At 65.0% G+C, this 54,188-nt stretch carries 57 protein-coding genes and 1 riboswitch (2 of these 58 cut by a window edge); of the genes, 36 read left to right on the forward strand and 21 right to left on the reverse strand.

From position 1 onward, the window contains the following. From BraRD5C2_RS02390 to BraRD5C2_RS02400, 3 genes are all read left to right on the forward strand, one after another. Positions 1-372 carry the 3' portion of a TetR/AcrR family transcriptional regulator gene (locus BraRD5C2_RS02390; protein ID WP_223966580.1) on the forward strand. It extends 354 nt beyond the left edge of the window, so the window shows 372 of its 726 coding nt (coding positions 355-726); the start codon falls outside the window, past its left edge; it ends in the stop codon at positions 370-372. An 84-nt stretch (positions 373-456) separates the two neighbouring features. Further along, entirely contained in the window at positions 457-1,338 is an 882-nt protein-coding gene (locus BraRD5C2_RS02395) for a DMT family transporter (RefSeq protein ID WP_223966582.1), read from the forward strand. A gap of 60 nt (positions 1,339-1,398) precedes the next feature. Further along, entirely contained in the window at positions 1,399-1,539 is a 141-nt protein-coding gene (locus tag BraRD5C2_RS02400) for a hypothetical protein (RefSeq protein ID WP_223966584.1), read from the forward strand. Positions 1,540-1,565: 26 nt separating this feature from the next. Here the strand turns inward: BraRD5C2_RS02400 and BraRD5C2_RS02405 are convergent, their stop codons facing one another. After that, a complete protein-coding gene (locus tag BraRD5C2_RS02405; protein WP_223966586.1) occupies positions 1,566-1,808 on the reverse strand; it encodes a hypothetical protein in 243 nt (80 codons plus the stop codon). A gap of 320 nt (positions 1,809-2,128) precedes the next feature. On the opposite strand from BraRD5C2_RS02405, the gene BraRD5C2_RS02410 reads away from it, so the two are divergent. Beyond that, on the forward strand, positions 2,129-2,323 hold the full coding sequence (locus tag BraRD5C2_RS02410; protein WP_223966588.1) for a hypothetical protein: 195 nt from the start codon (positions 2,129-2,131) through the stop codon (positions 2,321-2,323). A gap of 57 nt (positions 2,324-2,380) precedes the next feature. Here BraRD5C2_RS02410 and BraRD5C2_RS02415 read toward each other — a convergent pair whose 3' ends face one another. Continuing rightward, a complete protein-coding gene (locus BraRD5C2_RS02415; protein ID WP_223966590.1) occupies positions 2,381-3,163 on the reverse strand; it encodes an energy transducer TonB family protein in 783 nt (260 codons plus the stop codon). 151 nt (positions 3,164-3,314) lie between these two features. After that, a riboswitch (Fluoride riboswitch) is annotated at positions 3,315-3,375 on the forward strand. Positions 3,376-3,699: 324 nt separating this feature from the next. Here BraRD5C2_RS02415 and crcB point away from each other — a divergent pair. From crcB to BraRD5C2_RS02450, 7 genes are all read left to right on the forward strand, one after another. Continuing rightward, on the forward strand, positions 3,700-4,086 hold the full coding sequence (gene crcB, locus BraRD5C2_RS02420; protein ID WP_223966592.1) for a fluoride efflux transporter CrcB: 387 nt from the start codon (positions 3,700-3,702) through the stop codon (positions 4,084-4,086). 336 nt (positions 4,087-4,422) lie between these two features. Then, on the forward strand, positions 4,423-4,647 hold the full coding sequence (locus BraRD5C2_RS02425; protein WP_223966594.1) for a hypothetical protein: 225 nt from the start codon (positions 4,423-4,425) through the stop codon (positions 4,645-4,647). Positions 4,648-4,781: 134 nt separating this feature from the next. Continuing rightward, positions 4,782-5,462 (forward strand): transglutaminase-like domain-containing protein, encoded by a 681-nt coding sequence (locus tag BraRD5C2_RS02430; protein ID WP_223966596.1) that lies wholly within the window; start codon positions 4,782-4,784, stop codon positions 5,460-5,462. 78 nt (positions 5,463-5,540) lie between these two features. Next, positions 5,541-6,467 carry a DMT family transporter gene (locus BraRD5C2_RS02435; protein WP_223966598.1) on the forward strand — a complete coding sequence of 309 codons (927 nt, stop codon included), beginning with the start codon at positions 5,541-5,543 and terminating at the stop codon, positions 6,465-6,467. A gap of 81 nt (positions 6,468-6,548) precedes the next feature. Beyond that, positions 6,549-6,728: a hypothetical protein gene (locus BraRD5C2_RS02440; RefSeq protein ID WP_223966600.1), complete on the forward strand. Its 180-nt coding sequence runs from the start codon at positions 6,549-6,551 to the stop codon at positions 6,726-6,728. Positions 6,729-6,843: 115 nt separating this feature from the next. Next, entirely contained in the window at positions 6,844-7,017 is a 174-nt protein-coding gene (locus BraRD5C2_RS02445) for a hypothetical protein (protein ID WP_176528905.1), read from the forward strand. 339 nt (positions 7,018-7,356) lie between these two features. Continuing rightward, the gene (locus BraRD5C2_RS02450) at positions 7,357-7,749 is read left to right on the forward strand and encodes a hypothetical protein (protein WP_223966602.1); all 393 of its coding nucleotides are present in this window, start codon (positions 7,357-7,359) and stop codon (positions 7,747-7,749) included. A gap of 195 nt (positions 7,750-7,944) precedes the next feature. On the opposite strand, the gene BraRD5C2_RS02455 is transcribed toward BraRD5C2_RS02450, so the two are convergent. The 3 genes from BraRD5C2_RS02455 to BraRD5C2_RS02465 all read right to left on the reverse strand — a co-directional run bounded on the left by BraRD5C2_RS02455 (position 7,945) and on the right by BraRD5C2_RS02465 (position 10,133). Continuing rightward, entirely contained in the window at positions 7,945-8,394 is a 450-nt protein-coding gene (locus BraRD5C2_RS02455) for a hypothetical protein (protein ID WP_223966604.1), read from the reverse strand. 118 nt (positions 8,395-8,512) lie between these two features. Beyond that, complete coding sequence (locus BraRD5C2_RS02460; protein ID WP_223967198.1) at positions 8,513-8,884, reverse strand: ElaB/YgaM/YqjD family protein; 372 nt, start codon at positions 8,882-8,884, stop codon at positions 8,513-8,515. Positions 8,885-9,020: 136 nt separating this feature from the next. After that, positions 9,021-10,133, reverse strand: coding sequence for an AI-2E family transporter (locus BraRD5C2_RS02465; protein ID WP_223966605.1), 1,113 nt, complete (start codon positions 10,131-10,133; stop codon positions 9,021-9,023). Between the two features lie 230 nt (positions 10,134-10,363). Here BraRD5C2_RS02465 and BraRD5C2_RS02470 point away from each other — a divergent pair, with 230 nt between their 5' ends. The 3 genes from BraRD5C2_RS02470 to BraRD5C2_RS02480 all read left to right on the forward strand — a co-directional run bounded on the left by BraRD5C2_RS02470 (position 10,364) and on the right by BraRD5C2_RS02480 (position 12,106). Then, complete coding sequence (locus BraRD5C2_RS02470) at positions 10,364-11,182, forward strand: L,D-transpeptidase (RefSeq protein WP_223966606.1); 819 nt, start codon at positions 10,364-10,366, stop codon at positions 11,180-11,182. A gap of 25 nt (positions 11,183-11,207) precedes the next feature. Continuing rightward, complete coding sequence (locus BraRD5C2_RS02475) at positions 11,208-11,837, forward strand: DUF2865 domain-containing protein (RefSeq protein WP_223966607.1); 630 nt, start codon at positions 11,208-11,210, stop codon at positions 11,835-11,837. A gap of 113 nt (positions 11,838-11,950) precedes the next feature. Then, positions 11,951-12,106: a Thivi_2564 family membrane protein gene (locus BraRD5C2_RS02480; RefSeq protein WP_016842974.1), complete on the forward strand. Its 156-nt coding sequence runs from the start codon at positions 11,951-11,953 to the stop codon at positions 12,104-12,106. Between the two features lie 643 nt (positions 12,107-12,749). On the opposite strand, the gene BraRD5C2_RS02485 is transcribed toward BraRD5C2_RS02480, so the two are convergent. Beyond that, entirely contained in the window at positions 12,750-14,912 is a 2,163-nt protein-coding gene (locus BraRD5C2_RS02485; RefSeq protein WP_223966608.1) for a malate synthase G, read from the reverse strand. Positions 14,913-15,059: 147 nt separating this feature from the next. Further along, complete coding sequence (locus BraRD5C2_RS02490) at positions 15,060-16,307, reverse strand: MFS transporter (RefSeq protein WP_223966609.1); 1,248 nt, start codon at positions 16,305-16,307, stop codon at positions 15,060-15,062. Positions 16,308-16,387: 80 nt separating this feature from the next. On the opposite strand from BraRD5C2_RS02490, the gene BraRD5C2_RS02495 reads away from it, so the two are divergent. Next, positions 16,388-17,389: an AraC family transcriptional regulator gene (locus tag BraRD5C2_RS02495; RefSeq protein ID WP_223966610.1), complete on the forward strand. Its 1,002-nt coding sequence runs from the start codon at positions 16,388-16,390 to the stop codon at positions 17,387-17,389. Between the two features lie 145 nt (positions 17,390-17,534). On the opposite strand, the gene cysC is transcribed toward BraRD5C2_RS02495, so the two are convergent. Next, a complete protein-coding gene (gene cysC / locus BraRD5C2_RS02500; RefSeq protein WP_223966611.1) occupies positions 17,535-19,454 on the reverse strand; it encodes an adenylyl-sulfate kinase in 1,920 nt (639 codons plus the stop codon). Positions 19,455-19,478: 24 nt separating this feature from the next. Further along, positions 19,479-20,273 carry a sulfate adenylyltransferase subunit CysD gene (gene cysD, locus BraRD5C2_RS02505; RefSeq protein WP_223966613.1) on the reverse strand — a complete coding sequence of 265 codons (795 nt, stop codon included), beginning with the start codon at positions 20,271-20,273 and terminating at the stop codon, positions 19,479-19,481. A gap of 247 nt (positions 20,274-20,520) precedes the next feature. Here cysD and cysG point away from each other — a divergent pair, with 247 nt between their 5' ends. The 12 genes from cysG (at position 20,521) to BraRD5C2_RS02565 (ending at position 32,033) form a co-directional block, all read left to right on the forward strand. Beyond that, on the forward strand, positions 20,521-21,972 hold the full coding sequence (cysG, locus tag BraRD5C2_RS02510) for a siroheme synthase CysG (protein ID WP_223966615.1): 1,452 nt from the start codon (positions 20,521-20,523) through the stop codon (positions 21,970-21,972). Beyond that, positions 21,969-22,286: a DUF2849 domain-containing protein gene (locus BraRD5C2_RS02515; protein WP_074131355.1), complete on the forward strand. Its 318-nt coding sequence runs from the start codon at positions 21,969-21,971 to the stop codon at positions 22,284-22,286. The genes cysG and BraRD5C2_RS02515 overlap by 4 nt, the downstream gene beginning before the upstream one ends. Before the next feature lie 27 nt (positions 22,287-22,313). Next, positions 22,314-23,969, forward strand: a complete 1,656-nt coding sequence (locus tag BraRD5C2_RS02520) for a nitrite/sulfite reductase (RefSeq protein ID WP_223966617.1) — start codon at positions 22,314-22,316, stop codon at positions 23,967-23,969. Then, positions 23,956-24,471: a DUF934 domain-containing protein gene (locus tag BraRD5C2_RS02525; RefSeq protein WP_223966619.1), complete on the forward strand. Its 516-nt coding sequence runs from the start codon at positions 23,956-23,958 to the stop codon at positions 24,469-24,471. The genes BraRD5C2_RS02520 and BraRD5C2_RS02525 overlap by 14 nt, the downstream gene beginning before the upstream one ends. Further along, the gene (locus BraRD5C2_RS02530) at positions 24,468-25,196 is read left to right on the forward strand and encodes a phosphoadenylyl-sulfate reductase (protein WP_223966621.1); all 729 of its coding nucleotides are present in this window, start codon (positions 24,468-24,470) and stop codon (positions 25,194-25,196) included. The genes BraRD5C2_RS02525 and BraRD5C2_RS02530 overlap by 4 nt, the downstream gene beginning before the upstream one ends. 195 nt (positions 25,197-25,391) lie before the next feature. After that, positions 25,392-26,381 carry a sulfate ABC transporter substrate-binding protein gene (locus tag BraRD5C2_RS02535; RefSeq protein WP_223966623.1) on the forward strand — a complete coding sequence of 330 codons (990 nt, stop codon included), beginning with the start codon at positions 25,392-25,394 and terminating at the stop codon, positions 26,379-26,381. A gap of 62 nt (positions 26,382-26,443) precedes the next feature. Further along, positions 26,444-27,250 carry a sulfate ABC transporter permease subunit CysT gene (gene cysT, locus BraRD5C2_RS02540; RefSeq protein ID WP_223967199.1) on the forward strand — a complete coding sequence of 269 codons (807 nt, stop codon included), beginning with the start codon at positions 26,444-26,446 and terminating at the stop codon, positions 27,248-27,250. An 8-nt stretch (positions 27,251-27,258) separates the two neighbouring features. After that, the gene (cysW, locus tag BraRD5C2_RS02545) at positions 27,259-28,221 is read left to right on the forward strand and encodes a sulfate ABC transporter permease subunit CysW (protein ID WP_374707947.1); all 963 of its coding nucleotides are present in this window, start codon (positions 27,259-27,261) and stop codon (positions 28,219-28,221) included. Next, positions 28,211-29,260, forward strand: coding sequence for a sulfate/molybdate ABC transporter ATP-binding protein (locus BraRD5C2_RS02550; RefSeq protein WP_223966626.1), 1,050 nt, complete (start codon positions 28,211-28,213; stop codon positions 29,258-29,260). The genes cysW and BraRD5C2_RS02550 overlap by 11 nt, the downstream gene beginning before the upstream one ends. A 198-nt stretch (positions 29,261-29,458) precedes the next feature. After that, positions 29,459-29,956, forward strand: coding sequence for a CAP domain-containing protein (locus BraRD5C2_RS02555; RefSeq protein ID WP_076860877.1), 498 nt, complete (start codon positions 29,459-29,461; stop codon positions 29,954-29,956). Between the two features lie 106 nt (positions 29,957-30,062). Then, positions 30,063-31,232 (forward strand): DUF3734 domain-containing protein, encoded by a 1,170-nt coding sequence (locus BraRD5C2_RS02560; protein ID WP_223966629.1) that lies wholly within the window; start codon positions 30,063-30,065, stop codon positions 31,230-31,232. A 12-nt stretch (positions 31,233-31,244) separates the two neighbouring features. Beyond that, positions 31,245-32,033 (forward strand): 3-hydroxybutyrate dehydrogenase, encoded by a 789-nt coding sequence (locus tag BraRD5C2_RS02565; protein WP_223966631.1) that lies wholly within the window; start codon positions 31,245-31,247, stop codon positions 32,031-32,033. A 115-nt stretch (positions 32,034-32,148) separates the two neighbouring features. Here BraRD5C2_RS02565 and BraRD5C2_RS02570 read toward each other — a convergent pair whose 3' ends face one another. Beyond that, positions 32,149-33,540 (reverse strand): oligosaccharide flippase family protein, encoded by a 1,392-nt coding sequence (locus tag BraRD5C2_RS02570; RefSeq protein WP_223966633.1) that lies wholly within the window; start codon positions 33,538-33,540, stop codon positions 32,149-32,151. A 156-nt stretch (positions 33,541-33,696) separates the two neighbouring features. Beyond that, on the reverse strand, positions 33,697-34,533 hold the full coding sequence (locus BraRD5C2_RS02575; protein WP_223966635.1) for a protein-disulfide reductase DsbD domain-containing protein: 837 nt from the start codon (positions 34,531-34,533) through the stop codon (positions 33,697-33,699). Between the two features lie 136 nt (positions 34,534-34,669). On the opposite strand from BraRD5C2_RS02575, the gene BraRD5C2_RS02580 reads away from it, so the two are divergent. After that, positions 34,670-35,329, forward strand: a complete 660-nt coding sequence (locus tag BraRD5C2_RS02580) for a YqgE/AlgH family protein (protein WP_176528924.1) — start codon at positions 34,670-34,672, stop codon at positions 35,327-35,329. A gap of 205 nt (positions 35,330-35,534) precedes the next feature. Here the strand turns inward: BraRD5C2_RS02580 and BraRD5C2_RS02585 are convergent, their stop codons facing one another. After that, entirely contained in the window at positions 35,535-36,422 is an 888-nt protein-coding gene (locus BraRD5C2_RS02585; RefSeq protein WP_223966637.1) for a TauD/TfdA dioxygenase family protein, read from the reverse strand. Between the two features lie 101 nt (positions 36,423-36,523). Beyond that, positions 36,524-37,303 (reverse strand): SDR family NAD(P)-dependent oxidoreductase, encoded by a 780-nt coding sequence (locus BraRD5C2_RS02590; protein WP_223966639.1) that lies wholly within the window; start codon positions 37,301-37,303, stop codon positions 36,524-36,526. 189 nt (positions 37,304-37,492) lie between these two features. On the opposite strand from BraRD5C2_RS02590, the gene BraRD5C2_RS02595 reads away from it, so the two are divergent. Both BraRD5C2_RS02595 and BraRD5C2_RS02600 read left to right on the forward strand, forming a co-directional pair. After that, positions 37,493-38,227 (forward strand): SDR family NAD(P)-dependent oxidoreductase, encoded by a 735-nt coding sequence (locus tag BraRD5C2_RS02595; RefSeq protein WP_223966641.1) that lies wholly within the window; start codon positions 37,493-37,495, stop codon positions 38,225-38,227. A gap of 61 nt (positions 38,228-38,288) precedes the next feature. Next, on the forward strand, positions 38,289-38,657 hold the full coding sequence (locus BraRD5C2_RS02600) for a CsbD family protein (protein WP_223966643.1): 369 nt from the start codon (positions 38,289-38,291) through the stop codon (positions 38,655-38,657). Positions 38,658-38,845: 188 nt separating this feature from the next. On the opposite strand, the gene BraRD5C2_RS02605 is transcribed toward BraRD5C2_RS02600, so the two are convergent. The 3 genes from BraRD5C2_RS02605 to BraRD5C2_RS02615 form a co-directional block, all read right to left on the reverse strand. Further along, positions 38,846-40,582 (reverse strand): SGNH/GDSL hydrolase family protein, encoded by a 1,737-nt coding sequence (locus BraRD5C2_RS02605; protein WP_223967200.1) that lies wholly within the window; start codon positions 40,580-40,582, stop codon positions 38,846-38,848. 326 nt (positions 40,583-40,908) lie between these two features. Further along, positions 40,909-42,288 carry a lytic murein transglycosylase gene (locus tag BraRD5C2_RS02610; RefSeq protein WP_223966645.1) on the reverse strand — a complete coding sequence of 460 codons (1,380 nt, stop codon included), beginning with the start codon at positions 42,286-42,288 and terminating at the stop codon, positions 40,909-40,911. Between the two features lie 133 nt (positions 42,289-42,421). Then, a complete protein-coding gene (locus BraRD5C2_RS02615; protein WP_223966647.1) occupies positions 42,422-42,841 on the reverse strand; it encodes a MerR family transcriptional regulator in 420 nt (139 codons plus the stop codon). 88 nt (positions 42,842-42,929) lie between these two features. Here BraRD5C2_RS02615 and BraRD5C2_RS02620 point away from each other — a divergent pair, with 88 nt between their 5' ends. Together BraRD5C2_RS02620 and galU are read left to right on the forward strand one after the other, a co-directional pair. Beyond that, positions 42,930-44,231 (forward strand): NADH:flavin oxidoreductase/NADH oxidase family protein, encoded by a 1,302-nt coding sequence (locus BraRD5C2_RS02620; RefSeq protein WP_223966649.1) that lies wholly within the window; start codon positions 42,930-42,932, stop codon positions 44,229-44,231. A gap of 145 nt (positions 44,232-44,376) precedes the next feature. Further along, positions 44,377-45,252 carry a UTP--glucose-1-phosphate uridylyltransferase GalU gene (gene galU, locus BraRD5C2_RS02625; protein WP_223966652.1) on the forward strand — a complete coding sequence of 292 codons (876 nt, stop codon included), beginning with the start codon at positions 44,377-44,379 and terminating at the stop codon, positions 45,250-45,252. A gap of 387 nt (positions 45,253-45,639) precedes the next feature. Here the strand turns inward: galU and BraRD5C2_RS02630 are convergent, their stop codons facing one another. After that, the gene (locus BraRD5C2_RS02630; protein ID WP_223966654.1) at positions 45,640-46,596 is read right to left on the reverse strand and encodes a LysR substrate-binding domain-containing protein; all 957 of its coding nucleotides are present in this window, start codon (positions 46,594-46,596) and stop codon (positions 45,640-45,642) included. A gap of 118 nt (positions 46,597-46,714) precedes the next feature. On the opposite strand from BraRD5C2_RS02630, the gene katG reads away from it, so the two are divergent. Then, positions 46,715-48,880: a catalase/peroxidase HPI gene (katG, locus tag BraRD5C2_RS02635; RefSeq protein ID WP_223966656.1), complete on the forward strand. Its 2,166-nt coding sequence runs from the start codon at positions 46,715-46,717 to the stop codon at positions 48,878-48,880. Between the two features lie 99 nt (positions 48,881-48,979). On the opposite strand, the gene BraRD5C2_RS02640 is transcribed toward katG, so the two are convergent. From BraRD5C2_RS02640 to BraRD5C2_RS02650, 3 genes are all read right to left on the reverse strand, one after another. Further along, positions 48,980-49,180: a hypothetical protein gene (locus tag BraRD5C2_RS02640; RefSeq protein ID WP_223966658.1), complete on the reverse strand. Its 201-nt coding sequence runs from the start codon at positions 49,178-49,180 to the stop codon at positions 48,980-48,982. Positions 49,181-49,490: 310 nt separating this feature from the next. After that, positions 49,491-50,501, reverse strand: coding sequence for an aldo/keto reductase (locus tag BraRD5C2_RS02645; protein ID WP_223966659.1), 1,011 nt, complete (start codon positions 50,499-50,501; stop codon positions 49,491-49,493). 27 nt (positions 50,502-50,528) lie between these two features. Continuing rightward, on the reverse strand, positions 50,529-50,954 hold the full coding sequence (locus BraRD5C2_RS02650; protein ID WP_050405556.1) for a PaaI family thioesterase: 426 nt from the start codon (positions 50,952-50,954) through the stop codon (positions 50,529-50,531). A 92-nt stretch (positions 50,955-51,046) separates the two neighbouring features. Here BraRD5C2_RS02650 and BraRD5C2_RS02655 point away from each other — a divergent pair, with 92 nt between their 5' ends. Beyond that, on the forward strand, positions 51,047-51,676 hold the full coding sequence (locus tag BraRD5C2_RS02655; RefSeq protein WP_223966660.1) for an NUDIX hydrolase: 630 nt from the start codon (positions 51,047-51,049) through the stop codon (positions 51,674-51,676). A gap of 364 nt (positions 51,677-52,040) precedes the next feature. Further along, positions 52,041-53,237: a hypothetical protein gene (locus tag BraRD5C2_RS02660; RefSeq protein ID WP_223966661.1), complete on the forward strand. Its 1,197-nt coding sequence runs from the start codon at positions 52,041-52,043 to the stop codon at positions 53,235-53,237. A gap of 71 nt (positions 53,238-53,308) precedes the next feature. Here BraRD5C2_RS02660 and BraRD5C2_RS02665 read toward each other — a convergent pair whose 3' ends face one another. Continuing rightward, positions 53,309-53,608 (reverse strand): hypothetical protein, encoded by a 300-nt coding sequence (locus tag BraRD5C2_RS02665; protein ID WP_223966662.1) that lies wholly within the window; start codon positions 53,606-53,608, stop codon positions 53,309-53,311. 205 nt (positions 53,609-53,813) lie between these two features. Here BraRD5C2_RS02665 and BraRD5C2_RS02670 point away from each other — a divergent pair, with 205 nt between their 5' ends. Further along, a protein-coding gene (locus BraRD5C2_RS02670) for a hypothetical protein (protein ID WP_223966664.1) crosses the window boundary here: on the forward strand, positions 53,814-54,188 show its 5' portion. The gene runs 105 nt beyond the window's last position; only the first 375 of its 480 coding nucleotides appear in the window; its start codon is at positions 53,814-53,816; the stop codon falls past the right edge of the window.

Genomic DNA, 54,188 nt, shown 5'->3' on the forward strand with positions numbered 1-54,188 from the left:
GATCACTTCCGTTCCCTGTTCTCGATGTCCGGCACGGTCGAGGACCGCCGCTTTCCCGACGGCGTCTATTTCGGCGAGACCGAGATCGCGCGCCGCAGCTACGAGCTGTTCGTGATCTCGGTGCGGGAATTTCTCGCGGCACAGGGCGCCGAGCCGGCATCCGGCCTGCCGCCGCGGCTCGCGACCGCGCTGCTTGCGGCCGTGCACGGCGTGGTCGCGCTGACGCTCGGCACGCCGACCATGAAACTGCCCGACATGCGCGGCACCGGCCGTCTCCTGATCGCAAGCCTGATCGATGCCTGGACCAGCAAGCTTGCCGCCGCGCGGAAAAGCGAGGGCTGGCCGCGGGTCTCGATCGGCACCTTTGCCTGACGGAATGGTATCCGAAGGTCCACGCTGATGCGGCATGCGCGCTGCGATGTGGAATCGCCTGCCTCCGCCTGCTAAGCGCGGCCGATGGATAAGACACAACGCGACCGAACGATCGGCTCTCTCTGCCTGGTGGTGACGGCTTTCGGCTGGGCCCTGAACTGGCCGCTGATGAAGCTGTTGCTGCAGCAATGGCCGCCGCTGTTCGCCCGCGGGCTTGCCGGCACCTGCGCGGCGGTGATCCTGGGCACGCTGGCGCTGGCCCGCGGCCAGTCACTCGCGGTGCCGCGCGAGGCGGTCCCGCGGCTGTTGTTCGCTTCCTTCACCAATGTCTTCGCCTGGATGGGCTTTGGCACCATCGCGATGAAATTCGTCACGGTCGGCGAGGGCGCGCTGCTCGCCTACACGATGCCGATCTGGGCGATGCTGTTCGCCTGGCCGGTGCTGCACAGCCGCCCGACGCTGCGCGACCTCGCGGCGCTGGTGCTCGGCGTCGCCGGTGTCGCGCTCCTGCTCGGCGGCAACGGTTTTGCGTTCAGCGCCGACAAGCTCACCGGCATTGCGCTGGCGCTCGCCTGCGCCATCCTGTTCGCGCTCGGCAACGTGCTGAACCGCAAGCCGCTGCCGATGCCGCCGCTCGCGGTGGTCGCCTGGCAGGTCGGCATCGGCTGTCTCGTGATGCTGCTGCTCGGCGTTCTGTTCGAGCACCCGAACTATGCCGCCATCACGCCGTTCGGCCTCGGCTGCTTCGCCTACATGACGCTGATGCCGATGGGCATCTGCTATCTCACCTGGTTCGAGACGCTGCGCCGCCTGCCGCCGACGTCGGCGTCGACCGGCATGCTGCTGGTGCCGGTCATCGGCGTGATTTCGGCCGCGATCATCCTCGGCGAGCCCTTGGGCCTGCGTGAGATCGGCGCGATGGCGCTGACGCTCGGCGGCGTGACGCTGGCGCTGCAGCGGGCATGAGTTGCCGGTCGAGGGAACCGACGTTCACGCGACGCGTTCTCCTGAAAAGGGAGCTTGGCCATGCGCAAGGCGATCGCGCGGCTTGATGCGGAGCAGAAGGCGCAGCTGCTTTATCTCGCAGATCTCGGCACGGCGATGTTCACCTCGGCACTCGTGGTCTGCACGCTGAAAGCGATTGTCGACCTCTTCGTCGCCGGCTGAACCGCCGCAGCAGCGCCAACGCGCCGTCACTCCTCCTGCGGCGCGTCCCCTTGGGTGTGCCCATCGGGCCCCCGGTTAAACACCCCATACTCGCTCGACTTCACCCCGGCGCCTCCATCGACGCCGGTGCTGGCGAGACCGAGCTTGAGCAGCTCGCGGACCGCAGCGGCGCGAGTCGGCATCCGGTGCTTGAAGCGGAAATCGTCGAGGGCCGATAATTCTTCGGGAGAGAGCATGACTTGAAGACGTTCAGCGCGAAGCTCATTCATCGCAAATCGCCCAGAATTAGTTAGTTGAGTAATTTGCTAAACGAGCCAAGTCGCGGTGGGTTCCACAGCTTGAGACAAAAATGTCGATTGAGTAAGTTAATCAAACAAAATCAATGGCTTACGAGAAAAAATAAGGAACGATCCGGCTGCCTTCCCGTTGTCTAGCGGGAGTGATGCCATGACCAACCACGTCAAGCTGCCCCGCAAGTTGTCCGAGGAACCGGAAGCCCCGAGACCGCGGCGTCCGAGCCACGCACAGGTCATCGATCAACTGGACCGCTGGGCCAATAGTCCCGGTCTGCAACCGCCAAGGGTGAGTGATGCAGAAGACGATTCAGAAGCGGAAGAGGTCTGAACCCCATACGTTCGAGCAGCGCCTAGACGAGCACCGATTGCGGCTCGAGCGCCAGCTCGTGGAGTTGCCGCGCGGCGTCAAGCGCGAACAGATTGCCGCGCGCATTGAGCAGTTGCGCACCGCCGTCGAGCTGAACGCGATGCTGGCGATGAATGAGTGAGAACGGCCCCGGCGCGGCGGGATGGACCATCGGCTCCCGCCGCGTCGGACAGGCCGCTCAGCAACCGCGACAGACGGAATTCAGCTTTGCCTTTAGGCCAGGGTCGTCCCACGGCATGACAGCATTGAAAGTGATCGGCAGAACCAATTGGAAGTCCTGGCCCTTCGTGTCGACAGGGGGCGGTGGGTAGGGCTCAGCCCGTCTAACGATCGCCAATGCTTCGGCATCGAGCGCCGGGACGCGGCCATTCTCCACAAGCCAGCTCGTCACCAGCTTGCCGCCGCGATCAAGCGAGATGCCGACTTTGACGGTGTAGGCATCGTCCGGTATCCGAATTGATTGGCGCTTGGTGTCCGACATCCGTGCCAATCGGCGTTTGGCGTCCTCAACAGCGCCAGTCAAGCGAGCGTAGACCTGCCTTTTCCAGCTTTCGGGGAAGTCGCCCTCTACGAAGGAAGGGCCCATAGCTCCAAAATGGAATGGGACGGTCAGGACGGCCGAATCGTCCGGCACCTCCGCAGGCAGCGCGGCAAAGGGCTGAGCGCGTTCAACGATAGCCAATGCCTCTGCATCGATGGCCGGGATACCGCTGGCCTCGATGAGCCAGCTCGCCATGAGGTGACCTGCGCGATCGATCCTGAAGGCAACTTTGGCGGTGCCCTCCTGGCCGGGCGTCAATGCTGCCGGGTAGCGCCGAGCCTGGGTAAGACGAACACTGACGTCCCGCTTCCATGCCTCGACCGAACCGAGTTGCCGCGTCTCAGCGCCGTATTCCTCTGCGATTGTGGGAAGTGTGGCAATGACGAGCAAGGCAATGCAAACAGCGACGTGTCGTAACATCCAGGTGCTGATCCAACTTCACAATCTACCAAGGCACTCTATTCGCGCTTCGGTTGATTGCAAGGCGCGTAGCTCGCTATGCGGTGGAGATCCGTCAATGCCTGCCTGCGAAATCGGCTTGCCCGTATTCGCCACGCACCGTAGCATCCCTCTCGTTGATGGGGATGGAGTCCCCCGATAACCGCCGCAAGGCTGATGACTCCTACCGGGCGCGACAGCGTCGGTAGGAGCATGCGCCACCGCCGACCCACTGCGCCCCCGCGAACGAGAAGGGGCAGAGCAGATGGGTCTTCCTGGTTCACTCTCAATCGCATTGTCGCTGGTCGGGTCGATCTGGCTCGTCGGTGTCGTCGCCCTGTTGGTCGGCGCCCCGGGCGAGCTGGTCGCCGCGACCTTCGTTGTTGGGCTTGTGACAGGCATCGCCGAGTGGCGAGGCATGATCCGGAAAAGTGGGCACCGGTTTTCCGACAGAGGATCATGCCCAAACAAGCAACAGAGCACGATGACGAGTCATCGTGCTCGGGAAGGGTGAGACATTGAACGTTCAATTGTTGGCGGCGGTCGCGATCGGCGGTTCGCTGGGATCGGTCGCGCGCTATCTGGTGGCGATCGGCGCGGGGCGCCTGGTCGGCACCGAATTTCCCTGGGGCACGCTGGTGATCAATATCGTGGGCTCGTTCCTGATCGGCGTCTTCGCGGAGTCCTTCGCACTGAGCTGGAACGTCAGCCAGGCGGTGCGGGTGTTTCTTACCGTCGGCATCTGCGGCGGCTTCACCACCTTCTCGACCTTTTCGCTCGATGCGATCGTGCTGATGCAGCGGGGCGAGCTATGGCCGGCCGCTGCCTACATCGCGGCCTCCGTCGCGCTCTCGATCCTCGCGCTGTTCGGCGGCCTGCTGTTGGTGCGGGCGTTCGCGGCTTAGTCCGCCAACAACGCGCTTCCCTTTCCGTCATCCTGAGGAGCGCGGAACGCGCGTCTCGAATGATGCCCGGCCCGGCTGGTGGCCGTCGACCCTTCGAGGCTCGCTTCGCTCGCACCTCCAGCGACAAAGGCGAAGCCTTTGCGCGGGGATGACGGGTCGAATAGACGAACGTGATGGCGGCCGGCGTGCGGGTTCGTCGTCTGGTCCGCGCGGGCGCCGTTCCAAAAAAGTGAAGGGCTGGAGGTATCGCCTGCCGCCGGAATCCTTGGCGCGCCCGGGGTCAGCCGGTAGAATGGAACCCGGATCGAGGTCAGGGACCAAGGGAGAGACCGGGGAATGAAGCATGTCGACGTCGCGGTGATTGCTGCCACGCTGTGGCTGCTGGCGTCGATGGTGCTGGACATCCTGACGCCGAAGTCGATCACCGCGCTGATGATCGCCGCCGCGCTCGCGCCGCCGTTCCTGATCGGGTTCGGTATCCATTTTGCACGCGAATATTTCAAGGCGAAGCGGCGCAGCTACCAGCCGCCGCCGCGGTTGGACGAACACTTCGAGAACTAGAGCGTTTTCAAGCGAAGTGGGCACCGGTTCGCGTCAAGAAAACGCGTCAAAGCTGGAAATCTAGCGGAGCAGGGCTGCGAGAAGCGCCGCGCCTGCTGCATTGAACTGCGCACATGGCTTGCTAAGGTTGCGCCATGACCGAGCATCTCCCCGATACGATCAGCCGCCTCTACACCGACCCCGGCGAATATGTCGACAGCGACCATCCTGCCGTCGAGGCGTTCGCCCGCGCCGCCGTCCCACCCGGCGCCGGCGCGCGTGATACGGCGAGCCGGCTCTACACCGCGGTGCGCGACGGCATCCGCTACAACCCCTATGTCAGCATGCGTTCGCCGGAGAGCTATCGGGCCTCCAGCGTGCTCGCCGCCGGCAATGGCTATTGCGTCGGCAAGGCGGCGCTCTATGCCGCGGCCTGCCGGGTCCACGGCATCCCGGCCCGGGTCGGCTTTGCCGATGTCCGCAACCACCTCACCACCGAGAAGCTGCGCCAGAGCATGGGTTCGGACCTGTTCACCTGGCACGGCTTCACCGAAGTGTTCGTCGACGGCGCCTGGCGCAAGGCGACCCCGACCTTCAACGACACGCTGTGTGCCAAGCTCGGCGTCAAGCCGCTCGATTTCGACGGTCATTCGGATGCGCTGCTGCATCCGTTCGACGGCGCGGGGCGCGCCTACATGCAGTATGTCAACGACCACGGCACCTATCACGACGTCCCCGCCAAATTCCTGATGCGCGAGATGGCGCGCGAATACGCCAACATGCAGGGCGAGGACATGTCCGGCCGCGACATGGAGCGCGAGGCGGCGGAGCAATAGCGGGCGGCGTGCTGCGGCAAGCGGCGCGCTGACGGAAGCCGTTTCGGGTGAGCGTGCGCCGGCTGAGGGGGCGGTGTCATGGATGCGGAGCTGCCGAAAGGTCAGGTCGGCCGCCCGGCCACAGGCTGGGAGGACGCGGTCGCGCTGACCGGCTTCATCCTGGTCGCGGTCGGGCAGGCCTCCAACCAGGTGTTGGCACGCGGCCTTGCCGGCTCGGTGCCGCCATTCTCGCTGGCCTTCTTCCGCTGGAGCATCATCGCAATTGGGCTTGCGCCGTTCGCGATCGCGGCGATCAGGGACGGCAAGATCCCGCTGGTGCAGAATTTCTGGCCGATCCTCGCCGCGGGCTTCCTCGGCATGTTCCTGTGCGGCGGGCCGGTCTACATCGCGGGCATCACGACGACCGCGATCCATATCGCACTGATCTTCGCGCTGTCGCCGATCATGGTGCTGCTGATCTCGGCCGCGCTCGGCATCGAGCATATCGGTCCGCTGCAATGGCTCGGCACGGCGCTGGCCCTCGCCGGCGCGCTGTTGATCGTCTCGGGCGGCCATCTGGAAAACCTGACGCAATCGAGCGCGGCATGGGGCGATCTGCTGGTGGTGTGCGCGATGCTCGGCTGGTCCGGCTACACGCTGGTGCAATCGCGCGTCGCGCCAGGCGCTTCGCTGCTGGCGCGGGTCAGCCTGTTCTCGGTGGCCGGCGCGCTGTGCTCGCTGCCGCCGGCGCTCCAGGAAATGTGGTCGACACCGGCTGCGGTGTTCAACGCCCGGGCTTTCGAGGCCTATGTGTTCGCCGGCCTTGTGCCGGGCCTGATCGCCTATGCCGGCTTCGCCTGGCTCGGCGCAAGGTTCGGTTCGGTGCGGACGTCGCTCGTGCTCTATGTCGCGCCGATCGCGAGCGCGCTGCTGTCCTGGATCATCCTTGGGGAGCCGCCGAAATTGATCCACCTGGTTGGCGGCTTGCTGATCCTCGGCGGCGTCTGGGCGAGCCTGCGCAAATAGATCCAGCTCCTTCTTGGGGGAACCTTTTCCGGCCTCGTGCGTTGAATCCAGCGTTGATTCAAGAACTTAGTTGGAGGTCGTATGAATCTTACTCCCCAGCAGCGCAAGGTTCGTAACGAGCAGCGCCAGCAAGACGCGTCGCAGGCGATGAAGGAGCACCTCGCCCACGAGAAGGCGTTCTACGACAACTTCCACCGCCTCAAGGCCGAGCGGCAGGCGCGTGAAGCGGCGGAATCACGCAAGCGATCCGCCGCAAAATAGCGGCCGGGAGCCACCCCCACAGTCCGGATTGCCCGGATCCAACAGACCGAGAAGGAGCCCAAGCGAGTTCGCCCGAATGACGCAATGAAATCTCCAGGCTTATGGAGGACCTCAGATGTATTTTGCCGATAAGAAAACGGTCACTTGCAAATGCGGCGAGCCCTTGAGTGAATTGATGCTCGTCGACGACCAGACAACCGGAATCAAGTTTCATGTCGGTCGTTGCCTGTCATGCCGTGAAGTGACGGTCGTTCGATCCCAAGACATGCCATCAAACGACAATGCCTGAAGCAGACGGTCCTCTCGCTTGGCGGAGGGACCAGTCCTCTTGCGTGACTTCCAATGCGAGAGGTGAGTGACAGGCTAGCTGACGCATCGCTTGCGCACGGCCAAAAAAAGAGCAGGGCGCGACCGGCATCACCACGGTCGCGCCCTACGTCGCCGGTCAATGGGGCAGGGGGAATAACCGGCTCTTCCAATGACTCGCAGACCCCCGAACTCGTTCCGCGCGAATCAAAATTTTTTCGTACACGGTTAAGTGATGGCCGGACGCGAGAACCCCACAGGTTTCGCTCGCGTTGTGTCCGTGATCGCCAACGGGAATTTCCATGGGGCGAGGGACATCACCATGTCAAAGATTCAAAAGGGAATTTTCGCTGCGTTGGCGGCTGGACTGACGCTTGGCGCGGTCCAGCTCGCATCCGGTCACGATCTCATTGGCGGGCAGCAGGTCACCACCCAATTGGCGCCGGAGAGCGCGGTCAATCGAGCCGCCAAGACCGATCGTGCCGCGGTTCCGATGGTCGGCCTGCCGAGCCGGACGGTGGCGCTGAAGGTCGATCGGCTTCCCGATACGTCGGTCCTGGTCCGCGTTCCCGCGGCGCGGGAAGAGGCCCGCAATCACCCCGCGGCGCCTGCGCGGGCGCGGCCCGGCGACACCCGCAAGGTGGCTTGCGAGCCCGTGGTTAGCGTCCTGACCGAAGTGGCCAAGCTGCTGCAGCCCGGCCGCTGCGTGACCTGAGAAGGGCGCGCTGCGATCTCAACAAGTAACGCTGTCATCGCCCGGCCTGTGCGCAATTGCGCACATGGACTGGGCGATCCAGCACGCCGCGGCCCAACGGCTCAAGCACAATCGTCTCTGGAATACTGGATCGCCCGGTCGAGCCGGGCGATGACGACGGTTGGGCGGTGCTGGCTTCGCGTCCGAGGGAGAACGCTATTCCTCTTCTTCCACCTCGTCGCTGCCGGCGGCGCTGCGGCTTGCCATCAGGCCGAGCGCGAGGCCGCCGACCGCGAGGATCGGGATCAGCCGCTTGACGCCGATGGCGCGCACGATCTGCAGGCCGGTGGCGATCAACGCGGGGTCGGCGAACATCGTCGCCGCGGCGGATTTCGCGGCCTTTGCCGCCTTCTCGGCGCGCCTCTGCATCTCGCGCTTGCGCACCATGTAAACGGCAATGGCGATCAGTGTGACGACCAGGAACACCGCGGCGCCGGCCAGGCACGCCTCCACCGGACCATAGTGCTGCAGCACATAGACGAAGGCGGCGGCGCACAGGAAGGCGATGGTGACGAACAGCGCCACAGCGGCGGCGGCCGCAAGCGATGTCAGCCGCAGCGCGCTGCCGGTGGATTGCTTGACGTCATCGATCAGCCGCTGAAGCATTGACCAGCCTTGTCCTGAAAAGCCCTGCCTTGAGCCTTGCCTTGAAGAGCGCATCGACAAACGAGGCGGCGGCGCGCCAGCGCTGCCATCGCGTCCAGAGCGGTGGTTTGCGCATCACCTAGCGCCGCCAAGTGAGGCCGATCAAAAAGCCGAGGCCGAGCGCAAGGCCGACGGTCGCCAGCGGACGCTGTGTGATCACCTCTTCCAGCGATTCTTCGATCGAGGATGCCGCATCCTGCGCCGCGCCCATCATTGCGCTGCCGCGCTCCGACATGTCGTCGAGCGTCGATTCGGCGTTGGCGCGCGCATCCTTGTAGTGGCGGCGGGCCTGCTTGCCTGCGTTGTTGGCAAACGAGTTGAGCGCGTCGGTGATCTGTTCAGTGAGGGCTGCAATATCGTTCTTCACGGCAGTGACATCCTTTTCGAGGCGTTCGTAGGTCGCTTTGTCGGTCATGTTCTTGATCCCAAATGCGCTGTCCGTGCTCGACATCGAAAGCTCCCGGAGAACTGTGAGTCTGGAGAAAAACGCTCCGCATCGCGCAAGGTTCCAGATGCGAAACCGGGCTTTGTTGTTCGACGCGTTTTCTTCACGCGAACCGGTGCCCACTTCGCTTGAAAACGCTTTGCTAGCCCTCGGGCAGTTGCGGCGAATTGTCCGGCATCAAATGCTCTTTCACGATCAACGCCACGATCAGCAGCGGCGACGACAGGAAGGCGCCCATCGGGCCCCACAGCCAGGTCCAGAACGCGAGTGCGAGAAAGACCGCGAGCGCATTCAGCGACAGCCTGCGGCCTACGATCGTCGGCGTCACGAAATGCCCTTCCATGAAGGTCACGACGGCAAAACACGCCGGTGCGATCAGCCCCGCGCCGATGGTCGGCGACGAGACGATGCCGACCGCAACCAGCACCACGAACATCGCGACCGGGCCGATGATCGGAATGAAATTCAGTGTCGCGGCGAGTGCGCCGAGCCCCGCCGCGTTCGGCGTGCCGGTCGCCGCGCAGATTGCACCGGTGACGATGCCGACGCCGGCATTGATCATGGTGACCGTCAGCAGATAATTGCCGAGATGGGTCTCGAGCTCGTTGAGGATCCGCAGCGCGCGCAGCCGCCCCGCGCGGTCGCTGAAGGTCATCACTAACCCGCGGCGCAGATCCTTCCAGCTCGCGATGAACAGGATCAGGGTGGCGATGAACAGCAGGAATTCGGCGAAGGTCGGCGACACGAATTCCAGCGTCGGCTGCACCCATTCGAATTTCGGCAGCTGGAGGTTGGCGAGCGTATCGGGGGCGCCGACCATGCTCTGCAATTCCTGCCACAGCGCCAGCGGCCGGTCGAACACATGCAGCTTCTGCCTCAGGATCGCGCCGAGCTCGGGCAACCGCGAGCTCCAATCCATGACCGGCGAGGCGATCAGTCCGACCATGAAGCTGACCGCGGCGCCGACCGCGATCACGATCAGCACCGCGCCGAGCGCGCGCGGAATCCGGTAGCGCTCGAGCAGGTTCGCCGCCGGCGACAGCATGGTGCCGACGATGAAGGCCATGGTGATCGGAAGGAAGACGGCGCGCGCCAGATAGAGCACCGCCACCACGACTATCACCAGCAGCGCGACCAGCGCGAAGGCGACGACCTCGGCGCGGCTGATCACCGGCGGCGTTTCGGCTTTGCTGTCGGGGAGGGGCGTGCCTTCGGGCGCGTTGCCAAGCATACGTTCACCCGGAAAGGCGCGCACCAGACTCCTCCCGAATGGGGACAAATGAATTTCGCGTCAAATTGCGCACGACAACGACGTTTTGCGCACGACAACGACGTTGCCCCGGCAAAGGTTCCATCGCGCGCTCGTGAGAGATGGCGGGTTGACAATCGCGACTTCGCGACGATTCGCAGCGGAACTGTCTGATGGTTACGCGCGTTAGTTGGGCATCGCATCACCATGATGCGCATCCCGTCCAGGGGCAGCACATGACACAGCAGTCTCTCTCCAGCCGCCGGCTTGCGTCGCGCGCCGCGCGCACCCTTGCCTTCACCAGCATCCTGTTGGCAACGTCATTCATCGTCGCCACTTCGGCCAGCGCTCAAGTGCGCTCGTCTGCGCTGGGCTATGCGTCGACCCAGCCGGGTGCTTTCCCCTCCGACGAGGTGATGAACGATGCTTCGTCCGCGGCCGCCGAGGACGGCGCGCTGCCGGAGCGGCTGCGTCGCGCCACCGTCGCGCTCAACACGTCAGAGGCGCCCGGCACCGTCATCATCGATACCGGCAACACCGCGCTCTATTACGTGCTCGGCGGCGGCCGGGCGATCCGCTACGGCGTCGGCGTCGGCCGCGAGGGGTTCACCTGGGCGGGCACCCAGACCATCAGCCGCAAGGCCGAGTGGCCGGACTGGCATCCGCCGGCCGAAATGATCAAGCGCCAGCCCTATCTGCCGCGCTTCATGGCCGGCGGCCCGGGCAATCCGCTCGGAGCGCGGGCGATGTATCTCGGCTCCAGCGAGTACCGCATTCACGGCACCAACGATCCGTCGACGATCGGCAAGTTCGTGTCGTCGGGTTGCATCCGCCTGACCAACGAAGACGTTGCCGACCTGTTCAGCCGGGTCGATGTCGGGACCAAGGTGGTGGTGCTGCCGAAGAACGCGCCGCATCTTGCCGCACGCGAGCTCGGCCCGAGCACGACGCAGATCTCGGTCCGGCCGGCGCCGATGCAGCCGCGCCCCGCGGTAATGACGCTGCCCTCCGGCCGTCAGGCGATGAACATCCCGGCGACTTCCTCGTTGTACTGAGGCGTGCTGTAGCGAGGGGTCGGCGATGGTGAAGCGATATTCCAGGCGGTTGGCGTTCGGGACGGCGGCATTGCTCGGCCTGTCCCTCGCGCCGGCTGCACAGGCCCAGGATTTCTTCTCGCAACTGTTCGGCGGCTTCATGCAGGGCCGTCCGCCGGTGATCCGGATGCCGTTCAATGACGGCCCGGCGTCTGTGCCGCGGGCCGAACGCCGCGCCCGCTATGACGGCGGCCAGGCCTATTGCGTGCGCACCTGCGACGGCCGCTACTTCCCGCTGGCGGCGACCGGCAACCAGAGCAAGGCGGAGAGCTGCAACAGCTTCTGCCCGGCGAGCGCGACCGAAGTGGTCTATGGCGGCAACATCGACAACGCCGCGACCGACGACGGCAAGCCGTATTCCGAGCTGCCGAACGCCTTCCGCTATCGCGACGAGATCGTTTCGGGCTGCACCTGCAACGGCAAGGACCTTGTCGGGCTCGCCGCGGTGAAGATCGAGGACGATCCGACCTTGCGCAAGGGCGACATCGTCGCCGGCAAGGATGGGTTGATGTCGGTCGGCCGGGCGGACCGGCGCGGGGCATCGCTCAACTTCACGCCGGCGCCGGATCGCATCCGCGCCAAATATCAGCGCGCGCCGGTGCTGGCGCGCGAATAGCGCCGCTCACGCGAGACAGGCCACTTTCGGTTCCGTCCTCTGGAACCGGCTTTGCTTTCGCACGTTAGCACCGGGCGAACAGCACATTCACCGATGCCATCAGGGGGCCCCGCATGCTCGTCGGCGTACTCGTTACCTTCCTTGTCGTCATTTTGGTTCTTTATCTCATCAACATGCTGCCGCTCGACGGCCGCGCCAAGCAGATCGCGCGCGCAGTCGTCATCATCATCGGCATCGTCTCGCTGCTGAAATATTTGGCGGTGTTCTAGCTTCGTCATTGCGAGCGAAGCAATGAATTGCTTCGTCGCTTCGCTCCTCGCAATGACATGGATGCAGCAATGCATCGTCAATAAAGAGCCCCGGCTCATGACCGGGGCCTTTGCTTGTCGTCCACCCTGTCATCGCCCGGCCTGTGCGCAATTGCGCACATGGACCGGGCGATCCGGTACGCCGCGGCTCCTCGGTTCAAGCACTGCGGTCTCTGGAATACTGGATCACCCGCCTGCGCGGGTGATGACACTGAGCGAGCTGAGCGATCACCCCGCCACTTTGAGAGCGGTGCGAGGCTATATCCTCGCTCACGGCTGTCATCGCCCGGCTTGACCGGGCGATCCAGTACGCCGCGGCCCCTCGATTCAAGCACTGCGGTCTCTGGAATACTGGATCCACCCGCTTTCGCGGGTGATGACACCGAGCAAGCCGAGGGGTATCGGTGGAATTTCGGAATAATAGAAAAATACAGCTGATTTGCCCGACGAGTCAAGTTGCCGTACCGGCCGGCGGCCGGCCGGCCACTGTGCATGGGGTTGTTTTCGATATTTTGGCAGTGTGCCCTGCGACGGCCGGCTATCGGCGCCAACAAAAAAGCCCCGGCTCATCGCCGGGGCTTTTGCTTTTCGTTTGGAACGCGGATCAACCCGCGGCCTTGGCCTCGCGGCGGCGCGCGGTGAGGATGTATTCGGTGTAGCCGTTCGGCTGGGTGCGTCCTTCGAACACGAGGTCGCAGGCCGCCTTGAAGGCGACGCCGTCGAACGCCGGCGCCATCGGCTTGTAGAGGGCATCGCCGGCGTTCTGCTTGTCGACGACGACGGCCATGCGCTTCAGCGATTCCATCACCTGATCCCTGGTGATGACGCCCTGATGCAGCCAGTTCGCCAGATGCTGGCTCGAGATGCGGAGCGTGGCGCGGTCTTCCATCAGGCCGACATCGTGAATGTCGGGCACCTTGGAGCAGCCGACGCCCTGGTCGATCCAGCGCACGACGTAGCCCAGGATGCCCTGGCAGTTGTTGTCGATCTCCTGCTTCACATCGTCCGGCGCCCAGTTCGACTGCGATACCGGAATGGTGAGGATGTCGGAGAGCTTTGCGCGCGGCCCGCCCTTGGTGAGCTCCTGCTGGCGGGCGCTCACGTTGACCTGATGGTAGTGCAGGGCGTGCAGCGTGGCCGCGGTCGGCGACGGCACCCAGGCGGTGGTGGCGCCGGCCTGCGGATGGCCGATCTTCTGCGTCAGCATGTCGGCCATCTTGTCGGGCGCCGCCCACATGCCCTTGCCGATCTGGGCATGGCCGGGCAGGCCGTCGATCAGGCCGTTGTCGACGTTCCAGTCCTCATAGGCCTTGATCCACGGCTGCGCCTTCATGTCGTTCTTGCGGATCATCGGACCCGCTTCCATCGAGGTGTGGATCTCGTCGCCGGTGCGGTCGAGGAAGCCGGTGTTGATGAACATGATGCGCTTGGAGGCGCGCTGGATGCAGGCCTTGAGATTGACCGTGGTGCGGCGCTCCTCGTCCATGATGCCGACCTTCAGCGTGTTCTCCGGCAGGCCCAGCATCTTCTCGACCTCGGCGAACAGGTCGCAGGTCAGCGTCACCTCGTCGGGGCCGTGCATCTTCGGCTTGACGATGTAGGCCGAGCCGGTGCGGCTGTTCTTGACCTTGGAATTGCCCTTGAGGTCGTGGATCGCGAGCAGGCCGGCGACCGCGGCGTCCAGCAGGCCTTCGGGAATCTCCTCGCCCTTGGCGTCGAGCACTGCGTCGGTGAACATGTGGTGGCCGACATTGCGCATCAGCAGCAGGCTGCGGCCGTGCAGCTTCAGTTCGCTGCCGTCGGGCTTCTTGTAGACGCGGTCGGCATTGAGCGAACGGGTCAGCGTCTTTCCGCCCTTGTCGAAGTCGGCCGACAGCGTGCCGTTCATCAGGCCGAGCGTGTTGCGATAGACCAGCACCTTGTCCTCGGCATCGACGGCGGCAACCGAGTCTTCCATGTCGAGAATGGTCGAGACCGCCGATTCCAGGATCATGTCGGCGACGCCGGCCGGATCATCCTTGCCGATGACGTTGCTGCGGTCGATCTTGACCTCGACATGCATGCCGTTGTTGACGAGCAGGATCGCGGTGGGCTGGGCGGCGTCGCCCAGATAGCCGGCGAACTGGGCGGCATTCTTCAGCGCGGTCGAATTGCCGCTCTTCAGCTTGACCGAGAGCTGGCCTGCGATCACGGCGTAGGAGGTCACGTCGGTGTGGCTTCCGGTCGCGAGCGGCACAGCGGCGTCGAGGAACGCCTTTGCCTTCGCGATCACCTTGTCGCCGCGGGCCTTGTTGTAGCCCTTGCCACTCTCGCTCGGATCGTGCGGGATCGCGTCGGTGCCGTAGAAGGCGTCGTACAGCGAACCCCAGCGCGCGTTGGCGGCGTTCAGCGCGTAGCGGGCGTTGGTCAGCGGCACCACGAGCTGCGGGCCGCAGATCTTGCCGATTTCCTCGTCGACATTCGCAGTCTCGACCTTGTGGGTCGCGGGCTCGGGCAGCAGATAGCCGATCTCCTTGAGGAACGCGGTGTAGGCGTTGATGTCGAACGCCTTGCCCTTGTGGGCGCGATGCCAGTCGTCGATCTTGGCCTGCAGCGCGTCGCGGACCGCGAGCAACTCGCGGTTCTTCGGGCCGAGCTTCTGGATGATGGCGGCGAGTCCTGCCCAGAACGCGTCAGGCGCGATCCCGGTTTTCGGCGTCGCCTCTTTGGCGATGAAATCGAACAGGACAGGGGCGATCTTCAATCCGTGGGCATCGACACGAGTCATGATGGGCTTTCTCAAAGAAATGGGGCGTTTAGGGGCTGTTTTCGAAAGAAATCAGCAAAAAACGCGCCAAAGGGCGGCGTTCACGGCTCTTTTAGCCCTAAAGCCACGGTTCTGAGAAGGCCCCCTTTCCCCCGGCGCTGCACGCGGTCAGGGCGCCCTGGTCCGCACCTTGGTGGCGATCAGCAATGCGGCGAGCAACAAGGGAATTGCGCCGGCCACGAACACGGCCGCAGCCCCCATCAAATCGAGCACCAGCCCGCCGCCCGCCGCGCCCATGGTGATGCCGAGGAAGATCGAGGCCACCGTGAGGCCAGTGCCGCTTTCGGTCTCATCGGGCACCATGCGGGTGATCCACGTCGTCGTCGCCACCGGTACGCCGCTGAAGGCGAACCCCCAGAGTGCGACCAGCGCCAGCGCGGGAATGACGTCCTTGCCGTAGACCGAGAGCAGCAGACCGAGCACGCTGATCGCCAGCGGCATCGCGATCAGCGTGAGCTTGAGATTGCGCTCGGCCATCAGCCCGCTGGCGAAGGAGCCGACATAATTGGCAACGCCGAAGGCAAGCAACGTCGCCGCGACGCCGGCGGCGCCGAGCCCGGTCACGCTTTCGAGGAAGGGGCGGATATAGCCGAAATAGCCGAAGTGTCCGGTGAACACCAACGTCGCCGCGAAGATGCCGGCGCCGATTCCCGGCCGTGTCAGGATGTCGATCAGGGTGCCGAGCCCGGCTTCTCCCTTCGGGGCCAGACGTGGCAGAGCCAGCGTCTGGACGACAAACACCGCCGCGCCCAATGCCGTGGCGAGCAGGAACACGATGCGCCAGCTCGCCACCTCGCCGAGATAGCTGCCGAGCGGAACGGCGATGATCATCGCGGCGGGAATGCCGCTCATCACGATCGACAACGCCCGTGCAACCAGCGACGGCGGCACCAGCCGGATCGTCGTCGCCGCCGCCATCGCCCAAAAGCCGCCAATGGCGAGACCGAGCACTATCCGCGCGGCGAGGAGGAACGTGATGTCCGGCGCCAGCGCCACCAGCAGGTTGGAGATGACCAGCAGAATCGAAAAGCTCAGCAGCACCGGCTTTCGGTTGAAGCTGCGCGTCAGTCTCGGCGTGAACAACGCTCCGACCAGTCCGGCCAATGAGGTCGCCGTCACCGCCTGACCGGCGAGGCCCGGACTGACACCGAGGTCCCTCGCCATCGGCGTCAACAGGCCGGACGGCAGGAACTCCGCGGTCAGAAGTGCGGTCACGCCCAGCATCATGGCGACGACGGCGCCCCAGGAGGGCCTTTCCGATGAGGCCGGCTCGTCACCAGTCTTGAGAGCGACGTCGCCCGGCATCAGCGCAACGACATCGGCGTGCGCCAGAGCGGGGTCCACTTCTTGATCCATTGACCGAAACTTCCATCTTATGTTGCAGCGCCGCAGACATAGGCTGGAGGTTCTGGACAATCTATGCCATAAACACTCCAATGTTTGATCGTTCGTCCAGATTGCCCGCCGCCGACACGACCGATGCCGCCGTCGATCTGGTGAGCGAATTGTTGCTCGGGATGCGGCTCGAGGGCGTTCACTACCGTCGGGTCGAGACGCGCGCGCCGTTCGGGTTTCGCTTCGAGACGCCGTACGGACGCGCGCAATTCCACTTCGTTGCGCATGGCACGGCGCTGCTGCGCTACGCCGATGCGACGCTGCTTCCGCTCGGGTGCGGCGACGCGATTTTCCTGCCGCGCGGCGGTGCGCATGATCTCGTCTCGGCCCCGGATGAGCCGAGCTGCGACGTCGAGCGTTTCGAGACCGAGACGCTCTGCGGCAATGTCGATGTGACATCGGCCTGCCCTGAAGGATGCCCGCAGGACGAGTCGGTTCTGGTCTTCAGCGCTTGCATGAATTTCGATCTCGGCGGCATGCGCCCGCTCATCGCCCTGATGCCGGAGGTGATGCGGGCCGACACCTTGCTTGCGCGCCAGCCGGAAATCGAACCGATGCTGAAGGCGATGGAGCGGGAGACCTGCACGCCGCGGGCCGGCTCGGTCGGCGTGATGGCGCGGCTCGCCGATGTTCTCGCCGCGTCGATCGTGCGCGGCTGGGTCGAATGCGGCGGCGACAACGCCATGGGCTGGTTCGAGGCGTTGCGCGATCCGCGTCTCGGCCGCGCGCTCGGCGCGCTGCATCGCGCTCCCGGCCGCAACTGGACGGTTGCTGAACTGGCGGCGGAGGCGGGTTGCTCGCGCTCGCTGTTCGCCGAGCGTTTCCAGTCGATGACCGGGCAATCGCCGCTGCGCTATCTAGCCGAGCTGCGCATGCGGCTCGCGACACAGTGGATCGAGCATGAGCGCCAGCCGATCGATGTGATCGCGCAACGGCTGGGCTACGCGTCGCAAGCGGCGTTCAGTCGCGCGTTCAAGCGTATCACCGGGCAATCGCCGGGGATGGTGCGGCACGGAGCTGGAAGCCAACGCGCGGCGGAATAGGTATCAACCGCACCGGCTTTTGACACCGCCGTCATGCCCCGCTTCAAGCGGGGCATCCAGTACGCCGCGGCCTCTCGGCTCAATGGCTGATGTCTCTGGAATACTGGATCGCCCGGTCGAGCCGGGCGATGACACTGAGCGGAAACTAGATATTCGCCGCGAGATCGGTCAGCTCGTCGAACAGGATGCCGGTCGTGGCCAGCATCCGCTCGATCTCGTCGGTGGCATCGCTGACCGAGCGGCTCGAGGTGTCGATGGTCAATTCATTGCCGGTCGGCGGCTGGTAGTTATTGGTGATGCCGGTAAAGGACGGCAATCCGCCGGAGCGCGCCTTGGCGTAGTGGCCCTTGGGGTCGCGGGTCTCGCAGACCTCGGCGGGCGTGGCGACATAGATTTCGCGGAACGCGCTGTCGGCGATGCGGCGAGCGGCCGCGCGGTCGGCGGTCGACGGCGAGACCGCTGCGACGATGGCGATATGGCCGTTGCGCGCCAGATGGGTCGCGACCTCGGCGAGGCGGCGGATGTTTTCAGCGCGATCTTGCGGCGAGAAGCCGAGGTCGCTGTTCAGCCCGGCGCGGAAGGTATCGCCATCGAGCAGGATCGGCGAGCCGCCATTGCCGAACAGCCGCCGTTCCAGCGCCCGCGCCAAGGTCGACTTGCCCGAACCGGGCAGGCCGGTCAGCCAGATCACCGCGCCATTGTGATGGTAGCGCGCCGAGCGCTCGTCCGGCCGCAGCGCGGATTCCACCGGCACGATGTCGATCGGCACCGCGGGCCGGCCGGCGTCGACCGACAGAACGAGGCCGCCGCCGGCGATGCGTCCGTTGACCTCGATCACGAGGCGGCCGGTGCGCGGATTGTCGGTATAGGGATCGGTCGCAACCGGCTGCGCCAGCGAGATGTCGATCTCGCCGACATGGTTGCGCGCGATCGCGGTGTTCTCTTCGTTGGACAGCGCGCCGGGATCGATCGCCTTTTCGATCGCCACCACGGTGGCGCGGCTTTCCCTGGTGCCGAGCCGGATCAGGATCTGCTCGCCCTTGGTCAGCGGCTTGTCGTGCAGCCAGAAGATCCGGGCACGGATGCGGCGGGTGTCGCGCGGGCTCTGCCCGCTATGTCCGATGACGTCGCCGCGCTCGAGGAACAACTCGCGGTCGAGCGTGATTCCGACCGAGCGCCCGGCGCCCTGCGGGCCGTGCACCGGCGTCACCGGCCAGCTCTCGACCGTCTTGATCTTCGCGATCTTGCCCGTCGGCATGATGACGATCTCGTCGCCGGCCTTGAGGCTGCCGGACTCGATGCGGCCTGCAACGATGCGGCGGTCGTCGAATTTGTAGATCGCCTGCACCGGCAGCCGCAGCGGCAGCTCCGCCAGCGGCGGTGCCGGCTCGAGCGCATCGAGCGCCTCGACCACGGTCGGTCCCTTGTACCATCCGATCCGCGGCGTGTGTTCGGCGACGCCGTCGCCGTCGCGCGCGGAGATCGGGACCACCGCGGTCGGCGTCACGCCGAGGCCGATCAGATGTGCGGAAATCTCGTCGCTGATCTCCTTGAACCGATCGGCACTGAAATCGACCCGGTCCATCTTGTTGACGACGACCGCGACCTGCTTCACGCCGAGCAGATGCAGGAGATAGCCGTGTCGTCGCGTTTGCGAGCGGACGCCTTCGAGCGCGTCGATGATCAACACCGCGCCGTCGGCCTGCGATGCGCCGGTGATCATGTTGCGCAGAAACTCTGCGTGGCCGGGCGCGTCGATCAGCACGACATCGCGCGAGCGGGTGCGGAAGCGGATCTGGGTGGTGTCGATGGTGATGCCCTGGTCGCGCTCGGTCTGCAGCGCGTCGAGCAGGAACGACCATTCGAACGGCATGCCGCGCCGTGCGCTGACCGCCTTCAGCATCTCCAGCTTGCCGTCCGGCAGGCTGCCGGTCTCATGCAGCAGGCGGCCCACCAAAGTGGACTTGCCGTGGTCGACATGGCCGACGATCACGATACGCACCTGGGGACGTGTGGTGCCGTTGGGGGTCGCCGAGATCGAGGCGGTGGGAAGGATCATGTTCATCAGAGCACTCACGCCAAACTGGGATCAGAGATAGCCGGCGACACGCAGTCGCTCGAACGCATCCTCGGTTTCGTGATCGAGTGCGCGGCCGGCGCGCTCCGGGACCTTGGTGTTCTCGAGCTCATCCAGGATTTCATCGATGCTGGATGCGGTCGAAGCCACCGGATTGGTGATGTCCTGATCCCCCAGCGAGCGATAGCGCTTGCCGTCCTTGGCGAGATAGAGCGGGATGATCGGAATGCCTTCGCGCTTGGTGTAGGCCCAGATGTCGGCTTCGGTCCAATGCAGGATCGGATGGATGCGCAGATGCGCGCCTTGCGGCGGCGAGGCGTTGAAGTGGTCCCAGAATTCCGGCGGCTGGTCGCGCACGTCCCATTCGCCTTCGAGGCCGCGCGGCGAGAACACGCGCTCCTTGGCGCGCGTTGCCTCTTCGTCGCGGCGGATGCCGGCGATCAGTCCGTCAAAGCCGTACTTGTTGAGCGCCCATTTGAGCCCCTCCGTCTTGCGGGCGGCCGAACGCGCAGCCGGCGGTAGAGTGGGGTCGACGGCGTCGATCGGCGGGCAGGGCTCGACGCGCAGGTCGAGATCCCATTCCTTGCCGAAGCGATCGCGGAACGCATACATCTCCGGAAACTTCTTGCCGGTGTCGACATGCAGCGCCGGGAACGGGACGCGACCGAAGAACGCCTTGCGCGCCAGCCAGATCATCACGTTGGAGTCTTTGCCGAGCGACCACAGCAGCGCGAGCTTCTTCAGCCGGGCGAACGCCTCGCGCAAAATATAGATGCTCTGGGCCTCCAGCTCATCGAGATGATCCATGGTCGGGGGGGCCTGATTGGCAGGAATCCCCGGCACGGAAGATGCATTGCTGAGTGCTGCGGACCGTGTTCCGGCAGCGGCAGATTCGTTGTCGAGAAGATGCATCTCTTGGCCTTGGCCTGTGGAGTTGAAAATTCTAAAGTTGCGCTGCAATAGAGAAGAAATAATTTTCTCTTTGCTGGCCTTGATCGAGAGATAAATAGAAAATAATTTCAGTCAACCCCCAAGTTGGGGAAGCGAGTGTCTGATGCGATATCTGCCCGTGTTTCTGGATCTGCAAAGCGGCAAGGTGCTGCTCGTTGGAGCGGGCGAGCTCGTGCGCGCCAAGTTGCGGCTGCTCGCAGCTGCCGGCGCCGCGGTTCGCTGGTACGCGACCGACGGCAATCATGAGCTCGCCGGTATCGCGGCGGAGGACGCCGCGCGCATCGAGCGCGCCGATGGCGATCCGCTCGCCGCCGATCTCTCCGATGTCATCGCCGTGCTCTGCGCCGGCGCAGGCGACGTCGGTGTTGCGATGTCGGTGCGCGCCAAGGCGATCGGCCTGCCGGTCAACGTGATGGACGACCTCGTGCACTCCACCTTCATCATGCCTGCGATCGTCGATCGCGGCGATGTCGTGGTCGCGGTCGGAACCGGCGGCACCTCGCCGGTCGTGGCGCGCCGCATCCGCGAGAAGATCGAGGCGGCGCTGCCGGCGCGGATCGGCGATCTCGCCGGCTTCATCGGCCGTTTCCGCAAACCGATGCATGCGCGGATTGAAGAGTTTCCGCTGCGCCGCCGCTTCTGGGAGCGCATCGTCGACGGTCCGATCGGCGCACTGGTGCTGACCGGCCGCAAGGACGAAGCCGAGCAGGCGCTGAATGCGATCGGCGATCCTGCCGCATTCGCCGGCGCCGATACCGAAGGCAAGGCCGTTGGTCATGTGATGCTGGTCGGCGCCGGTCCCGGCGATCCGGATCTGCTCACCGTGAAGGCGCTGCGCGCGCTGCAGGACGCCGACGTTGTGTTCTATGACGAATTGGTGTCACCAGAAATTCTCGATCGCATCCGGCGCGATGCCGCGCGGATTCCGGTCGGCCGCCGCATCGGCAAGCCCGGCATCGGCCAGGACGCGATCAACCGCCTGATGATCGAGGCGGCGCAGTCGGGCCAGCGCGCGGTGCGGCTGAAGGGCGGCGATCCCTTCGTGTTCGGCCGCGGCGGCGAGGAAATCGAGGCGCTGCGCGACGCCGGCGTCGCCTACTCCATTATTCCCGGCATCTCCGCCGGTCTTGGCGCTGCCGCGCAGTTCGAGGTGCCGCTGACCTTCAGGCACGAGGCGCTGCGCATCACCTTCCTCACCGCGCACAAGGCGCGCGATGCCGAAGTCGTCGACTGGTCGGTGTTGACCGACACCAAGATGACCGTCGTGGTCTATATGGGCATGACCGCGGCGCCTTCGATCCGCGAAGGCCTGCTCGCCGCGGGCCGCTCGCCGGAGACGCCGGTCGGCGTGTTCGCACGGGTGACGCGGCCCGATGCCAAGGCCGCGGTCGGCACGCTGGCGCGGCTGCCCGAGCTGGTCAAACAGGTCGATGGCGGTCCCGCTGTCCTCATCATCGGCGACGTGGTCGCGCATTCCGCGCCGTGGAGCCGATCCAACGTCACCCAACTGTTCTCCAACCAGATGTTCTCCGAACTGCTGAAAGCTGCCGAATGACCTCTCCGCTCGAACAGAAGAAAATCAGGATCACAGGCCCCTCGATGGTGACCGCCAACCGGACCTGGGACGGTGCCGTGGTGTACCGAACCGCCAAGCAAGGCTGGTCCACCGAACTCTCCGACTCTGCGATCGTGACCACGTCTGACGAGGCCCGCGCGCTGCTGGCCGAAGCCACCGCCGACGACGTCGGCGCGGTCGGCCCCTATATCGCGCCGGTCGAACTCAAGGACGGCGGCAAGGTCAAGCCGGGCAATCTCCGCGAACATATCCGCGCCAAGGGCGTCACCATCGATCTCCAGGTCCCCGCGTAAGGCGCGCCGGCGTAAGGCTCATCGAACATGTATGCTTATGACGAACTCGACCGCACGCTGATCAACGAGCGTGTTTCGGAATTCCGCGATCAGGTGACGCGCCGCCTCTCCGGCGAGCTCACCGAGGATGAATTCAAGATCCTGCGTCTGCAGAACGGCGTGTATTTGCAGCTGCACGCCTACATGTTCCGCGTCGCGATCCCGTACGGCACGCTGTCGTCGAAGCAGCTGCGCCGGTTCGCCCATGTCGCGCGCCGCTACGACCGCGGCTATGGCCACTTCACCACGCGGCAGAACATCCAGTTCAACTGGATCAAGCTCGCCGAGCTGCCCGACGCGCTGGCCGATCTCGCCGAGGTCGGCATCCATGCGATGCAGACCTCCGGCAACAACATGCGCAACGTCACCTCGGACCAGTGGGCCGGCGTCGCGCCCGGCGAGATCGAGGATCCGCGGATCTGGTCGGAGCTGATCCGCCAGCACACCACGCTGCATCCGGAATTCTCGTTCCTGCCGCGCAAGTTCAAGATCGCGATCACCGCCGCCGAGCACGATCGCGCCGCGATCAAGATCCACGACATCGGCCTGCGCCTGCACAAGAATGCCGACGGCGAGACCGGTTTCGAGGTGCTGGTCGGCGGCGGCCTCGGCCGCACCCCGTTCATCGCCAAGACCATCAAGCCGTTCGTCTCCGGCCGCGATATCCTGAGCTACATCGAGGCGATCCTGCGCGTCTACAACCAGTACGGCCGCCGCGACAACATCTACAAGGCGCGCATCAAGATCCTGGTGCACGAGCTCGGCATCGAAAAGTTCGCCAAGGAAGTCGACGAGGAGTGGAAGGCGATGGGCGATGTCGGGCTGACGCTCGATCACACCGCCATCGAGGAGGTCCGTTCGCGCTTCTCCTATCCGGCCTACGAAAAGCTGCCGCACATGCCGGACGAGCTGAAGCAGGCCGCACATGACAAGCTGTTCGAGCGCTGGCGCAAGAACTCGGTGTCGGCGCACAAGGTGCAGGGCTATTCGATCGTGACGCTGTCGCTGAAGCCGGTCGGTGGCCCGCCCGGTGATGCCAGCGCCGAGCAGATGGACGCGGTCGCCGACCTCGCCGACAAATACTCGTTCGGCGAGATCCGCGTCGGCCATGAGCAGAACCTGGCGCTGCCGCATGTCGCCAAGCGCGATCTTCCGGCGCTGTTCAAGGCGCTCGACCGGCTCGGCCTTGCGACGCCCAACGTCAATTTGGTGACCGACATCATCGCCTGCCCGGGGCTGGACTACTGCTCGCTGGCCAATGCGCGCTCGATCCCGATCGCGCAGGAGCTGACGCGGCGTTTCGCCAACCACGACACTGCCGACCTGATCGGCCGGCTGCACATCAACATCTCCGGCTGCATCAATGCCTGCGGCCATCACCATGTCGGCCACATCGGCATTCTCGGCGTCGAGAAGAACGGTGAGGAGTTCTACCAGATCACGATCGGCGGCCGCGCCGACGAGAACGCGCAGTTGGGCACCTTGATCGGCCCGGCCGTTCCCTATGCGGAAGTCGCCGACGTGATCGAAGACATTGTCGAAGCCTATCTCGCGCTGCGCGACCGTCCCGAGGAATTGTTCGTCGATACGGTGAAGCGTCTGGGCGTCGAGCCTATCAGGGAGCGCGTCTATGCCACTCGTTAAGCAGGGAAGACTGACCACCGATCTGTTCGTGCATGTCGCCGACGGCGCCGAGCTGCCGGGCGACGGCGCGGTGCTGGTGAGCGCCGAGCGCTTTCTCGCCGATCCGCAAGCGCTGCTGCGCCGCTCCGGCAAGCTCGGGGTGATCTGGCCGAACAACCGCAATCTCGACGAACTGGTGCCGCATCTCGATCGGCTGGCCTCGGTCGCGCTGGTGTTCCCGACCTTCCGCGACGGCCGCGCCTACAGCCAAGCGCGCCTGCTGCGCGAGCGCTACGGCTATGACGGCGAGCTGCGCGCCACCGGGCAGATCCTGCGTGATCAGTTCGTGTTCATGACGCGCGCCGGCTTCGACGCTTTCGAGGTCAAGAAGGACGCCGACGCCGACGCGTTTGCCCAGACCATGAAGCGCTATTCGGTGTTCTATCAGCCGACTGGCGACGGTCGCGTCACCGCGCTGAACCGCCGCATGCAGCTGCGTCACTCGGAGAGCGCCGGCCAGTGAGCACGCTTGCACCAGAGCTTGCAGGGGCATCAGTCGCATTGCCTCACGCCGACGCGCTCGATCGCGCGCTGCGCAAGGCGTCGCCCGCCGAGGTGATCGCGGCCGCATTGCAGACGGTCGGCCGCGAGAGGCTGGCGCTGGTGTCGTCGTTCGGGACCGAGTCCGCCGCGCTGCTCAAGGTGATGGCGGATGTCGATCCGGCGATCCCGGTGGTGTTCCTGGACACCGGCTGGCTGTTCGAGGAGACGCTGGCCTATCGCGACACGTTGATCGAAACCCTCGGCCTCACCGATGTGCGCTCGATCAAGCCTGACGAGCAGGCGCTGTCGCGGCAGGATCCGGACCGCGAATTGTGGTTCAGCGATCCCGACGCCTGCTGCCGCATCCGCAAGGTGGAACCGCTGGCGCGTGCGCTGAAGCCGTTCGCCGGCTGGATCAATGGCCGCAAGCGCTTTCAGGGCGGCGCCCGCACCGATATCCCTGTCGTCGAGGACGACGGCGTCAGGTTGAAATTCAACCCGTTCGCCAACGTCTCCCGCGAGGAGATCGAGGCGATCTACACGCTTGGCAGTCTGCCGCCGCATCCACTTGTCGCATCGGGATATCAGTCGGTCGGGTGTATGCCTTGCTCGAGCCGGGCTGCAGCCGGCGAGGATGCACGCGACGGCCGCTGGCGTGGCCGGGCGAAGACGGAATGCGGCATCCACACAATGAAGTTGTCGTAGAGCGCCGCGCTGAATCGCATCGATAGTTCATGCGATCTGGTGACGTGACAAAGCCTTCGCAGCGCGGCGGCTTCGTAGCACAAGCGCGCTGTGCTGCTGAAAACAAAGAAAACCGGTTTCGTTGACTTCAAGCCACTTCACCGTGAGTTATGTCTTGCGTGTTCCCTGACATTCTCAGGTTGAATGGAGACAGAAATGATCCGTCGTATGCTGCCGCTGGTCGCGGGATTGTTGTGGGCGAGCTCGGCCTTCGCAGCCGACTATTCGCTGCTCAACGTGTCCTACGATCCGACGCGCGAGCTCTATGTCGATTTCAACAAGGCGTTCGCCGCGGCCTATCAGAAGGAAACCGGCAAGAGCGTCGAGATCAAGCAGTCGCATGGCGGCTCGGGCTCGCAGACGCGCTCGGTGATCGACGGATTGCAGGCCGACATCGTCACGCTGGCGCTGGCCTACGACATCGACGCGATCGCCGGCAAGGGCCTGCTCGCAGCGGACTGGCAGAAGCGGCTGCCGCTCAACGCCTCGCCCTATACCTCGACCATCGTGTTCCTGGTGCGCAAGGGCAATCCCAAGGGCATCAAGGACTGGGACGATCTGATCAAGCCCGGCGTCGCCGTGATCACGCCGAACCCGAAGACCTCGGGTGGTGCGCGCTGGAACTATCTCGCCGCCTGGGGCTACGCGCAGAAGAAGTTCGGATCAGTCGACAAGGCGAAGAAGTTCGTCGCCGACCTCTATCAGAACGTGCCGGTGCTCGACACCGGCGCGCGCGGCTCGACCGTGACCTTCGTCGAGCGCGGTGTCGGCGACGTGCTGCTCGCGTGGGAGAACGAAGCCTTCCTGGCGCTGCGCGAATTCGGTCCGGACAAGTTCGAGATCGTGGCCCCGGCGCAGTCGATCCTGGCCGAGCCGCCGGTCGCCGTCGTCGATACGGTTGCCGACAAGAAGGGCACCCGCGCCGTCGCCGAAGCCTATCTGAAGTACTGGTACACCAAGGAAGGCCAGGAGATCGCCGCGCGCAACTCCTACCGGCCACGCGATCCCGAGATCGCCAAGGAGTACGAAAAATCCTTCGCCAAGGTTGAACTTTTCACCATCGACGACGTTTTTGGTGGTTGGACCAAGGCGCAGAAGGAGCACTTCGCCGAGGGCGGCATCTTCGATCAGATCTATAAGAACTGATCGACGTGTAGTCCGGTCGAACAGGGGGATATGTGAGCACAGCGGTTGCAAGGCGCAGTACCCTGCCGGGGTTCGGTCTCACCATGGGACTGACCCTGACATGGCTCTCCGTTATCATCCTGATTCCGCTGGCCGCGCTGTTCCTCAAGACGTTCGAGCTCAGCCTCGATCAGTTCTGGGCCATCGTCACCAGCCGTCGCACGCTGAACGCCCTGAAGATTTCGTTCGGGCTTTCGTTTGCGGCCGCCTGCGTCAACCTGGTGATGGGCACCATCATCGTCTGGGCGCTGGTGCGCTACCGCTTTCCGGGCCGGCGGCTGTTCGACGCCATCGTCGATATTCCGTTTGCCTTGCCTACCGCGGTCGCAGGCGTCGCGCTGACGCAGCTGTTCGCGCAGAAGGGCTGGCTCGGTGCGCCGCTCGCCGAACTCGGCATCAAGGTCGCGTTCACGCCGATCGGCATCTTCATCGCGATGGTCTTCATCGGCATTCCCTTCGTGGTGCGCACGGTGCAGCCGGTGCTGATCGATCTCGATCCCGAGATCGAGGAGGCGGCGGCGAGCTTGGGTGCCAATCGCTGGCACACGGTGTTTCGCGTCATCCTGCCGAGCTTGATTCCGGCGCTGCTCACCGGTTTTGCGCTGGCCTTTGCCCGCGCCATCGGTGAATACGGCTCGGTGATCTTCATCGCCGGCAATCTGCCCAACATCTCCGAGATCGCGCCGCTCCTGATCGTGATCCGGCTGTCCGAATTCCGCTACGCCGATGCCACCGCGATCGCGGTGGTGATGCTGGTGGCTTCGTTCCTGATCATCTTCCTGATCAACCGGCTGCAGCGCTGGGCGCAAGCCCGCATTCCCGTGCATTGAGGTTCGAGATGTCGATGCAGACGGGATTGGCGACCTCGACCACGCAACTGCGGACCTACGCGCCTGCGACCGATGTCAGCGTTGCGGCGCCGGCGCCGCGGCTTGAGATCGCCCGTGCCGAGCCGGTCGCGGCGCGGCGCAACCCGCGCACCGAGCCGGGTCCGATCCGCCTCATTATCATCGCGCTGGCGATCGCCTTCCTCAGCATCTTCGTCGTGCTGCCGCTGCTCGTCGTGTTTGCGTCGGCCTTCTCGAAAGGCATCGTCGCCTATTTCGCGGCCCTGGCGGAGCCCGAGGCGCTCGCTGCGATCAAGCTGACGCTGCTGATCGCCGCGATCTCGGTCACGCTCAACCTCGTGTTCGGCGTGGTCGCGGCCTGGGCGATCTCGAAATTCGAGTTTACCGGCAAGACCTTCCTGATCACGCTGATCGACCTGCCGTTCTCGGTCTCGCCCGTGATCTCGGGCCTGGTCTTCGTGCTGCTGTTCGGCGCGCAGGGCTATTTCGGAACATGGCTGCAGGCGCACAACGTCCACATCCTGTTTGCCGTACCCGGCATCGCGCTGGCGACGATCTTCGTCACCTTCCCCTTCGTGGCGCGCGCGCTGATCCCGCTGATGCAGGAGCAGGGCACCCAGGAAGAGGAGGCGGCGATCTCGCTCGGCGCCTCCGGCCTGCAGACCTTCTTCCGCGTCACGCTGCCCAACATCAAATGGGGCCTGCTCTACGGCGTCCTGCTCTGCAACGCGCGTGCGATGGGCGAGTTCGGTGCGGTGTCCGTCGTCTCCGGCCATATCCGCGGCGAGACCAACACGATGCCGCTGCTGGTCGAGATTCTCTACAACGAATATCAGTTCGTCGCCTCGTTCGCGATCGCGTCGCTGCTGGCGATGCTGGCGCTGATCACGCTGGTGGCGAAGACCGTTCTCGAGCGGCGGCTCGACGAGGCAGAGGTGCCCGATGGCGATTGAAGTCACGAATATCGTAAAGAAGTTCGGCAGCTTTGCCGCGCTCGACAATGTCGATCTCAAGGTCGCCGACGGCGAGCTCTTGGCGCTGCTCGGCCCGTCCGGCTCCGGCAAGACGACTCTGCTGCGGATCATCGCGGGGCTCGACTGGCCCGACTCGGGCGAGGTCGCGATCGACGGCGAGAACGCGCTCTCGCGCGGCGCCAGCGAGCGTCAGGTCGGCTTCGTGTTCCAGCACTATGCGCTGTTCCGCCACATGACGGTGTTCGAGAACGTCGCGTTCGGCCTGCGCGTGCAGCCGCGTGCGATCCGCAAGGACGAGGCGACGATCCGCGCCCGCGTCAAGAACCTGCTCGATCTGGTGCAGCTCGATTGGCTGGCCAATCGCTATCCGAGCCAGTTGTCGGGCGGCCAGCGTCAGCGCATCGCGCTCGCGCGTGCGCTTGCGATCGAGCCGCGGATCCTGCTGCTCGACGAGCCGTTCGGCGCGCTCGATGCCAAGGTGCGCAAGGAGCTCCGGCAGTGGCTGCGCTCGCTGCACAGCGAGATCCACGTCACCTCGATCTTCGTCACCCACGACCAAGAGGAGGCGCTCGAAGTCGCCAACCGCGTCGTGGTGATGGACAAGGGCAGGATCGAGCAGATCGGCTCGCCCGGAGAGGTCTATGACAATCCGGCGACCGCCTTCGTGCACGGCTTCATCGGCGAATCCATCGTGCTGCCGGTCGACGTGGCCGGCGATGCCGTTCGGCTCGACGGTCGTCCCCTGAACATTCCAGCGCTGGGCGCCGCGTCCGGCGCGGCCAAGCTGTTCGTCCGCCGTCACGACATGGCGGTCGGCCCGGCGGGAACCGGGGCGCTGGAAGGCGCCATCCGGCATGTCCGTTCGTTCGGTCCGATCCAGCGCGCCGAGGTGGCCCTCGCGGGGAGCGAGGGCAAGACCGTGATCGAGATCGACGCCCCCCGCGACCGCGAGCTGCAGGCCGGCGAAATCGTCTCGCTGCAGCCCCGCCGGTACCGGATCTTTGCCGCCCAGGAGTAGGGGCTACCAGGCCACAATCTCACCTGTCATTCCGGGGCGGTCCGCAGGACCGAGCCCGGAATCTCGAGATTCCGGGTTCGATGCTACCGCATCGCTCCGGAATGACGGCGTTTTGTGTGGCCAAAAGTTAGCCCCCGTTCACCATTCAGCCACGGTTGGTATGCAACAACGGCGGGCCAACCTTGGGGGTTTTCAGTAGTGAAACGGACGACGGTCGCCCTGTTCGGGCTTCTGGTGCTTGCCGGCTGCGGCACGGACACCAAAATCCCGGAAGAACCGGCCATGTATCTCAACATGGCGCAGCCCGGCGCCGTGCTGGACAGCCAGGCCGCCGCGATCATGTTTTCGCAGTACCGCCAGAACAATGGTCTCGGCACCGTGGTGGTCGATCCCGACCTGACCAGGCTCGCCGAGCAGCAGTCGCAGGCGATGGCCGCCCGCAACAAGATGGACCATGACGTGAAGGCCCCGCTCGGCAAGCGGCTCGAGGCCGGCGGCTACCCGGCAACCGTCGCGGTCGAGAACATCTCGGCCGGCTATCACACGCTGGCGGAGGCATTTTCGGGCTGGCGCGATTCACCGCCGCACAAGGCCAATATGCTCAAGAGCGGTGTCACAAAAATGGGCATCGCCGCCGTCTATGCTCCGAATACCAAATACAAGGTGTTCTGGACGCTCATTTTGGCGGCAACCTGATCGCGATAAATTCCGCGTGATCTCCCCTCGATATCTCGTTGATTGACGCGGCTGCGAACAGCCGCCACGGTGCGCCTTCAAGTCATTTCGAACCGAACGGTTACGAATGGATATTTCGGATTCCGCGCCCGGCTCGACGCCGGCGCAAGCGCAGCGTGTGCTGGTTCTTCAGGGCGGCGGTGCGCTCGGCTCCTATCAGGCCGGCGCCTTCCAGGCGCTCTGCCATGCAGGCTTCGAGCCGGAATGGATCGCCGGCATCTCGATCGGCGCCATCAATGCCGCGATCATCGCCGGCAACGAGCCGGACAAGCGTGTACCGCGGCTGAAGGAATTCTGGGAGATGGTGTCGGCGCCTGTGCCGTGGAATCCGGTCTCCAAGCATGAGCGCGCCCGCTCGCTGTTCAACGAGACCAGCGCCGCCATCATCGCGACCTTCGGCGTGCCCGGCTTCTTCACGCCGCGGATTCCGCCGGCGCCGCTGTGGCCGCCCGGCAGCTCGCAATCGCTGAGCTATTACGACACCGCACCCTTGAAGAAGACGCTGGAGCGGCTGGTCGACTTCGATCGCATCAACGATCTGAAGACGCGGCTTTCGGTCGGCGCGGTCGGCGTCACCTCGGGCAACTTCCGCTATTTCGACAATTACGAGTTCAAGAAGCTCGGCAAGAAGATCGGCCCCGAGCACATCATGGCTTCGGGCGCGCTGCCGCCGGGCTTTCCCGCCGTCGTGATCGAGGGCGAGCATTACTGGGACGGCGGCATCGCCTCCAACACCCCGCTCGACTTCGTGCTCGATGAGGAGACCAGCCGCGATCTCCTGATCTTCCAGGTCGACCTGTTCAGCGCGCGCGGGCCGTTGCCCGAGACGCTGCTGGAGGCCGCCGAGCGCGAAAAGGACATCCGCTTTTCCAGCCGGACGCGGATGAACACCGACAAGAACAAGCAGATCCACAATGCCCGCATGGCGGTGCGCGACCTGATCGGCAAGCTGCCCGATTATCTGAAGAACGATCCGTCGGTCGAACTGTTGCGCAAGGCGTCCAAGGAGAACACCGTCACGGTGGTTCACCTGATCTACAAGAGCAAGAACTACGAGAGCTCGTCGAAGGACTACGACTTCTCCCATGTTGCGATGGTCGAGCACTGGGGCGCGGGCGTCCGCGACGTGCATTTGTCGATGCGTCACAAAGAATGGCTAGAACGGCCGCAGTCCGGGGAAACCATGGTGACTTACGACCTCACGGGGGATGAACCCACACCCCCTGCAAGCAAATAGGAGCGAAGACCAATGGGTACGTTGACAGGCAAGACCGCCGTTGTGACCGGCTCGACCAGCGGCATCGGATTGGCTTATGCGCGCGCCTTCGCCTGCGCCGGCGCCAATATCGTGCTCAACGGCATGGGCGTGCCGGCCGACATCGAGAAGGAGCGTTCCGGCATCGAGACCGACTTCAAGGTCAAGGCGGCTTATTCGCCGGCCGACATGACCAAGCCGGCCGAGATCGCCGACATGGTCGCGCTCGGTGAGAAGACCTTCGGCTCGGTCGACATCCTCGTCAACAATGCCGGCATCCAGTTCGTGTCGCCGATCGAGGAATTCCCGCCGGAGAAGTGGGAAGCGATCATCGCGATCAATCTGTCGTCGGCATTTTACGGCATCCGTGCCGCGGTGCCCGGCATGAAGAAGCGCGGCTGGGGCCGCATCATCAACACCGCATCGGCGCACTCGCTGGTCGCCTCGCCGTTCAAGTCGGCCTACGTCTCGGCCAAGCACGGCATCGCCGGCCTCACCAAGACCGCGGCGCTCGAGCTCGCGCAGTTCAAGATCACCTGCAACTGCATCAGCCCGGGCTACGTCTGGACGCCGCTGGTCGAGCACCAGATTCCGGAGACCATGAAAGCGCGCAACATGACCAAGGAGCAGGTCATCAAGGACGTGCTGCTCGCCGCCCAGCCGACCAAGGAGTTCGTCACCTCCGAGCAGGTCGCAGCACTCGCGCTGTTCCTGTGCGGCGACGACGCCGCGCAGATCACCGGCGCCAACCTCTCGATCGACGGCGGCTGGACTGCGGAGTAGTTTTCCGGCGGGATTTGTCATCCCAAGGAAAAGCCGGCCCTGATTGGATCAGGGCCGGCTTTTGTTTTCGATTGATGATCGCCGCCGGCGGTCAGGTATCCGGCCCGGCTCAATGCTATGTCGCCACCTGTCGCTTCCCGAACGCCAGCACGTGCAGCCCAAGCCGCGAGCGCACCACGACGAACAGCAGGATGGTCTCGAAGATCAGCGAGAGCGAGGTCGAGGCGGCCGCGCCCATGCCGCCATAGCGCGGCACCAGCGTCATGCAGAGCCCGACATTCATGAAGAACGACACCGCATAGGCGGTGGCGCAGATGCTCTGGTGGCCGAGCATGTTCAACAGCCGCTCCACCGGCCCGATCGCCGAGCGCACCACGAGCCCGATCGCGGCGACGAACATGATGCTGTAGCCGTCGACGAATTTCGGGCCGAACAGCCACAGCAGCGGCTTGCCGAACGCGAGCAGGGCGATGGTCGCGAGCAGCGAGGGCCAGAACGTCCAGCTGATCGCGTGCGCGACATAGGCCGACAGCCGCTCCTTGTCGCCGAGCGCATTGTACTCGGCGAACCGATGCGCCGTCGTTGCCGACATCGCGTAGTGGACGAACGACACCAGCGCCAGCGTCTTGACCACCGCGAAATAGATGCCGACCTCCTCGGAGGAGCGGAATTGCTGCAGCATCAGCACGTCGGTGTAGCCGAGCAGCAGATAGAAGCTCTCGACCAACATGATCGGCAGGGAGATCGCGAACCAGCCCTTGACGTCGTAGGTCTTCTCGCCCGGCCCGAGATGGGCTTTCAGGCGGCGGTTCAGCACGATCATCTGGCCGATCGCCGCGATATACACCGCTGCGGCGCTCGCGATCATCGCGGCCGTCGCGCCGAGATTGAGACCGAGCGCCAGCGCGCCGGCGGTCAGGGCGATGATCAGTCCCTGCCGCACGATGAATTGCGGCATCAGGCCGAGCTGCATCCAGTCATGCGCGCGCGAGATGCCGTCCTGAGTGTTAGCGACCACGAAGGGCGGCAATGTCAGGCAGCCGATATAGAGCGGCACGATCGCGTTGGGATCGATCCAGGGCGAGGCGAGGTGGATCACGCCGGCGAGCAGCAGCGCGACTGTGCTGGAGGCGGCTAGCACCACCCAGCGGCCGCCGGAGAGGAAGCCGCGCAGCGCGGCGAGGTCGCCGCGCGCGCGATATTCCGGGATGATCTTCTGCGAGGACGGCGCGATGCCGAAATCCATGGTGCTGCCGAGCAGCAGCACCCAGGTCCAGACATAGACATAGATGCCGTAGTCCGAGCCGCTCATCCAGCGCGCCAGCAGGATCTGCGCGAGATAGGCGATGGCGGCGCTGATGACGCGGATGACGAAGATCATGCCGGCGAGGCGCTTGGTGACCGACGCCTCCTTGGTGCCGCCGAGCAGGCGCGCGGTGAGGCCGCGCAGGCGTGCGGCCGGACCCGATAGCGCAGGGGTTGCGGGTTGTGCTTCCATCACAGCCAAGGCGGAAAATTCCTAAAGCGCCGCAAGGCGGCAATGGCCCCCGATCTATCAACGAAACGTTAAGATTGGGTCAGCGTCATTCGGGGCATGCGAAGCATGAGCCCGGAATCTCGAGGTTCCGGGTTCGATGCATCGCCCCGGGACGACGCTGCGCCGTCAGTTCAAATTGATATTGAATTCGTAGCTTTTGTCGCCGCCGACCAGCGTCAGTTTCAGCGCGGCGCCGTCCGCCTTGGCGCCCGGCGGCAGGCCGTCGAGCTCGAAAGAGAAGCGCTTCACGCCCGGCGGTGCATGCTCGACGAGCTTGGGCACGGGCAGCGCCCAATCGGGCGTCGGCCCCTCGACGAACAGGCTGAGGTCCTTGGACTCGGGCGCGGTGACATCGACCAGCACGTTGTTGCCGTCGCGCTTGACGTCGCGGATGGTGAACGGAGTGGGGTCGCCGATATTGGCTGGCTTCGGCACCGCGTTGAGCGCTTCCGACAGCGCGGCGTCCTCGGTCGAGGCGACGCTGGCGAACGCAAGCTCGGCCTTCGCCTCCACAGGCACGCACAGCTTCTCGCACACCGCGTAGTTGATGTCGGCGCGCAGCACCAGCGGCTTGTCGGGATTCTTCGCGACGATGCGCAGCGGCAGCACCACCTGGTGCTTGTAGCCGAGCGAGGTACCTCCGGCGCCGTCGTCGAACTGGCGCGGCGCCGGCCACATCACCGTGACCGCATCGACATTGTCCGATTTGGAGAAATCGAACCGCGGCGGCACGCCGGAATCGCCCGGCGTGCGCCAGTAGGTTTTCCAGCCGTCCTGCAACTGGATGGCGATGCCGCCGAGCAGCACCGCGCCGCTGCGCGATCCCGCCAGCAGCCTGACCGCTGAATGAGTGTCCTGCTGCCACGGCGAGGCGTCGTCGGCGCGAACCTCCGTTGCTGCGGATGCGACGGAAAATATGGCGGCGACGGCAAATGCGGCACGCGTGGGAACTGTGACGGTCATGAGACGTCTTTACCTGCAACTTTCGTTGCAAACCATTGAATTGCTTGTGATGCATCGCCGCACTGCGGCCGAAGGTTGATTGACAGAACCGCGACCCAATATCAGGATGCCAAATCAGCAGGAAAGGCCTTTGCGGATGCGCCCTGAAGGCAAAACAGGCAAGACTCGCAAGACCGCCGCCGGCAGAAGCCCGGCCGTCGGTCCCCATGCCACCGAAGATGGCTATCTCGATGGCCAGATGCTGATCGCGATGCCTGTGATGAACGACCCGCGCTTCGAACGCTCCGTGATCTACATGTGTGCGCATTCCTCGGAGGGGGCGATGGGCATCATCGTCAACCGCCCGGCCGGCAGCATCGATTTCCCGGGCCTGCTGGTGCAGCTCGACATCATCGAGAAGTCGGACCAGATCACGCTGCCCGAGAACGCCGAGATGATGAAGGTGATGAAGGGCGGCCCGGTCGACACCGGCCGCGGCTTCGTGCTGCATTCCAGCGACTTCTACATTCAGGATGCGACGCTGAATATCGACGATGGCATCTCGCTCACCGCGACCGTCGACATCCTCAAGGCGATCGCCAAGGGCTCAGGCCCCAAGCACGCGATCCTTGCGCTGGGTTATGCCGGCTGGGCGCCGGGCCAGCTCGAGAACGAGATCCAGCACAATGGCTGGCTGCATTGCGACGCTGATCCGGAGCTGATCTTCGGCACCGACGTTGACGAGAAATACGCGCGCGCCCTGCGCAAGATCGGCATCGAGGCCGGCATGCTGTCGAACGACGCCGGGCACGCGTAGCGCCGCTTAAGCAGCGACGGTCTCAATACATTCACGGTGTCGTCCCGGCGAAGGCCGGGACCCATAACCACAGGACGCGTTTGGCGCCGCGCTGGGGCCGCAGCGTCGCGCGACAACTGTGCCCTGTGGTTATGGTCCCGGGTCGCGCTTCGCTTGCCCGGGACGACGGCTGTGGGGTTGGCCACGACAGCTGTTATTGTGCCCGCTACTCCGCCGCCTCCTGCGCCACCGTCGGCTGGGTGCCGGCCACCGTGGCGCGGCGCATGTCGCGGGGTTGCGACTGGTCGTAGCGGCGGACGCGGTGCACGGTCTGGCGGTTGTCCCACATCACGAGGTCATGCACCGTCCATTTGTGCACATAGACGAATTCCGGCTGCGTCGCGTGCTCGGTCAGGTCGCGCAGCAACAGCCGCGCCTCCGGCATGCTCATGCCCCTGATGGCGCCGGCATGCGAGGACAAATACAGCGACTTGCGGCCGTGCGCCGGATGGGTGCGCACCAGCCGCTGCAGCACCGGCTTGAACATCTCCTTCTCCTCGTCGGTGTAGTCGAGGAAGCCGAGCGAGCCGCGCGAATACATCAGCGAGTGCTCGCAGATCATGTCGTCGATCTCGGTCTTGGTCTCGTCGTCGAGCGCGTCATAGGCAGCGCGCATGTCGGCGAACTCGGTGTTGCCGCCCTTCGGGTTGACGACGCGCGCCGACAGCAGCGAGAATTTCGCCGGGATCGGCCGGAACGAGCTGTCGGAGTGCCACAGGCAGTTGCCGAGATTGAACAGGTGGGTGCGGTGATCCTTCGGCAGCGGCTTGCCGTCCTTGCCGAGATTGGAGACATCGTTGAGCCCGGAGGAGAGGCGGTAGTCTTCCTTCTTGGTCACCGTGCCGCCGCGCGCGTTCTCGCGCTCGCCGAAGTTCAGCGCGAACGCCATCTGCTGGTCGTCTGAGATGTCCTGGCCGTGGAAGACGAGCACGGCGTATTTGTCCATGCCGGCCTCGATATCGATCGCTTCCTGCTTCGTCAGCGGCTTGCGCAGATCGACGCCGGAGACCTCGCCGACGAAATGCTTGTGAAGCTGCCGGATCAGGACCGTCATTGGCGCATCTCCTCGTACCTCGCGGGCGGTTATCCCGCTTCGTTTGACGGGAAGGCTACTCCGGGCGCACGCGCTGTCAACGCTTCGCAGCTAGATGCGGGTCAGGCATTCCGCGCCATCAACCCGCCGTCGACAGGAATCACCGCGCCGGTCAGGAACGATGCGGCGGGCAGGCACAGGCTGAGCGTCATGTGCGCGACCTCTTCCGGATCGCCGTAACGCGCAAGCGCGGTGCGGCGCTTGGCGTAGATCGTCTTGTGCTCCTCGGAGATGCGGTCGGTGATGGCGGTGCGGATCGGGCCCGGGCAGATGCAGTTCACGGTGATGCCTTCGCGCCCCAGTTCCACCGCGAGCGAGCGGGTCAGGCTGGTGACGCCGCCCTTTGCCGCGGAGTAGGGGCTGTGCATCCCGGTCGCGCCGAGCGCCTCGGTCGAAGCGATGTTGACGATCCGCGGCGATCGCGACTTGCGCAGGTAGGGCAGTGCGGCGCGGATGATGCGCGGATGCGCCGTCAGCATCACCGCGATGCCCTTGGCCCAGGCGTCCTCGTAACCGGGATCGTCGATCGCCACGCGTACCGAGATGCCGGCATTGTTGACGATGATGTCGAGCCCGCCGAAATGCGCGGCGACATCGTTGACGACCCTGGTGATGGCATCGCGATCGCTGACGTCGAGCGTCCAGGCCTTTGCCGAGCCGCCGCTTGCTGCGATCTCCTTCGCTACCGCTTGCGTGCCTTCTTCGGTCAGGTCAGTGACCGCGACATTGGCGCCTTCATCGGCGAACACGCGCGCGGTGGCGCGGCCCATGCCGCTGGCGGCGCCGGTGACGAGAACGGTGAGGCCCTTCACCGAGCGGCTGAGCTGTTTGAATTCGGACACGACGGACCTCCCGTTGATTTTTTTGTGGTGCGAGGCGGCAACGCTGGCACCGATCCGCAAAGACGTCAAACCACCGATCCGATATCGGCACGCGCGCAGCGCGTTAACGCAAGTTCTGCGCGGGCTTTTGCGTTGGCTTTTCGAAAGGGATCATGCTCAATCAAGAAAACAACACGGGAGAGGAACGCGATGAACGAGCTCGATTTCGGCGGCAAGCAGGTACTGGTGGTCGGCGGCTCCAGCGGCATCGGCAACGGCATCGCGCAGGCGTTCCGCGCCAAGGGCGCGTACGTTGCCGTGTACGGCACCCGCGCGCAGGCTAGCGACTATTCCGCGGAGGAAGGCTCGCATCTCGAAGGCCTTGCCTATGCGCGGCTCGATGTCTCTGATCCGCAGGCGATCGAAAGCCTCACGCCGTCGTTCGATCGGCTCGACGTGCTGGTTCTGGCGCAGGGCGCGGTGATTTACCGCCGCGGGGAATTCCAGATGGAAGGCTTCCGCAAGGTGATGGAAGTCAATCTGATGAGCCTGATGGCCTGCGCCACCAAATTCCACGCGATGCTGAGCGCGAGCAGAGGATCGCTGATCATCGTGAGCTCGACCGCGGCCTATCATTCCACCATGGGCAATCCGGCCTACAACGCCTCGAAGACCGGCGCGGTCGGTCTGACCCGCACGCTCGGTGAGGCCTGGGCGGAGAACGGCATCCGCGTCAACGGCATCGCGCCAGGCCTCGTCGACACCAAGATGACCAAGGCAACGACGGCGAATCCGAAGCGGCTCGAAGGCGCGCTCGAGCGCATTCCGCTGAAGCGTCTCGGCGCGCCCGCCGACATGGCCGGCGCCGCACTGTTCCTGGCCTCGCCGCTTGCCTCCTACATCGTCGGCCAGACCATTATCGTCGATGGCGGGTTGATCCTTTAGCCGCAGGAACTTGTGCGAGGCTCGGCGGTTGGCTCCCTGACAGTTTCAGGGAGCAATCGTGATGGACAAGGATCGGATTTTCGGAACGGCGAAGGAATTTGCAGGCAAGGCCGAAGGCGCCGTCGGCGATGCGACCGGCGATGCACAGACCCAGGCGTCGGGCCGCGCGCGCGAGGCCGCAGGCGCGGTGCAGGATCTCTACGGCCAGGCCAAGGATGCCGCGCGCGACGCCGCCGACACCGCGGTCAACTATGCCAAGGACGCGTATGAGAATCGCGGCGAGACCGTTCGCAGCGGACAGAAGGCGATGGCGCAAACGGTGCAGGACAATCCACTCGGCTCGCTCTTGATCGCCGGCGGCATCGGCTTTGCGCTGGCGCTCTTGATGACGCGCCAGCCGCGCCGTCCACCGCCGCGCTGGCGCTATTAGTTGCGGTCGACATCATCTCGCTCACCGTCATTGCGAGGAGCGAAGCGACGAAGCAATCTATCCGTCCGCGTGTGCGGATCGATCGATGGATTGCTTCGCGGAGCCTGTCATCGGGCGCGCGTTCGCGCGACCCGTTAGCTCGCAATGACGTGGATCTAGCTTCAATTCGATGAGAAGGCGCGCGCTGCCTACTGCCAGGGATTCCCCGGCACTGCGGCACGCTGTCCGACGTTGCGCGGCGGCCGCGGCGGCGGTGCGACCAGCGGGCGCTGCTGCTGCGGCGCACCGAATCCGAAGATGTCACGCAGCCAGGGCTGCGTCTGTGGCTGCTGTTGCGGCTGGGCCTGGGCCGGACGGAACACACGCTTTGGCGGCTTCGGCGCGGTGATGATCGAGCCGTCGGGCGCGATCGCCGTGGTCGAGGGCGGCGGATTGGCAGGGCCGCTTGCCGGTGCGGCCGGCGTGGTCGCGGCAACCGGCACGTCGCCCTTGGCCTGCTCGCGGCCCATCTCGCGGCGCGGCCAGGCGAAATCATCGGCGCGGCCGGCCGGCGGCGCCAGGGCCTCGCCCTTCACCAGCGTGCGCGCGGCGAGCGCGTCGACCGCGGCAGGCCGCGAGCCGGGGCCGCCGAGCAACTGATCGGTCCCGACCGTGGAGGCGACCAGCGGCAGCACGGGGCCTGCCAGCGGCCGCGGCGGGGGCTTGCCGGGCTCGGTGCTGGTCTCGGGCGTTGCCGGTTCGCTCGGCAGCGCGATCGGGCCGGTGCGCACCGCGAGCAGGCGGGTCACCTCGCGCTCGACATAGTGTGCGAGCTTGCGCGCGCCGGCCTTGGTGAAGAACACGCCGTCATCGGAACGCAGCTTGCGCGGCTGGCCTTCGAAGTCCGGGCCCTTCGGCATGAAGCGGCCGGCCTCGTCGACAAAGCCGTCCCAGACGTCGACATAGGTGATGCCGGCCTTGCCGGCGCCGTCGCGATAGAGCGCGTCGAGGAACAGCATGTCCGACGTGCCCTTCTGGCCGCGGATGGCGGGCAGGCCGACCCACAGCACCGGCACGCCCTTGCTCTTCAGCACGTTGATCAGCTCCTCGATCTTCTTGCCGTAGAGCTCGACCCAGCGGTCGTCGCGGAAGTCATAGAGGCCGTTGGGCGAGCGCGCGGTCTTTTCCGGCGCGGCCTGCGAGTCGGTGTCGGCGTCGTCGGCCGGCAGCTCGGCATCGGCCGGCTTGCTGTCGGTCTTGGCATCAGCCTTGCCGTCAGTCTTGCCATCGGTCTTGGCGGCGGTATCGGGCTTGTCGCCCGGCTTTGCGTCCGGCTTGGCGCGCGCGTCCTTCTTCTCGTCCTTCTTGTCGACCTTCTTCTCCGCGACCGGTTCGCGGATCGAGGTACGATCATTGAGGCCGAGCATCACGACGATGGCGTCGGGGTTCTCGGTGGCGAGAATGCCCTTGGCGGCCGCAGCCCAGTCCGCCGGGTCGCCCTTGGGCTGATAGCGGATCAGGCCGGAGACCGTCTTGTGCTTGCGGATCACGCCCATATCGGGCTGGTCGGAATAGGCGTCTTCCAGGCCGTAGGCGAGCCAGTCGGCCATCGCGTCGCCGATCACGAGCACGTTGCGCTCGGCGGCGGCTTCGCGCTTGGCCGGCGGCGGAGCGCGCGAGAAATCCTCGCGTGGCCGCTGCGGCTGTGACGATTGCGGCTGCTGCTGGAATGGCGCGAAGAAATCGCCCCCGAACCAGCCGCCACCGCCATGCTGCGGCGGAGCGCGGCGCTGCGGTTGCGGCGGTCCGCCACCGAAGCCGGGGAAGCCGAAGAACTGCGCCGAGGCGGGCTCGGCAACGCCGATCAACAACGCAAGCGCCACCGTCAGCGCGACCAGCGGACCGGCTTCGGTGAATAGGCGCAGGAAGGATTTCGGCTTCGCCATCGAGTTCGTCGCAATGATCAGGAAGTACGTGAGCATATTAGCGGAATCGGGCCGCAAGCGGGCAGCTTTTCCACCATAAATCGGGTGCCCCCGGCCGCCGTCAAGGCAGGCGGCAAATATCGGATTTCACGGTTACTTTCGGGGGAGGGCCTCTCAGGTCGCCACGCGGGAACTGCACCCCTCTCCCGCTCGCTGGGGAGGGGTGGGGTGTTGCCGCGATGGGGCTAGTCATTGTGCGGAGAGAGCCCCCACCCGGATTGCATCTCCGATGCAATCCGACCTCCCCCCGCAAGCGGGAGAGGTCGAGGGAGGTCGTGACCTCGGCGCTACCGCCCGCGCAGTCGCTCCAATACCTCTGATGTGGCAAAGCCGTCGGCCGGTGCGCCGATCGAGACCTGGAAGCCGCGCAGCGCCTCGCGGGTCTGGCCGCCGAACTGGCCATCGGGCGTGCCCTTGTAGAAGCCGCGCTGGGCCAGCAGCTGCTGCAGTTCCAACCGTTCGGCGCGCGACAGCACCCGTTCCTGACGCGGCCAGGGCTGCACGAAGGGCTGGCCGCCGCGCAGGCGATCGGCGAAATGGCCGATGGCGAGCGCATAGGCCTCGGCCGGGTTGTATTTCATGATCACCCGGAAATTCTGCAGCATCAGGAAGCCTGGACCTTCGGCACCGGCGGGCGCCAGCAGATAGGCCTTGTCGGACGGCCGCGGGAACGACTGGCCGCCCGGCCGCTTGACGCCGAGCTGCTCCCACTGGGACAGCGGCATCGCCTTGGCGCGGTCCGCCAGCATGTAGTTCAGGCCTTGCGGCAGCACCACCTCGTAGCCCCAGCTTGCGCCGGTCTGCCAGCCGTCCTTCTTCAGATTGTTGGCGGTGGAGGCGATCAGGTCGCTCGGATCGTCGACGACGTCGCGGCGGCCGTCGCCATCGCCGTCGACCGCATAGCGCTTGAACGCGGTCGGCATGAACTGGGTCGGGCCGAACGCGCCGGCCCAGGAGCCGCGCATCTGTTCGGGCTTGAGATCGCCACGGTTGAGAATTTCCAGCGCCGACAGGAACTCGTCCTTGAAATAGGCCTGGCGCCGGCCGATGCAGGCGAGCGTCGCGGTCGACTGCACCACGCTACGATCGCCCATTTGCGTCGAATAGTTCGACTCGATGCCCCAGATCGCTGCGATGATATAGCGATCGACGCCATAGGCCTTCTCGGTCGCGTCGAACTGCGGCTTGTATTTGGCAAGGATCTCGCGGCCCTTCGCAAGCCTGGTGTCGCTGACGAGGATGTCGAGATAGTCCCAGATCGCCTTGGTGAATTCCGGCTGCGAATCCAGCAAATCCATGATGCGCAGGTCGGGCGTGAGGCCCGCGGTGAAGCGCTCGAAATTTTGCTGGGTGATGTTGCGTCGCGCCGCATCCGGCCACATCGCCGCGACGCAGTTCGGGAAGTCGGACGCGGCCTGGCGGATCGCGGCGGCCGTCATCAGCGGATGGCCGGAGGCGCCGTCTTCCCCGCTCCAGGGCGGCGCCGCACCATCCTGTCCGGTTGCCGCCTGCGGCGGTGTCGCGGCGTTCGGGGAGAAGATACTGTCGATCAGGTTGGTCAGGCCGTTGCCGGCCGATTGGGCTTGCGTCGCGCCCGGCAGCAGCAGGGCCAGCGCGATCAGGCTCGCGCTGCAAAGCCTGGTCCTTGGTGTTCCGGTCGCGCGCATGTGTCGTGTGCCTGTCAAAATCGTGCCGCCTCAGAAGGCCCGGTCACGGTTTCCAATAGCTTAACAAAGGGCAGCATTTGGGGCGTGACGAAATCGCGCGACGATTTTGGCCGGGACAAATTGTCCGGCGTCGTCAACCCGCTTTCGCGTGGTCCCTGAGATCCGCCAAAACAGCTTCGGCGTTCTCAAAGCAGTCACCGCCCGGCGGCGTGGCTTCGATCCGCGCGATCACGGCCTCCAGCCCGGCCTGGGTTTCAGCCAGTCGATGCCGCAAGGCGGCAACCTCGACCACCTTGGTCTTGAGCGCGGCCACCAGCGTGTCGCGGCTCCAGTCACCCTTGCCGTGCGGCGGCAGCAGGTTCCGGATCTCGTCGAGCGAAAATCCGGCCTGCTGGGCCATCACGATGATCTCGAGGACCTGCCTGGTTCCGCGCGAATACTGCCGATAGCCATTCAAGCCGCGATCGATCGACCCGATCAGGCCCTCGCGCTCATAGAAGCGGATGCGCGACGGCGCGAGGCCGGACTCCCGAGCCAGTTCCCCGATCTTCACTGCGGTGCTCCTTGCGCCTTGACCTTAAAGTTTACTTTAAGGTTAGGGTGCGCGCAGATCAACAAGGAACTCGGTAAGGAACCTGTTCATGTCGCCGTTCGATTCACTCACTTTGCCCAACGGGACCAGCGTTCCCAACCGTATCGCCAAGGCGGCGATGGAGGAGAACATGGCTGACGCCGGGCATCTCCCGTCGGCCGAGCTGCTGCGCCTCTATCAGGCCTGGGCCGACGGCGGCGCCGGCCTCATCATAACAGGCAATGTCATGATCGATCGCCGCGCCATGACCGGCCCGGGTGGCGTCGTGCTGGAGGACGGCACGCCGCTTGAAGCGTTCCGAGACTGGGCGCGGATCGGCCGGGCCAGGGGCGCGCAAATCTGGCTTCAGCTCAGCCATCCGGGCCGGCAGATGATGAAGAACATGGGCCAGCAGACTTGGGCGCCATCGGCGGTGGCGCTCGATCTCGGCAAGCATTCGAACCTGTTTGCGATGCCCAAAGCGATGACCGAGCATGACATCGCCGAGGTGATCGCGCGCTTCGTCACGGCCGCGACACTCGCAGAGCAGGCCGGCTTCTCCGGCGTGCAGATCCATGCCGCGCACGGCTACCTGATCAGCCAGTTCCTGTCGCCCTTGAGCAACCGGCGCACCGACCGCTGGGGCGGCTCGCTGCAAAACCGGGCGCGACTGTTGATCGAAACCGTTAACGCCGTCCGCGCCGCGGTGTCGCCGGGCTTCTCGATCGCGATCAAATTGAACTCGGCCGATTTCCAGCGCGGCGGCTTCGATGCAGCGGATGCGAAGACAGTCGTCGAGATGCTGAACGAATTGCCGGTGGATCTGGTGGAACTGTCGGGCGGCAGCTACGAGGCGCCGGCGATGCAAGGCGATGCGCGCGACGGCCGCACGCTGGCGCGCGAGGCCTATTTCCTCGACTTCGCGCGCGATATCGCAGGGGTTGCCAGGATGCCGGTCATGGTCACCGGCGGCATTCGCCGCATCGGCATCGTGCAACAAGTGCTCGACAGCGGCGTCGCCATTGCGGGTATCGCCACCGCGCTTGCGATCAGGCCGGATTTGCCAAATGCGTGGCGCCGTGGCGAGGATCTGCGGCCAGAAGTCGCGGCTTTCAGCTGGAAGAGCAAGCCGATGGCCTCGCTTGCCGCCATGGCCGTCGTGAAATTCCAGCTGGTGCGGTTGAGCCGGGGCCGCACGGCCAATCCGAACGTTTCGCCGTTGAAGGCGTTGGTTCTCGCGCAATTGCGCACGGCGTCGCTCACCCGCAAATATCGCCGCTGGATCGTGTCATCTGCCAATGCGACGGCTGCGTCTCGCGGCGCGTCGGTTTTGTCACGCACGAACGCGCGGGCTATCGGGATGCCTCGGTAGGCCGGCAGCTCAAAATGCTTGGGCGGACAAGGCGGATTGGTGCGCATCACACATCCGCCTTTGTTCTCGGCTGCAAAACGGGTACCAAGGAGCGATTAGATTCCGCGCCGCCGTCCCACCCGATTTCAAGGCCTCCGATAATCCCATGAAGATCCGCAAAGCCGTATTTCCCGTCGCCGGTCTCGGCACCCGCGTGCTGCCCGCCACCAAGGCGATGCCGAAGGAGATGCTGACGATCGTCGACAAGCCGCTGATCCAGTACGTGGTCGATGAGGCCCGCGAGGCCGGCATCGAGCACTTCGTGTTCGTCACCGGCCGCAACAAGGGCGTCATCGAGGATCACTTCGACCGCATGTTCGAGCTCGACACCACGCTCGCGCAGCGTGGCAAGAAGACCGAGCAGGACATCCTGGCGCAGAACCAGCCTGAAGCCGGCGCGATGAGCTTCACCCGGCAGCAATCGCCGCTCGGGCTCGGCCATGCGGTGTGGTGCGCGCGCGACATCGTCGGCAACGAGCCGTTCGCGGTGGTGCTGCCGGACGAGCTGGTGCTGAACACGCCGGGCTGCCTGAAGCAGATGATCGATGCCGCCAACAAGCTCGGCGAGAAGTCGAACGTGATCGCGGTCGAGGCCGTGCCGGACGAGCTCACCCATCAATACGGCATCTGCGGCGTAGGAAAGCGCACCGGCAACATCTTCGAGGTCGACGGCATGGTCGAGAAGCCGCCGCAGGGCACCGCGCCGTCGAACCTGTCGATCACCGGCCGCTACATCCTGCAGCCGGAGATCTTCAACATCCTGGCCACGCAGGAGCGCGGCGCCGGCGGCGAGATCCAGCTCACCGACGCCATGATCGGACTTGCCAGGACGCAGAAGTTCTACGGCGTCGAGTTCGAGGGCGAGCGCCACGATTGCGGCTCCAAGCCCGGCTTCCTCCGCGCCAACATCGCCTTCGGCCTCAAGCGCCCCGAACTGCGCGACGGATTGATTGCAGAGATGAAGAAGTATCTGGAGAAGTAGGGCGCTCCGGTTCGCGCTGCGCGCGGCGAGTAGCAAGACTCGCGAGAATGCGAAGCTACGTCCCACGCACGGCTGTCATCGCCCGCGAAAGCGGGCGATCCAGTACGCCGCGGCTTCTCGATTCAAGCGCCGGCGTCTCTGGAATACTGGATCGCCCGGTCGAGCCGGGCGATGACATTGCGCCAGAACCGCCCACGATGTCGTCCCTGCGAAAGCAGGGACCCGTAACCACCGAAATTCATTGTTGCGCGATGTCGGAACGACGAGTCCCGATCACGACGTCTGCCGCGGCGTATGGGTCCCGGCCTGCGCCGAGACGACGGTTGTGGTTGCGGCGGGACGCGTGCGCTAAACGCGGAATGCAGTCCTTCTTCGCCACCGAACCAATCACGCCACCTTGCGCCGCCCCGCGCGCTTCGTGTCCTTCGCCCCATCCGCCTTCGGCGCACGCAACTCCCGAGCAGCGAGGCTCACCACTTCGGCGATCTGCTGTAGCTGCGCGGCGAGCGGGCTGGTTTTGCGCCAGACCATGCCGATGGTGCGCGATGGCTGCGGGTTCTTGAAGCGCGAGACGGTGACGGGCGCCGAGCGCGTCTCCACCGTCACCGCCATCTCGGGGATTAAGGTGACGCCGATGCCGGCGCCGACCATCTGCACCAATGTCGACAGCGAGCTCGCATCCAGCACCTCGCGTGGCGGCGACGACGATTGCATGTTGCAGAACGACAGCGCCTGGTCGCGGAAGCAATGGCCTTCCTCGAGCAGCAACAGCCGCATCTCGCGCAGCATCTCGGCGCTCGGTACCGGCGTCTTGGCATCCTCGCCCGGCCGCACCAGCAGGAAATTCTCGGAGAACAGCGCGACCTCGGTCAGCGACGGTTCATGCACCGGCAGCGCCACGATCGCGGTGTCGAGCCGGCCCTCGGCGACTGCCTTGATCAGCTTCGGCGTCAGCGTCTCGCGGACATGGATGTCGAGTTCGGGATGCAGCCGCGCCAGCGTCTCGATCACCCGCGGCAGCAGATATGGCGCAATGGTCGGGATCATGCCGACACGCAAGCGGCCGGCGAGCTTGTCGCGCGAGGCGCGCGCGAAGTCGCCGAGCTCGTCGACCGAGCGCAGGATGTCGCGCACGCGATGCAGCAGATCTTCGCCGAAGGTCGTCAGGGTGACCTGCCGGGCATTGCGTTCGATCAGCACGCCGCCGACCGCCCGTTCCAGCTCGCGGATCTGCATCGACAGCGCCGGCTGCGACACCGCGCAGGCATCCGCGGCGCGCCCGAAATGCCCATGCTGGGCCAGCGCATCGAAATACCTCAGTTGCCGGAGTGTGACATTTATCATCAGATTATCTTATCGGGGCGATCACTAAAGTCAATTTCACCTGATGGATTGGGGCGCGTAGAATCGTTCTTGGAAGAGCTCCAGCGCATTCCAGAATCCATCACCTCGGAGAAGAAACATGGACGCAAAAACCGACGACGGCGCGGGCAAATGCCCATTCACGGGCGGGCCCCGCGGGCACGCGAATCGCGACTGGTGGCCGGAGACGCTCGACGTTCAGGTGCTGCATCACAATTCCAACCTGTCCGATCCGATGGGCAAGGGCTTCGACTACGCCAAGGAATTCAAGTCGCTCGATCTCAACGCCGTGATCAAGGACCTCACGGCCCTGATGACGACGTCGCAGGAATGGTGGCCGGCCGACTTCGGCCATTACGGCGGCTTGATGATCCGCATGGCCTGGCACTCGGCGGGTACCTATCGCATCACCGACGGCCGCGGCGGCGCCGGTGCCGGTCAGCAGCGTTTCGCCCCGCTCAACAGCTGGCCCGATAACGCCAACCTCGACAAGGCGCGCCGGCTGCTGTGGCCGATCAAGCAGAAATACGGCCGCAAGATCTCCTGGGCCGACCTGATGGTCCTCGCCGGCAACGTCGCGCTGGAATCGATGGGCTTCAAGACCTTCGGTTTTGCGGGTGGCCGCGCCGACGTGTGGGAGCCGGAAGAGCTGTACTGGGGTCCGGAAGGCACTTGGCTCGGCGACGAGCGCTACAGCGGCGAGCGTCAGCTCTCCGAGCCGCTCGGCGCGGTGCAGATGGGCCTGATCTACGTCAACCCGGAAGGCCCGAACGGCAATCCGGACCCGGTTGCCGCGGCCAAGGACATCCGCGAGACGTTCTTCCGCATGGCGATGAACGACGAGGAGACGGTTGCGCTGATCGCCGGTGGTCACACCTTCGGCAAGACCCACGGTGCGGGCGACCCGTCGCTGATCGGGCCGGAGCCGGAAGGCGGCGCGATCGAGGAACAGGGCTTGGGGTGGAAGAGCAAGCACGGTACCGGCGTCGGCGCTGACGCGATCACCGGCGGTCCCGAGGTCACCTGGACCCAGACCCCGACCAAGTGGAGCAACCACTTCTTCGAGAACCTGTTCAAGTACGAATGGGAGCTGACGAAGAGCCCGGCGGGTGCGAAGCAGTGGAAGGCGAAAGGCGCGGCGGCAGATATTCCGGACGCGTTCGATTCGTCGAAGAAGCATGTCCCGACCATGTTGACCACCGACCTGTCGCTGCGTTTCGATCCGGCCTACGAGAAGATCTCGCGCCGGTTCTATGAGCATCCGGATCAGTTCGCGGACGCCTTCGCCCGCGCCTGGTTCAAGCTCACGCACCGCGACATGGGTCCGATCGTGCGCTACCTCGGCCCGCTGGTGCCGAAGGAGACGCTGATCTGGCAGGACCCGGTGCCGGCGCTCGATCATGCCGTGATCGACGACAAGGATATCGAGGCGCTCAAGGCCAAGATCCTCGCCTCGGGTCTCTCGGTGTCCGAACTGGTGTCGACCGCGTGGGCCTCGGCCTCCACGTTCCGCGGCTCCGACAAGCGCGGCGGCGCCAACGGCGCGCGCATCCGCCTTGCTCCGCAGAAGGACTGGGATGTCAACGAGCCGGCCCAGCTCAAGGGTGTGCTGGCCAAGCTCGAAGCCATCCAGAAGGAGTTCGGCAAGAAGGTATCGCTGGCCGATCTCATCGTGCTCGGCGGCGCGGCTGCGATCGAGAAGGCGGCGAAGGACGGCGGCACCAATGTGAAGGTCCCCTTCACGCCGGGCCGCACCGATGCGACGCAGGATCAGACCGACGTCGAATCGTTCGCTCCGCTCGAGCCGCGGGCTGACGGCTTCCGCAACTACATCAGCGGCAAGCATCAGTTCCTGCAGCCCGAAGAGGCGTTGGTCGACCGTGCGCAGCTCCTGCGGCTGACCGGACCGGAATTGACGGTCCTGGTCGGCGGCCTGCGCGTGCTCGGCGCCAACGCCAAGAAGTCGAAGCATGGCGTCCTCACCGGCAAGCCGGGGACGCTGACCAACGACTTCTTCCTCAACCTGCTCGACATGGGCACGGTGTGGAGCGATGCCGGCCAGGGCGTCTATGAGGGCCGCGACCGCAAGACAAAGGCGGTGAAGTGGACCGGCACCCGCGCCGACCTGATCTTCGGCTCGCACTCGCAGCTGCGCGCGTTTGCCGAGGTCTATGGCTCGTCGGATGCCAAGGAGCAGTTCGTGAACGACTTCGTCGCGGCCTGGGCCAAGGTGATGAACGCCGATCGCTTCGACCTCGTGAAGTAAGCGGCCGGTAAGTCACGGCAATCAGGGCAGGGCGGCGCTTCGGCGCCGCCCTGTTTTCATTTCGGGGACGCCATTGAGATAAGGCTTTCCGCGCCTTGCTCAGTCGTGCAGCTTCATGTCCCGGATCATCTCCTCGAACTCTGCCTGCGTCGGAATCGCCGGCGGCGATTGCGGGGCGTTGCTCATCACGACGGGAGCATCGCACTGCGAGGCTCCGCGCGAAGGCTCGAAGATCGCGGTCAGGCTCGCCCAGCACACCAGGAGAGCCACGATCCAGTCCAGTACGTTGGATGCCGTCATGGCAGCACCAGCATCAGCATTTCCATGCGCTGATGGTGCAGCCGACACGACGCTTGCGCAATTCGGAAGCTACGAAACGTGACTTCGGCGTAGCCGAGAGCCGCATCCGAACTGTGCTCCCTCTCCCGCTCGCGGGAGAGGGCTGGGGTGGGGGCTCTCTCCACGAGTCGCATCGCGGAAAGAGCCCCCACCCGCATCGCATGAAATGCGATGCGACCTAAGAGCGAGCTGCGCTCGTCTCGACCCCGCAAGCGGGAGAGGTGCAGCGAGTCTGCCGTTGACGCGATGCAGTCTAACTTCGTCGCCGCTGCTATCCGGTCCGTGCCCGGCGCCCCTCGATCGGATAGGCGGGATCGTTGAAGCCCGGCGTCGAGGGATGGCCGGCGACGACGAGGCGGTCGATCAGGGCTTCGTCCTCGGCGGTGAAGCGATAATCGAGCGCACGGATGTAGTCGTCCCATTGCGCTTCGGTGCGCGGGCCGGCGATGACAGCGCTGGCGAACGAGGAGTTCAGCACCCACGACACCGCGAACTGGCCGGCGGTGATGCCGCGGCTCTCGGCGTGGCGCTTGATCTCCTGCGCGAGCTGCAGCGATTCCGGCCGCCACTCGGTCTGCATCATGCGCTTGTCGTTGCGGCCGGCGCGGGAGTCGGCGGGCGGCGCGGCATCGGGTGCGTATTTGCCGGTCAGCACGCCGCGTGCCAGCGGGCTATAGGGCACGATGCCGAGGCCGTAATAGGCGCAGGCCGGGAAATGCTCGACCTCCGGCATCCGGTTCATCGCATTGTAATAGGGCTGGCTCGCGACGGGACGGTCGATGCCGAGCCGGTCGCAGATGTTGCAGATCTCGGCGACGCGCCAGGCGCGGTAGTTGGAGACGCCGAAATAGCGCACCTTGCCGGCGCGGATCAGGTCGCCCATCGCGCGCACCGTCTCGTCGAGCGGCGTGGTGTGGTCTTCCTTGTGCAGATAGTAGACGTCGATGTAGTCGGTGCCGAGCCGCCTCAAACTCTCGTCGGCGGCCTGCAACACCCAGCGCCGCGACAGCCCGCCATGGTTCGGATCGTCGCCGATCGGGTTGGCGAGTTTGGTCGCAAGCACCCAGTTCGACCTGTTGTTGGAGATCGCGCGGCCCACGACCTCCTCGGACTTGCCGCCATTATAGGCGTCGGCGCTGTCGATGAAGTTGATGCCGGCCTCGCGCGCCTTGGCCACGATCCGCGACGAGGTCGCCTCATCGGTCGGTCCGCCGAACATCATGGTGCCGAGGCAGATCGGCGAGACCTTCAGGCCGCTGCGGCCAAGCTGGCGATATTGCATCGGGCACTTCCTCCGGTGTGACGGGGATCAACTCTCGTTCTTCAGGATCTTGAACACGCCGTTGGCCATCGCGACACAGCGCTTGTCGACGGTCACCTCGGCGGTGATGAAGATCAGGCTGCGGGTCGAGCGTACCACACGGGGGCGCGTGGTCAGGATCTCGCCGATCTTGCCGGCCTCGACGAAATGGGTGTCGAGCTGCACCGTCGCAAGCGTCGGCTTGCCCGAGACGAAGCGTGCGGCCATGCCGCAGGCGCGGTCCGCAAAGGTCATGATCACGCCGCCTTGCACGAGGCCGCGGCGGTTGTGGTGCTTGTCCTCGGTGATCAGCGCGAGCTCGAGTGCGCCGTCCTTCAACCGCTCCCACAATGGGCCGATCAGCGTCAGGAAACCCGTGGTGTCGGCGATCTTCCAGCCGTCGGATTTGAGTTTGTCCGCGGCCTTGGCCGTCATGAGGAGGGATCCCTTGCTTGCAGATGATTGATCGCAGGAGGCATGTCGTTCCGCTCATTTCATCAAACGCTGTTGTGTTGTAGTCAAGCTCAATGGCCCGCACATTTGACGATGCCACCCGGCGGAATATCGCAGAGCTCTGTGCCGCATTCGCGCGCCTGGCGCCGGCGGACGCCGCGCCGACGCTGAAGCGCGCGGCGGTCGCGATCGCACTGACCGAAGGCGACGACGGCAGCGGCACCGCCTTCCTGCTGACGCGCCGCAGCGCGCGCTTGCGCGCTCACAGCGCGCAATGGGCGCTGCCGGGCGGGCGCTGCGATGCCGGCGAGACACAATCCCAGGCCGCGCTGCGCGAACTGCACGAGGAGCTTGGGCTGGCGCTGTCCGAGCGCGACGTGCTCGGCATGCTCGACGACTATCCGACGCGCTCCGGCTATCTGATCACGCCGGTCGTGGTCTGGGCGGGTGCGCAAGCGGCGATCACGCCGAACCCGGACGAGGTCGCCTCCGTCCACCGCATCGGTCTCGACGCGGTCGAGCGAGAAGATGCATTCAGCTTCGTCACGATCCCCGAGAGCGCGCGTCGCGTGATCCGCTTCCGGCTCGGCGGCCAGCAGATTCATGCGCCGACCGCCGCGCTGATCTATCAGTTCCGTGAGGTGCTCGCCGGCCGCGACACCCGCGTCGCTGATCTCGAGCAGCCGGTGTTCGCATGGAAGTAGGCCGCAACGATGCGGCTATTTGTGACGCCGCTTGCGGGCGTTCATCTTTGTTACGTTGCCCTGTGTAACAGGCGAATGCGCGGCCCTCTCGGGTTCCGGCGGCGCCCGCGACACATTCTCGTAACATGAGAGCCGCGAACGGGTATCCGGAAACGAGCCGCAATCCGGACGCTCGGCGCGCGCAGGTGCGGCGAGCGTCAACGCGGCGGCGAGCCAGAGTGCCATTCTCATCGCGATCTCCACGGCGTTTCTTCGGAGAACACCGCATTGTGGCGAAAATTCTGGACCTGATCGCGGCATCCGGCCGCTTTCGCTCCGGACATTTCCGGGCTGACTTCGCGGTGGCGCTTGCTACAACGAGGCCATGCGCCCGCAATTGATTCGCCTCGTTCCTGGATTTGTCGCGCTCGCGCTCGCCGCCAGCGCGCCGTCTGTATTGGCCGGCGAGGCCGATGCGTTGCCACCGTCCGTCGCCAATGCGATGGCGCAGGCCTCGCCGCAGGCGATCATGGAATATCGCCGCAAGCTGCAGGAATATCAGGCGGCGCGCGACGCCTTCGAGCAGGATGCCAGCGCCTATTGGAGCGCGATCGCCGACAAGCGGCGTGGCCGCAACGCCAAGCGCCGCGACCGCGTGCAGATCACGCTGGACGATTACGTGCTGCAACAGCCGCCGGTCTATGAGGGCCCGAAGCGTCCGGTCAATCCGGCGCCGGAAGAAGAGGGCGGCAAGCCGCCGCGTCCGCCCAAAACGATTCCCGTGGTCTCGGATCTCGTCAGGGCGGCGGCCGAACAGTTCCAGTTCACGCCGCAGCGGCCGTCGAGCGAGGTCGAGTTCAAGCGCGCCTATGCCCGTTACGCGCGCGCCGCAGGGCTGACGCCGGAGCAGGCGGTGCGGGTCTATTCGTTCGAGACCGGCGGCACCGGCAATTACGACGTGCAGGCGGGCATCGAGCACGGCGGCAAGCGCGCCATCTCCACGGCGATGGGCTACAACCAGCTGCTCACCACCAACACCGTCGAACTCCTGGCCGAGCAGGGCCATGAATTCGTGCGGGATCTGACCGCGCGGGTTGCGGCGACGCAGGGGCCGGCGCGCAAGGCCATGGAGCACAAGCTCGCGGTGCTGAAGAAGATGGTCGCGTTCACGCTGACCGTGCCCGACGACTGGTCGGCGCATCAACGCCTCGCCGATACACCGCAGGGCTGGGCCTGCCACGCCATGGTGCTCGATATCGATATCGGCCCAATGCTGCAGACCCACAAGCTGCTGACCTCGGTGATCTTCGCCCGTAACAAGGGCTACACAAGGCCGCTGATGGCGGCCGAGCTCGAGATGATGAACCTGACCGGTGACGGCACCGGCCTCGACATGGTGACCATGCCGCAGGCGATGCGCGAGCAGGTGCCGACCACGAATTTCTTCCAGCGCTCAGGCTACGAACGCAATCCGGTCGCGATCCGTCACAACACCGTGGCCAAGTTGCTCGCCATCACCAACGAACGGATGGATTTCAACAGCAACAAGCCCGGCGCCCGGGAATTGGCCGCGGCGTTCTGAGGTCTGCCGAAGACGCAGAGCTTGACGCGTTTTCTTCACGCGAACCGGCGTCCACTTCGCTCGAAAACGCTCTAATTCGAGCCGAACATGAACTTGCCGTCGCCTTCGAGATAAGGCCCGGAGCGCATGTAGAGCTGGCCGTTGTGGCCGATGAAGAACAGCGTCCCCTTCGGCACCTTCTTGGCGCCCTTCAGCAGCGTGTTGGCATTGCTGGTCCCCATCTTGTAGGCCCAGGTCTTGCCGTCCTTGTCATAGGCGTAGCCCATGTCGGTCTTCAGCTCCCAGGGCGCAGCCTCCTGCGCGAATGCGCATGTCGTCAGTGCGGCAACCGCCGCAGTCGCAATAAAGGTCTTGGTCAAAAAATGCGTCATGATCCACCTCCGGCCGAAAAAACGGCGTCGTCCCCACGTTTTTGAACAAATCACGAACGGCATTCGCGCGTCAATACGACAATCGGCGCGACCGCTATCGTAGATCACTGACTTTGTGATTTCCCGCATCAAGCTTGGCGACTATCTTCGCGTTACCGTTTACAAACGCTTCGATTGCCGGAAACACTACCTGGGGATGATCGGGATGAACCACGTCATGAAGATCGGTATCGGTGTCGCGCTGTCGTTCATGGCGCTGGCGTCAGTCGCGCAGGCGGACGAGTTCAAGCTCTCCAACAACCAGCGGATCTCCTGCAGCCGCGGCCTGTCGGCCGGCAAGCTCAACACCGCGACCTGCAAGTCCTACGCTTATCTGTTCAACGCCAAGACCTCCGAATACTTCCGCTGCCAGGTTTCGCTGGCGCTGACGCGGGACAACAAGGAGGTCATCAACGTCCAGGCCGACGGCGGCTGCACCAAGAAGCCCCGCATCTTCGAGACCGACGGCAATTACACGTTCGACGCCACCGAGACCGAGCCGCCGAACACCAATTCGTTCTTCGGTCCGGGCGGCTATGCG

Origin of the sequence: Bradyrhizobium sp. RD5-C2, assembly GCF_019972155.1 — a bacterium.
GTDB lineage: Bacteria > Pseudomonadota > Alphaproteobacteria > Rhizobiales > Xanthobacteraceae > Bradyrhizobium.

Bases quoted from the DNA above. Each gene is read 5' to 3' on its own strand.
- BraRD5C2_RS02395 (WP_223966582.1), top strand. From the start codon at position 457: ATGGATAAGACACAACGCGACCGAACGATCGGCTCTCTCTGCCTGGTG.
- BraRD5C2_RS02400 (WP_223966584.1), top strand. From the start codon at position 1,399: ATGCGCAAGGCGATCGCGCGGCTTGATGCGGAGCAGAAGGCGCAGCTG.
- BraRD5C2_RS02405 (WP_223966586.1), bottom strand. From the start codon at position 1,808: ATGAATGAGCTTCGCGCTGAACGTCTTCAAGTCATGCTCTCTCCCGAA.
- BraRD5C2_RS02410 (WP_223966588.1), top strand. From the start codon at position 2,129: ATGCAGAAGACGATTCAGAAGCGGAAGAGGTCTGAACCCCATACGTTC.
- BraRD5C2_RS02415 (WP_223966590.1), bottom strand. From the start codon at position 3,163: ATGTTACGACACGTCGCTGTTTGCATTGCCTTGCTCGTCATTGCCACA.
- BraRD5C2_RS02425 (WP_223966594.1), top strand. From the start codon at position 4,423: ATGAAGCATGTCGACGTCGCGGTGATTGCTGCCACGCTGTGGCTGCTG.
- BraRD5C2_RS02430 (WP_223966596.1), top strand. From the start codon at position 4,782: ATGACCGAGCATCTCCCCGATACGATCAGCCGCCTCTACACCGACCCC.
- BraRD5C2_RS02435 (WP_223966598.1), top strand. From the start codon at position 5,541: ATGGATGCGGAGCTGCCGAAAGGTCAGGTCGGCCGCCCGGCCACAGGC.
- BraRD5C2_RS02440 (WP_223966600.1), top strand. From the start codon at position 6,549: ATGAATCTTACTCCCCAGCAGCGCAAGGTTCGTAACGAGCAGCGCCAG.
- BraRD5C2_RS02445 (WP_176528905.1), top strand. From the start codon at position 6,844: ATGTATTTTGCCGATAAGAAAACGGTCACTTGCAAATGCGGCGAGCCC.
- BraRD5C2_RS02450 (WP_223966602.1), top strand. From the start codon at position 7,357: ATGTCAAAGATTCAAAAGGGAATTTTCGCTGCGTTGGCGGCTGGACTG.
- BraRD5C2_RS02455 (WP_223966604.1), bottom strand. From the start codon at position 8,394: ATGCTTCAGCGGCTGATCGATGACGTCAAGCAATCCACCGGCAGCGCG.
- BraRD5C2_RS02460 (WP_223967198.1), bottom strand. From the start codon at position 8,884: ATGTCGAGCACGGACAGCGCATTTGGGATCAAGAACATGACCGACAAA.
- BraRD5C2_RS02470 (WP_223966606.1), top strand. From the start codon at position 10,364: ATGACACAGCAGTCTCTCTCCAGCCGCCGGCTTGCGTCGCGCGCCGCG.
- BraRD5C2_RS02475 (WP_223966607.1), top strand. From the start codon at position 11,208: ATGGTGAAGCGATATTCCAGGCGGTTGGCGTTCGGGACGGCGGCATTG.
- BraRD5C2_RS02480 (WP_016842974.1), top strand. From the start codon at position 11,951: ATGCTCGTCGGCGTACTCGTTACCTTCCTTGTCGTCATTTTGGTTCTT.
- BraRD5C2_RS02485 (WP_223966608.1), bottom strand. From the start codon at position 14,912: ATGACTCGTGTCGATGCCCACGGATTGAAGATCGCCCCTGTCCTGTTC.
- BraRD5C2_RS02490 (WP_223966609.1), bottom strand. From the start codon at position 16,307: ATGGATCAAGAAGTGGACCCCGCTCTGGCGCACGCCGATGTCGTTGCG.
- BraRD5C2_RS02495 (WP_223966610.1), top strand. From the start codon at position 16,388: ATGTTTGATCGTTCGTCCAGATTGCCCGCCGCCGACACGACCGATGCC.
- cysC (WP_223966611.1), bottom strand. From the start codon at position 19,454: ATGAACATGATCCTTCCCACCGCCTCGATCTCGGCGACCCCCAACGGC.
- cysD (WP_223966613.1), bottom strand. From the start codon at position 20,273: ATGGATCATCTCGATGAGCTGGAGGCCCAGAGCATCTATATTTTGCGC.
- cysG (WP_223966615.1), top strand. From the start codon at position 20,521: ATGCGATATCTGCCCGTGTTTCTGGATCTGCAAAGCGGCAAGGTGCTG.
- BraRD5C2_RS02515 (WP_074131355.1), top strand. From the start codon at position 21,969: ATGACCTCTCCGCTCGAACAGAAGAAAATCAGGATCACAGGCCCCTCG.
- BraRD5C2_RS02520 (WP_223966617.1), top strand. From the start codon at position 22,314: ATGTATGCTTATGACGAACTCGACCGCACGCTGATCAACGAGCGTGTT.
- BraRD5C2_RS02525 (WP_223966619.1), top strand. From the start codon at position 23,956: ATGCCACTCGTTAAGCAGGGAAGACTGACCACCGATCTGTTCGTGCAT.
- BraRD5C2_RS02535 (WP_223966623.1), top strand. From the start codon at position 25,392: ATGATCCGTCGTATGCTGCCGCTGGTCGCGGGATTGTTGTGGGCGAGC.
- cysW (WP_374707947.1), top strand. From the start codon at position 27,259: ATGTCGATGCAGACGGGATTGGCGACCTCGACCACGCAACTGCGGACC.
- BraRD5C2_RS02550 (WP_223966626.1), top strand. From the start codon at position 28,211: ATGGCGATTGAAGTCACGAATATCGTAAAGAAGTTCGGCAGCTTTGCC.
- BraRD5C2_RS02560 (WP_223966629.1), top strand. From the start codon at position 30,063: ATGGATATTTCGGATTCCGCGCCCGGCTCGACGCCGGCGCAAGCGCAG.
- BraRD5C2_RS02565 (WP_223966631.1), top strand. From the start codon at position 31,245: ATGGGTACGTTGACAGGCAAGACCGCCGTTGTGACCGGCTCGACCAGC.
- BraRD5C2_RS02575 (WP_223966635.1), bottom strand. From the start codon at position 34,533: ATGACCGTCACAGTTCCCACGCGTGCCGCATTTGCCGTCGCCGCCATA.
- BraRD5C2_RS02580 (WP_176528924.1), top strand. From the start codon at position 34,670: ATGCGCCCTGAAGGCAAAACAGGCAAGACTCGCAAGACCGCCGCCGGC.
- BraRD5C2_RS02585 (WP_223966637.1), bottom strand. From the start codon at position 36,422: ATGACGGTCCTGATCCGGCAGCTTCACAAGCATTTCGTCGGCGAGGTC.
- BraRD5C2_RS02595 (WP_223966641.1), top strand. From the start codon at position 37,493: ATGAACGAGCTCGATTTCGGCGGCAAGCAGGTACTGGTGGTCGGCGGC.
- BraRD5C2_RS02600 (WP_223966643.1), top strand. From the start codon at position 38,289: ATGGACAAGGATCGGATTTTCGGAACGGCGAAGGAATTTGCAGGCAAG.
- BraRD5C2_RS02605 (WP_223967200.1), bottom strand. From the start codon at position 40,582: ATGGCGAAGCCGAAATCCTTCCTGCGCCTATTCACCGAAGCCGGTCCG.
- BraRD5C2_RS02610 (WP_223966645.1), bottom strand. From the start codon at position 42,288: ATGCGCGCGACCGGAACACCAAGGACCAGGCTTTGCAGCGCGAGCCTG.
- BraRD5C2_RS02620 (WP_223966649.1), top strand. From the start codon at position 42,930: ATGTCGCCGTTCGATTCACTCACTTTGCCCAACGGGACCAGCGTTCCC.
- galU (WP_223966652.1), top strand. From the start codon at position 44,377: ATGAAGATCCGCAAAGCCGTATTTCCCGTCGCCGGTCTCGGCACCCGC.
- BraRD5C2_RS02630 (WP_223966654.1), bottom strand. From the start codon at position 46,596: ATGATAAATGTCACACTCCGGCAACTGAGGTATTTCGATGCGCTGGCC.
- katG (WP_223966656.1), top strand. From the start codon at position 46,715: ATGGACGCAAAAACCGACGACGGCGCGGGCAAATGCCCATTCACGGGC.
- BraRD5C2_RS02640 (WP_223966658.1), bottom strand. From the start codon at position 49,180: ATGACGGCATCCAACGTACTGGACTGGATCGTGGCTCTCCTGGTGTGC.
- BraRD5C2_RS02645 (WP_223966659.1), bottom strand. From the start codon at position 50,501: ATGCAATATCGCCAGCTTGGCCGCAGCGGCCTGAAGGTCTCGCCGATC.
- BraRD5C2_RS02650 (WP_050405556.1), bottom strand. From the start codon at position 50,954: ATGACGGCCAAGGCCGCGGACAAACTCAAATCCGACGGCTGGAAGATC.
- BraRD5C2_RS02655 (WP_223966660.1), top strand. From the start codon at position 51,047: ATGGCCCGCACATTTGACGATGCCACCCGGCGGAATATCGCAGAGCTC.
- BraRD5C2_RS02660 (WP_223966661.1), top strand. From the start codon at position 52,041: ATGCGCCCGCAATTGATTCGCCTCGTTCCTGGATTTGTCGCGCTCGCG.
- BraRD5C2_RS02665 (WP_223966662.1), bottom strand. From the start codon at position 53,608: ATGACGCATTTTTTGACCAAGACCTTTATTGCGACTGCGGCGGTTGCC.